This window comes from Streptomyces sp. NPDC048269 (assembly GCF_040652395.1).
Classification (GTDB): domain Bacteria; phylum Actinomycetota; class Actinomycetes; order Streptomycetales; family Streptomycetaceae; genus Streptomyces.
Map to the genome: position 1 here is coordinate 1 of NZ_JBEZLW010000038.1, position 55,643 is coordinate 55,643.

Sequence of the window (55,643 nt, forward strand, 5' to 3'; positions counted from 1 at the left end):
GGTTCCGCGCCCCCGGCCCCCGCCGGCGCGGCACCGCTTCGCGGCAGCCGCCTTGCCGCGGCTTTGCCGAGCAAGGCCGGCCTTCGGCCGGGGTCCTGCGCTTCGCTTCGGACTGCCCGGGTTCCGCTGCGCTCCACCCGGGCGGGGCCCGCTGCGCGGGCCCATGGGCTCCCGCGCGGAGTGCAGGAGGTGACCCCGTTTTACGGGGTCCAGGCCTTCGGCCTGTTGGGGCGTCCGTCCTCTCCTGAGCGCTGCGCGCTCAGGAGAGGAGCCGCCTCGCTGCGCTCGGCCGGAGGCTCCTTCGGAGCCTGGCTCCTCCGCTTCGCTCCGGAGCAGTGAAACGCCTCGCTTCGCTCGGCGGGGCTCGGCTTTGCCGAGCCAGAGCCAGGCCTTCGGCCCGAAGGGCCCCGGCTCTCCGCTTCGTTCCGAGCTACGGTCGGCCCTTCGGGCCGGAGTCCTGCGCTTCGCTCCGGACTGGCTCTGGTTCCGCTGCGCTCCACCAGAGCGGGCCTGCTGCGCAGGCCCCAGACCTCCCGCGCGGAGCGCGGGAGGTGACCCGTTTCACGGGGTCCGGGCCTCCGGCCCGTTGGGCGGGTCTGCTCCGTTCCCCCACTCAGGGGTCCTTCCGGCTCTGCCTCCAGGACCACGGCCCGCTCCCCGGACCAAGCTGGCAGCAGTAGGAAAGCTGGCTGTCGGGCCCTGCGTTCCTCTAGTCGAGGCGGCCAGCAAGTGGGTGTCCTTCGCTTCGCTACGGACCACTCGAACCGCCTCGCACTGACAGCCTCGGGGCTGCGGGTCGAGGAAGCAGGACAGCCCAGCTTCGCTGGGCTGTCCTGCTTCCAGCGAGAAGCCCTCCGCTTCGCTGCGGGTCCTGTAATGCTGCTCGCCGGGCCGACAAACCATCTTGCTCCACTCGACGCCCCGGCTTCCGCAGACCAGGGTCAAAACCTTCTAGCCGTAGTCTTCCGCCTCTCTACGGTCAGGCGGTTCCGCTTCGCTTCACCGGCCGTGCTGCTGCGGGTGAAGGGCAACGTTCTGAGTGGCCATGACGACTTCGGGGTTGAGCCTTGCACTGTAGTTGGCAGCCACATCACTTCACGTAGTGACTAGGACCTGAATGCCGACCCAGGACGTTCGGGTCCTGTTGCCCAGCGTCTGTCTTGGGTGGTGGTCTTTCGGGTCGACGGTGGGGACTCACTTGAGAGAGCTGGGGCTGACAGGGGCTGGTGGCTTTGAGAGGGCTGTTTGGAGGGAGAGGGGGGCTTGGGGGCTGGGGTTGTTAACGGCGTTAACGGCGTTAACGGCGTTAACGGCGTTAAGGGGTGGGGAGCGCTCGTGCTTCAAAGTGGGGTGTGGATAAGGATGGGAATCGGTCAGATTGCATGGGGTGTTGGGGGGTGGGTTGGGAGTGGGGTGGGTGCTTTTTGGGGTGATGGGGGGTCAGGGAGTGGGGCCGGGGGACGGGTTGGAGGCGGCGTTCAGTTCGCGCAGCGCGGCAGGAGACGGGCCTATATAAGGTACGGAGATGCGTTGCCGCAGGTCAGGGGGGGTTCGGGGGGAAAGTTATGTCCCTTCAGGAGGGACATAACTCGGGGGATGTGTCGCTGCTAGGGGGACAGAACGCGTGTAAAACGTCAGCGAGACTGACGGTATTTGGGCCAAAACGTCGGGGTGGCTGACGTTTTGCGGGGGATGTGTCGGCGAACTGCTGGAGGGCTGGGAGGGGTTGGGGGGAGGGTGGCGTGAAGCCGACGCGGAGGCGGTGGCCGAGATGTGTCCCTGCTGGGGGGACATAAGACACGCCGAACGTCAACGAGCGTGACACTTGTGTCACCCTTGTTGACATACTCTCCCTGCAGATCAACGAAGTGGAGAGCAGCCTCGTGTCATCAGAGCCACAGTGGCGTCGGCGGAGTCCGGCGGGTGCGCCGCGTCCTGATCTCCCCGTTGATGATGCGATCTCGGCGTGGAGTCAGCCGCTGGCTCCGGTCAAGGACCTGGACAGCCTGGCGAAGCGGTACCCGAGCCGGAAGCTGACGCTGGACGGCGAGCGCAAGCCGCTGGAGTTCTACGGGACGCAGAATCAGCCGAATGCGTTCTCGATGGACAGCCTCGAGTTCTTCCTGGTTATTGCCCAGTACTTCCGGGAAGCCTTGCCGCTGAGGCTGATCCTGCTGCTCATCGCATGCCAGCGAGCGGGGGGGCGGATTCCTCTTACGCAGGAGGAGATGGCTACCATCCTGGACGTCAGCCGGACAAAGACGTCGGAGGCACTGCACACCGTCATGTCTCATGGGATCGTCTTCAAGGTGCGGCGGGGTGTGTACCAGTTCAACCCGCCCTACAGTTACCGGGTGGCCGAGTTCATCCCGGGGACGGAGATGACGGGTGAGTTCGTGAAGGTGGAGCAGCACAGCACCATCTCGCAGATCCGCAGCGATACGAGCCTGCCCGACCTGGTGCGGTTCCCGTCGCTGGACCACATGCGGCAGGCCATCGAGGAACTGCGGGCCGAACGGGCCAAAGAGCGCGCTGCGCGTCGGCTGAGCCGGGCGAAGCGCACGGAAGAAGGGACAGCTCAGTGAGCACCTTGCGATTCGCTGCGGTCAACGCCGACGGGCTTCTCTCCGACCTTGACCTTCCGCCTGCGGCCTACCGTGTGCTGCTGAAGCTGCGTTCGCTGAGCGAGCCGGGCGGGCGGATCCTCATCGACCAGGCCACCGTGGGTGGGCTGCTGGAGCTGAGCCGGCCGAGTGTCAACGCCGCCCTGCGGAGTCTGGAGCTCGCGAAGCTGGTGCGGAAGGTCCGCAACGGGGTGTACCAGATCAACCCGATGCTGGCCGGGTACAACTCCTTCGAGGACGCTGTCGCCGCCGTGAACGACATGGCGGCGGAGGAGCGGCTCGACGCGCGGGGGTATGTCGCCAGCTACCACCAGGCGGTGGCGGCGTATCAGGACCAGCTGGCCGAGCAGCGGAAGAAGCGGGCCGCGCAGGCCGCGGCGAAGAAGGCCGCGGAGTCGAAGCGGCGGAGGACGTTGCACGCCGTGGGGTGAGGCGCCTCAGCCGGCTTGTGAGGGGTAATTGAGGGTCCCGGGGTGTCCCGGGACCCTTTTGGGGTTTGCGGGGCCTGGAGGGGCCGTTGAGGGGCTGGGGAGGGTCGTTGGCTGGTGTTTCCGCTGCGTCCTCTAGAAGGCGAAGTCCACGTAGTCGATGTCCGTGAACTCGACCAGGAGGCTCGTGGCACGGGCGCCGTTGTCTTTGAAGTAGATCTCTTGGAGGGCTTCGGCCGCGATCTGCCGGAGTCGGGACTCGGCGGCGCCGGCTTCCTGGGCGGCGAAGAGGCGGCCCGCGTACTCCGGGGGGAGGTGCTGGGTGATGCGGCGCATGCGGCCGTCGTCGGTCGTGCCGGGGGCCGCGGTGAAGCCGAAGCGGGCGCGGGTCTCGATGACCAGACCGGTGGTCCTGGCCGCCCTGTCGCGGGCGCGCTTGCGGACCAGGGGCTGCCAGCGGCGGCGCACCTCGGCCTCCAGGCGGGCGGCGAGTTCGGGCTTGGGCTGCTTGATCTGGTTCTTGACGTAGCGCTCGACGGTGCGTTGGGAGATGCCGAGCGTCGCCGCCACGGCTTTCGTCGACTTGAGCTGCTTGACGAGGAAGCGCATCTGGGCACCCGCCGACTTGGGGATCGGGCGGGTGAAGTGCTGTTCGTCGGCCTTGGTCAGGCTGTCGGAGATGTCGGACATGTGTTACTCGCCGTCTGCCGCTGCGTCGTGGCCCTTGATGTGGCGGGCGGGGTTGAGGCCCTCGTCGAGCATTCCGACGGCCCAGAGGAGGGGCTGGGTGCCCTCGTGCTTGACCATGCCCGGGCTGACGCCGAGGCGGAAGCCGCCGGGGAGGGGCTTTCCGTCGGGGGTGCGCGGGAGGAAGTCGAGGGGGCTGGGGCCGTCGGAGAGGTACACCGCGCAGTCGGAGAGGACCGCGATGGGGTGCAGATCCGCTGTGGTGGCGAGCTTGTTCATCTTGCGGTGCATGTTCACGCGGGCCGTGGAGATGACGGCGGCGCGGATGTCGGGGCGCCAGGTGGGGCGTTCGAGGGCGGGCCAGCGCTCGCCGGGGCGGTAGCCGGCGCCCTGGGGGCGTTCGCGGAGCTTGCCGATGCCGCCCTTGACGGTTGACTTGATCGCCGAGAGGACCGCTGTGGGGATGGGGGCGTCCTGTTTGTGTGTCGTCATCGCCTTGAGGAACTCGGGTTCGGGCATGGCCGAGGTGACGCCGAGGTCCGCCATCGTGGCCATGTAGGCGTCGCGGAGGCGGGTGTACCAGGCGTCGAGGTACGGGCCGCACTCGGGGCGGAGCCAGGCCTCGGTGGGGTGGACCTCGTGGCCGAGTTCCTGAGCGTAGGCGAGGGTCGGGGTGGCGTACCAGGCGGGTCCGGTCGGGGGCTTGCCGTGGGGGGTGAAGGGGCTGGGGAGGCGGGGATCGAGGGAGATCGCGGAGAGGTCCGCCAGCCAGCAGCCGGGGGTCGTCGGGTCGAAGCGGGGGCTTTTGGTGTGGGTGGCGGGGCCGAGGCCGACGGTGAGGCGGTTCGCGGCGGCGGCGAAGGCCATGTTGACGTCGATGCCGACGGCGTGGGTGCGGGTGCACTCGGCGTCGGTGAGGAGCTCCGGGTCGCGGATCCAGTCGTAGGCCTCTTCGTCGAGGACCTGGTCCGGGGTGCGCTGGTGGGAGCGGGGGTAGAGGGATGCGACCACGGGGTGCTCGTCGGGGGCCTCCGGGGGAGCCGGGTCGACGGGGCGGGTGAGGGAGCCGGGGACCGGGGCCGATTCCCAGGTGTTGGTCTCGGGGTTGCGGGCGGCACGGGTGGGGGGACGGAGGGCCGTCATGAGTTCGAGGCCGGTCACTGCCGTCGAGCCGCGGGGGGTGAGGACGCGGGTGGCGTAGGTGGTGAGCAGCTCGGCGAGTTCGGGGGCCGGGAGGTCGGGGGTGTCCTCGCCCCAGGCGCGCGGGTCGAGGGCGCCCCAGGGGAGGATCGCGAGCTGGACGCACTGGCGGCCGGTGGTGGGGGTGGCGGGCCGGTAGATGCGGGCCCAGGGGCCGAAGCCGCGGCGGGTGAGCTGCCACTTGCTCTTGGCGAGCTGCTTGAGGGCCGGGTGGTTGTCAGGGAGGCGGAGGGCGCGGCGGTCTTCGAGGGTGAGGGGCAGGCCGAAGGCCTCGGTGGCGGCAGCGGTGAGCACGAGGAGGGGGTCGCCGTCCTTGCCGTTGCGGTGGAGGCGGGGGGAGCGGAGGTCGGCGTCGGGGCCGAGGGCCCAGGTGACGAGGGCGGGGAGGCCGCCGGTGGTGGGGTGGTCGAGGATCTGGCCGCCGGCGGTGTGGGCGTGGCCGGTGCCGTCCAGGACGGTGAGGGGGCCGTTTCCTGCCGGGCGGGGGCTCGCTGTGGGGGGCTGGGGTGTTGCCCCAGGGCCCCGGCGGGGGGTGGGGGGTGTGGTGCGGGCGCGGGGTGCGGGGGTGCGGGTGGGGGCCTGCGGCGCTGATCCCCTACCCGCTCCTTCCCGAAACTGGGGCTCTGCCCCAGGCCCCGCGTGGGGGATGGGGGTGGGGGGCACGGGCTCGGTGTCGTTGGTGGGCGTTGCCGGGGGCGGCGTCGGGGATTGGGGCGTGCCGGAGGCGGGGGCCTGCGGGGTTGTTCCGCTGCCCGGTGCTTCCTGGACCTTGGGCTGTGTTGCGGGATCAGGGTGGGGGGTGGGGGTGGGGGACACGGGCTCGCGGGTGGGGCCTGCGCCTTCGGCGCGGGCCGTGGGGTCAGGCGTTGAGGCCTGGGACTGCGCCCCGGGGCTCGGTCGGGGGGTGAGTGCGGGGGTCTCAGGGGTGGGCTGCACTGCGCCTTCGGCGCGGGCTGCGGAGGTGGGGTGGGGCTGCGTCTCGGCTGCCGTGGGAGTTGGAGATGCGGGCGTGCCGCCGAGAGGCCCTGGGCCTTCGGCGGGGAGCGCGGCGTTAACGGCGTTAACGCCGTTAACGGGGTGGAGGGTGGAGAGGCCCTCCAGGAGGCGGGCGTAGGCCGCGCGTTTGGGGGGACGGGGGGAGGTCCGGCCGGTTTCCCAGGAGGTGACCGTTTCGCGGCGGACCGCCAGGGCCTTGGCGATCTGGTCCTGGCTCAAGCCGGCGGCCTCGCGCAGGCGCTTGCGCTCGTCCGGGTGGGGGAGCGGGTCCTGGGCGGCCTCTTCGAGCAGGGCGTCGACCGCTGCGAAGAGGCCCTCCTGCTCGTTGGTGTCGGGGCGGGTGTTTCGGTTGTTCGGCATCGGTACCTCCACCGGGAGCCTATGCGAATCGCACCGTTGAACGCACCTGAAACGCACGTGGGGGCGTTAACGGCGTTAATGCCGTCAGCGCCCCCGGCGTGGGTGGTGCCTCAGATGCCCAGCTCAGATGCGCAGCATGAGGAGTTCCGTGACGGCCTTGAGGTCGTCCGGGGTGAGGTGCGCGGTGAGGGCGTCCGCGATCGTTTCCGGGGAGATCGTGGAGATCGTGATCCGGGGGGAGGGGGAGGGGGAGGGAGTGGGGGAAGGAGTGGGGGAAGGAGTGGGGGAAGGAGTGGGGGAAGGAGTGGGGGAAGGAGTGGGGGAAGGAGTGGGGGAAGGAGTGGGGGAAGGGGAGGGCGGGGGGTTAACGGCGTTAACGGTGTTGGCCGGCGCAGTGCGTTGGCGGGGGGGATTAACGGCGTTAATGGTTTCGTCCGCCGCAGCCTGCTGGACCTCCTGGGGGAGGCGGCCGATGCGGCGGGCCGGTTCGACCTTGAGCTCGCCCGTCTCCACCTTTTCCTGAAGGGTGGGGGTGAGGTTCAGGAGGGTCAGGCGCTGGGAGACCCACGCCGCCGTCTTGCCGAGGCGCTTGGCGACCTGGGCCTGGGAGCCGTGGACGTCGACGAGTTCCTGGAGGGCGCGGGCCTGGTCCATGGGGGCCACGTCGACGCGGTGGACGTTGGCGATCAGGGCCGATTCGAGGATGTCCGCCGCGGAGGTGGAGAGGGAGTCGTTGACGTGGATCTGGATGGTTTTCAGGCCTGCCAGATGGGCTGCCGCCAGGCGGCGGTTTCCGTCGATCACGACATACGGGGCGCGGCCGAGGCCGTCGGTGGTGCCTGGGTGGGCCTCCATGAAGGCCATGCGGGTGGCGACCGCGAGGGGTTGGAGCTGGCCCCGGGCGGTGAGGGATGCCGCCAGTTCTTCGAGTTCTGTGAGGTCCTCGCGGAGGTTGAACGGGTTGTGGGCCAGGGCGTCGATGGGGACTTCGGAAGGGGGCACCACTCCGGAAGTGGGCGCGCCGGTGGCCTCCGCGATCGCCGCGCGGCGGGAGCTGACGCCCGCCGGCTGGGCCCGGGCGAAGGATGCCGAGACGCCGAGCTTGTCGGCCTTGCTGCTCATGAGATCTCCCGGGCGAGGGCGCGCAGGGCGACGGCTTGGTCGCCCTTGGGGGCGTAGACGAAGAGGGGTTGCTTCACGCGGACCGCTTCGCGCTGTTCCTTGAGGTCGGGGACGACGGCGACGACCCGGGGATCCTTTATGTCCATCCAGGCCTGGAGGGAGGAGGTCGCGATGTAGCCGCGGCGGCCGTCGTAGAGGTTGACGACGAGGCCGAGGTAGTCGATGTCGAGGCTGAGGTCGTCGCGCAGGTCGTTGATCTGGGAGGTGAGGAGGTCGTAGGCGTCCGCCGAGGAGTCCTCCGCCTGTACGACGATCAGCGCGCCGGAGGCGCCCGGCTGTTCGGTGTCGCGGCGGCGGCCGTAGTAGATGGCCGCGTCCATGCTCAGGCCGAGGCTCGGGGGGCAGTCGACGAGGATGACGTCGTAGTCGGACTCGATGGGGGCCAGGGCGCGTTCGAGCGCGGCCTCGCGGGCGCGGACGGTGGAGAGGCGGACGTCGAGGAGGAAGGCGTCCGTGCAGGCGGGCAGGATGTGCAGCCGGTCGCCGAAGCGCTCGTCCGTGATGGGGACGATCAGGTCGGAGAGCGGGCCCTTGGCCTCGCCGGCCATGTGGCAGGTGAGGCTGTCGCCGCCGATCGGGAGCGGCTGCTGGCCGAGCTGCTTGGTGAGATGGCCCTGGGGGTCGAAGTCGATCAGCAGGACGCGCATGCCCAGGCCCGGGAGGTCTTCCAGGTCCAGGGGGGTGGATGCCGGATCCGGCTGGGGGTCCTCGTCCGACGTGAGGCGGGCCAGTTGGCGGGCGACGCGGACGGGGTGGAGGGTCGAGGGGTCCTCGGCGAGGGCCTCGGCCGTGCCGGCGGTGATGGCGGTCTTGCCGACTCCGCCCTTCTGGTTGCACACGATGATGCGGCGTACGACGGAGGGCCGCTTGACGGTGGGGGCCGGGTTCATCTCCAGCCAGAGGCTGACGGCCTGGGCGAGTCCCTGGATGAGGGAGACGCCGCGGTCCTTGGAGTCGGTGCGGAAGGACTCCCACTGGCCGGCGGGCAGCCAGGTGGAGAACGATTCGGCGCCGGAGGTGTCGACGGGGGAGGGGGCGGAGGCGAGCGCGCTCCAGTGGGAGATCCCCTGGTGGACGGCGTCCTGGATGTCCACCCGCAGTTGGGCGGTGCGGATTTTCAACTCCTGGCGCAGCCACGGGGGGAGTTTGGAGACGACCTTCTCTCGGTCGCTCTGAGACGAGGGCGAAGTCATGAGAGGGACTTTACTAACGTTCTGGGGTGCGCGTGGGCGCCACGCTTGAGTTTTGCTAACGAAGTGGCGTGCTTCCGGTTCCGGGTACGCGACAGGGCGGCCTCGCACACGCCGTAGCGAGCACCCCCGTGGTTCGCCACGGCGTGTTCGAGGCCGCCCTGGATGCGCCGGTCAGGCGGGCAGAACGAGTTCGGCCCGGCACTCGGGCGAGCCCGCCGGGTCGAAGTGGGGGATCCGGTGTGCGGGCACGATCCCGGGGAGGAGGAGGTTCCAGAGGTCGATGACCCGGGTGTGGAGGTCGTCGCGGCCGGTGCGGACGTGCGAGGTGACCTGGATGCCGGTGAACGAGCCGACCAGGAAGGTGGAGAGGTCGTACACATCGAGCGACGGGAGTACGTCGCCGCGTTCCTGGGCCGGTGTCAGGCAGCCGTGGCAGGTGTCGATCCAGGTGTTGTACGGGGTCGGGTCGGGGTTCGTGAAGGAGCCGAACTCGATGACCAGGCGGATGCCGGCGCGGATGCGGACGTTGGTGCGCAGCCCGAACGCCATCTGGTGGGTGAGGTCGATGACCGTCTGGAGCCCCGGGTTCTCGATGGCGGGGACGCCCTCGGAGACCTGGAACTGCTCGTCCATCAGGGTGCGGGCGAGGGCTTCCTTGGACTGGAAGTGGAAGTACAGGGCGCCCTTGGTGACTCCGGCGTGCTTGACCACGTCGCTGAGGCTGGTGCCGCCGAAGCCGGCGTGGTCGAAGGCGATCGCCGCGCCGTCCAGGATGGCCTGCCGGGTGATCTCGGCCCGTTCCTGCCTGACCCTCGCCACGTGTGCGTCTCCTGGTCGGTCGGTGTGCGGGCTGGTCCCGCGGGGGGTCAATCTAGTGGGCGGGCGGCGAAGAAAACCAGTCGACCAGTACTTTTTTCTTGGGTCGGGTGGGTTGGTGGGTTGGGGGAGGGCGTGGGGCGTTAACGGCGTTAACGCCGTTAATGGTGGGGGGCCCTTAACGCCGTTAACGCCGTTAAGGGGCCCCTGGCGGGGCGGGCGTCGCCGGTCAGGCCCAGGGGTGCGCGCGTTCACTGTGATCTCCCTGGGTGGTGGTTCTGATGTGGGCCTCCGGTGGGGGGCTTCACTGCACTGACGGAGCAGCGGGCGGGAGTGTGACCGCTCTCGGGAAGATTCTTTTCAGCGAGTCGTTCGCATGGCTCCGGTGCTCTCGCGGGCGGTCGTGTAGGTGGGGAGGGAGAGCGTGGTGACGTCCGCTCCGGCCTTCAGCATCCAGTCGAGGACGCGGCGCCGGCTGAGCAAGCCGTTGCGCAGGCGCAGGCCGAGCTTCGATGACGGGGCGAGGAAGGGGCCCGTACGGTCGCCGCTCTTCTGGCAGCCCTGGGCGTAGGTGCGGAGCAGGGACTCGTAGCGGGTGAAGGCGGCCCGGTGGTCGTGGGGCGAGCGGGAGAGCTCGCCCGCCAGGACGTACGCGGCCACGATCCCGGTGCCGGTGCCCATGCCGCCGATGGTCGCGCCGCAGGCGGCGTCGCCGACGAGGGCGATCCGGCCGGTGGACCAGGTGGGGACGTCGGCACGGCTGATGGAGTCGAAGTAGAGGTCGTCGGCGTTGGTGAGGGAGGCGAGGAGGTGGTCGACCTTCCAGGGGAGGCCCGCGAAGGCCCGCTTGAGGATCGCCTTGTGGGCTTCGGGGTCGTGGCGGTCGTACGTGAGCTCGGGGGACGCGAAGACGAGGAAGGCTCCGGCCCGGGTGGGGTCGGTGCGGGAGGCGCCGACGCTGGCCAGGCGGCCGGGGGCGTTGTAGCCGATGGAACCGGTGCCGGGGCGGAGGTCCAGGTCGTTGGGGAGGGTCCAGGTGGCGGCGTAGTGGCCGAGGTGGGTGACGTGGTCGGACTCCGGGCCGAAGGCGAGGCGGCGGACGTGGGAGTGGAGGCCGTCGGCGCCGATGACGAGGTCGAAGGTGCGGGGCGGGGAGTCGAGGAAGGTGACGTCCACGCCGGTGGCGGTCTCGGTGAGGGAGCTCACCGAATCCCCGAAGACGTACTCGGTGAAGGGGAGCGAAGCCTCGTAGAGGACGCGGGAGAGGTCGCCGCGCAGGACTTCGACGTCGCCGCCGGCGAACTCGGCGGGGAGGTGGAGCAGCTGCTTGCCGTCGGCGTCGACGAAGGTCATGGGGGAGCCGCCGGTCTGGATGCGGCGGAGGTCTTCGAGGACGCCCATGCGTTGGAGTACGGAGAGGTGGGTTTCGCCGCGGAAGTCGACGGCCTGGCCGCCGGGTCGGAGGGCGGGGGAGAGTTCGACGACGGTGGGGCGGAAGCCGTGGCGGCCGAGCCAGTAGGCGAGGGCGGGGCCGGCGATGCTCGCGCCGGAGATGAGGACGGTGCGGGCGCTGGCCGCGGGCTGGTGGGACTGCTGGGGCTGGGACATGGGGCTCCTTCAAGTAACTGTGTCCGGCGGACACTGAAGCAATACCGTGTACGGTAGACGCAGTTTTGGCGCGAGCGCAAGGGGATTCCGATGACGAGTGAGCAGTGGGGCGCGGCCGTGCGGTTGTTGTGGGGGCCGCCGGCCGTTCCCGCGCGGGGGCCGAAGCGGGGACTCACGCTGGAGGGGATCGCTCTGGCGGGAATCGGGATCGCCGACGCGGAAGGGCTGGGCGCGGTGTCGATGCAGCGGGTGGCCGGGGAGTTGGCGGTCACGAAGATGGCTCTGTACCGGTACGTGCCGGGGAAGGCGGAGCTGGTCGCGTTGATGGTGGAGGGGGCGATGCCGTTGCCTGCGGTGTCTTTGCCTGTGGCGTCGGCGGTCGGTGCGGGGGCGGAGTCCGGTGGGGAGTGGCGGGAGCGGTTGGAGGCGTGGGCGCGGGAGTTGCTCGGGGGGTTCCGGCGGCATCCGTGGATGTTGGAGGCGACGGTCGGGGTACGGGTGATGGGGCCACGGGAGCTGGGCTGGATGGAGCGGGCGCTCGCGGCGCTGGAAGGGTGCGGGCTGAGCGGGGCGGAGGCGATGGACGCGGTCGTGCTGCTGGCCGGGCACGTACGGGGGATCGCGGAGCAGGAGCGGGCAGCGGGTGCCGGTGGCGGCGACGGGACCGGGGACGGGGTTGGTGAGGGGGCGGGGCCCGATGCGCAGCTCGCGGTGATGCTGGGTGAGGTGATGCGGATGCACGGGGCGGAGTACCCGGCGCTCGGGGCCGCGTTGGCCTCGGCGGCGGAGCACGGGGGGCGGGACCAGGCCCTGGAGTTCGGGCTGGAGCGGATCCTGGACGGGCTGGGGCTGCTGATCGCCCGGAGGGCGGGTGGGGAGTAGGGGCGTTAACGCCGTTAACGCCGTTAACGCCCTGGGCCTTACGGACGAGCGCGGGCGACAGCGTTAAAGGTGGCGTTAACCGCATTGACGGTCCCTGGTCTTCGGGGCCCAAGGGTGGGCGGTAGTCCTACCGGCGTTAGCGGTGGTGTGCAGGTGAGCATGGGGTCGGCCGGTTGGCGTTAACGGCGTTAACGGTCCCTGGTCCTTGGGGACCGGGGGGTGGGCGGCAGTGTTAACGGCGTTAACGGTCCCGGCTCCTTCGGGGCCCGAGGTGGGGCCGGCGGCAGGGCTAGTGGCGTTAACGGTGGAGCGTGGGGTGGGCGGGTTGGCGTTAACGCCGTTAACGCTCCCAGCTCCCTTCGGGGGAGGGCGGGGCGTGGGGCGGCAGGCTTAACGGCGTTAACGGTGCTTGGTCCGCCGGCGGAGGGCGGGGCCTGGGGGTGTTAACGGTGCCTGGTCCGGCGGGGGAGGGCGGGGCCTGGGCGGCAGGCTTAACGGCGTTAACGGCCGGGGTCCTTCGGGGCGGGGCGAGCGAAGCGTTAACGGCGTTAACGGTCCGGGTCCCTCGGGGGAGGGTTGGGGCGCAGGTGGCGGCGTCAAGGGTGGTTCGGGTGGAGTCGCGGTGGACGGGTCGGCGTTAACGCCGTTAACGCCGTTAACGGGTTCCGGTCTTCGAGGGCAGCCTCGGTGGTGTGGGCGGCAGCGTTAACGGCGTTAACGGTCGTCCGGTAGGGCTGGCGGGTGGGGTGGGGTGGGGTGGGCGTTAACGGCGTTAAGGGTCACGGCTCCTTCGGGAGAGGGCTGGTTCTCGGCGGCAGGGTCAACGGCGTTGACGAGTCCGTCGAGGGAGCGGGGGCCGGGCGGTGGCCGCGTTAACGGCGTCGGATGGTGGGGCGTTAACGGCGTTAACACCGTTAAGGGGCGGGCGGAGTGTCCGGTGGGTGGGGTGGCGTTAACGGCGTTAACGGTGTTGAGGGTCTGTGGGGTGGGCTTAACGGCGTTAACGGCGTTAAGGGGGCGGCTTAGCATGGCCGGTCTATGAGCGATCTTGGGGAAGGGCTGCGCGGGTTTCGGCTCGACGTGGCGCAGGCGGAGTTGGACGACCTCGACGAGCGGCTGGGGCGGGTGCGGTGGCCCGATGAGCTGCCCGGGGTGGGATGGGCGTACGGGATGCCGCTCGGGGAGGTGCGGGAGCTCGTACGGTATTGGCGCGAGCAGTACGACTGGCGTGCGGCCGAGGCGCGGCTGAACGAATGGCCGCAGTTCACCACCGTCATCGACGGGACCCGGGTGCACTTCGCGCATCTGCGGTCGCCCGAGCCGGACGCCACCCCGTTGCTGATGACCCACGGCTGGCCGGGATCCTTCGTGGAGTTCCAGCGGGTCGCGGGTCCGCTCACCGATCCGCGGGCGCACGGCGGTGATCCGGCCGATGCCTTCCACCTGGTGCTGCCGAGCATCCCCGGCTTCGGGCTGTCCGGGCCGACGACCGAGGCGGGCTGGGAGTTCAAGCGGGTCGCGCGGGCCTTCGGGGTGCTGATGGAACGGCTCGGGTACGAGGCGTACGGGGTCCAGGGCGGCGACTGGGGGGCCGCCGTCTCGAGGGAGCTGGGGCGGTTGCGGCCCGGCAACGTGGTCGGGGTGCATCTGAACCTGCTGCCGGGCGGCGGGGCCACGGCCGAGCCGGGTGCCGAGGAGCTGGCCGAGCTGAGTCCCGCCGAGCGGGAGCGGACGCTGGCCTCCTGGGAGCGGTACCGGGGGTGGGTGCGCGAGCGGCAGGGGTACGCCGACATCCAGGCGACCCGGCCGCAGACCCTCGCGTACGGGCTGAACGACTCGCCCGTCGGGTTGCTGGCATGGATCGGGGAGAAGTTCGCCGAGTGGAGCGATCCCGGGTGCCCGATCGACCGGGACCAGATGCTGACCAACGTGATGCTGTACTGGCTGACCGGGACGGCCGGTTCCGCCGCCCGGATCTACTACGAGCGGGCGCACGCCGACTACGCCGGGCAGCCGCCCGAGGTGTCGCGGACGCCGACCGCCATCGCCGACTTCCCGCGGGACAACTTCATCCCGCTGCGGCACGTGGCCGCGCGTACCGACCGGGTCGTGCGCTGGACCTCGTACGACCGGGGCGGGCACTTCCCCGCCATGGAGGTGCCGGAGCTGCTGGTGGGGGACGTACGGGAGTTCTTCCGGCAGCTCGGGTGAGTTCCGCGGGCCGGCGTCCGGCATGATCAGCCGATGATCGATGAACAGCGGACCCGGCCCGTACTGGTGGGCGACGAGCGTGCCACCTTGACCAGCATCCTGCAGTGGCAGCGCGACACCCTGATGATGAAGTGCGCGGGGCTGACCGCCGAGCAGCTGAGGCGGAAGGCAGTGGCGCCGTCCGGGTTGAGCCTGCTCGGGCTGGTGCGGCATCTGGCGGAGGTGGAACGCGGGTGGTTCCGCAACGTCCTGGGCGGCGAGGACGTGCCCGGCTACTTCCCGAAGAACGAGACCGGGGAGTGGACGGAGTTCCACGTCGACGACGCGGATCCGGCGGAGTCGTTCAGGATCTGGGAGGAGACCTGCGCGCGCTCGCGGACGATCGTCGAGGCCGCCGAGTCCCTGGACGTGACCGGGCACTTCGGCGACCAGCCGTACTCGCTGCACTACATCCTGGCCCACATGATCGAGGAGTACGCCCGGCACAACGGGCACGCGGACCTGTTGCGCGAGGCGATCGACGGGACGACGGGGGAGTAGGTCCCGCTCGCTAGGCCGAGGGCGTGCCCGCGCGGCTCACGGCGTCCAGGGCGAGCTGCCAGGGGAAGTGCGGCGACTCGTCCTGGCCGGCCGGGCCGGGGACGAAGCCGCCCTCGCCGTAGAGGACTTCGACTCCCGCGCCGCGCAGGACGGCGAGGGACTGCTCGAACTGGGGGTGCGCGGCCAGGGCAGCATTGGTGCAGGGCACGGCGACGAGTGGGATGCCCTTGCCGATCGCCTCGGCGGCGACGCCGACGGCGAACCGGTCGGTGAGGCCCAGGGCCCAGGCGTTCACCGAGTTGAAGGTGGCCGGGGCGAAGAGCAGGGCGTCGGCCGGCGGCCACACGTCGGGCTCGCCGGGCAGCTTGTACTGCCAGCGCACGGGATGGCCGGTCAGGGCGGCCAGGCCGTCGAGGCTCCCGGACAGCCAGTGCGCCGCGGTGGGGGTGAGCCCCAGGCACACGTCCCAGCCGCGGGCCTGGGCGTCCTCGATCGCGTGGGCCACGTCGAAGACGGGCGGGGCGGCGGAGCAGAGCAGGTAGAGAGTCCTCGTGGTCATGTCGCCATATGATCATATTGCTTGACCTCAACCATACTTGAGGCAGCACTCTCGGGCGCATGGACACCGAATTCACGGCGGAAGCCGCCGCAGCGGTCGAGGCGGTCGCGCAGGTCGTCGCCACCGTCGAGCGCACGCAGCAGACCAAGGACGCGGAGGGGTTCCTCGCCCTCTTCCACCCGGACGCCCTGTGGACCACCGCCCACGGGAAGGTCCTCATCGGCTTCGACGCGATCGCCGAGTTCACGCGGGCGGTGCTGCCGGCGGCGAGCTGGGACGGCGAGGTCACCTACGAGGTGCTGCACACCCAGTTCCTGCGGCCGGACGTGGCGGCGGTCAAGGTGCGCCAGCGCTACCACGGGGCGGACGGCGACCACGGTGAGGGCGCACCGCTGTACGTGATGACCCGGGAGCCGGACGGGCGCTGGCTGCTGACGGCATGCCAGAACACCCAGGTGGTGATGGACGCCGGTGAGGAGCATCCCATTTCTCCTCGCGGTGGGCGATGAGTTCGGGGCGGGGTCCGGGTCTACCCCTGTGACTGTGGGGAAGAGTTATGTGGACGCCGTCCACATTCTCGGTTAGGCTGCGGAACGTCCGATGTGGACGCCGTACACATACAAGGGGAATCGTCGTGCGCAAGGTCATCGCCTCCGTGTTCATCTCGCTCGACGGCGTCATCGAGGACCCGAGCTGGTCGATGCCGTTCTGGAACGGGGAAGCGGAGAAGTTCGCGGGTGAGCAGCTCGCCGCGAGCGACGCCCTGCTCCTGGGCAGGGTCACCTACGAAGGCATGGCGCCGGCCTGGACCGCCCGCGCCGAGGGAGCCGACGCCGGCACCGAGCGGATGAACGCGATGCCGAAGTACGTTGCCACCAGCACCCTCGACACCCCCGAGTGGAACGCCACGTTCCTGACGGGCGACCTCGCCCACGAGGTCACGGCCCTCAAGCGCCAGGACGGCGGCGACCTGCTGGTCTACGGCAGCGGACAGCTCGTCAACGCCCTCCTCGCCGATGACCTCATCGACGAACTGCGCCTGTGGACCCTTCCGGTGGTGGTGGGGAAGGGCAAGAAGCTCTTCGGGGAGGACTCTCCGGCCAAGACCTTCCGGCTGGTCGGGACCACCGACCTCGGCAGCGGTGCGCAGGTCCACGCGTACGCCCCGGCCACGCCTTCCGCCTGAGGCTGACCCAGAGCCTCACGCAGAGCCCAGTAACCAGTAACCAGCAAGCAGCAAGCAGCAAGCAGCAAGCAGCAAGCAGCGGGACGAGATCACGCGCAGAGACGGGACACGACGACATGACCGAGCCGGTGAAGGGCCCCGCCAGCTACTTCCCTTCGATCGAGAAGAAGTACGGCCGCCCGATCGCGGAGTGGAAGGACCTCATCCGGTCCTCCCCCCTGACCAAGCACATGGAGCTCGTCTCCTGGCTCAAGACCGAGCACGGCCTGGGGCACGGCCACGCCAACGCCCTCGTCGCGCACACCCTCGCCGAGGCCAGCGGCAAGTGAGCCGTCGTCGGGTCGCCCGGCAGCGGCGGGGGCGGGCTTGGGGGAGACGGTGCGAGTGCTGAGACGTGCGCGTATGTAAGTGAGCTTTTCGGCTATGTTCCGTCTCGTGCGGCGGAGCTTGACTGTGCCTATGACGCAGACGACGAAGAACCCCACGCACACGCAGACCACCCTCGTCATCGGGGGCACCGGCAAGACCGGCCGGCGCGTCGCCGAGAAGCTGAGCGCACAGGGCCGCCCGGTGCGGGTCGGATCCCGCAGCGGCGAGCCGCCCTTCGACTGGAACGAACCCGCCACCTGGCTCCCGGCACTGGAGGGAGTGGACCGGGTGTACGTCACCTACTACCCCGACCTCGCCTTCCCCGGAGCCGCCGAGCAGGTCGGCGCCTTCGCCCGGGTCGCCGTGGCGGCCGGAACGCGCCGCCTGGTGCTGTTGTCCGGACGCGGCGAGGAGGCGGCGCGGCGCAGCGAGGATGAGCTGAAGGCCTCCGGCGCCGACTGGTCCGTCGTCAGGTCCAGCTGGTTCAACCAGAACTTCGACGAGAGCTTCTTCCTGGAACCCGTACTGGCCGGCGAGATCGCCCTGCCCACGGCGGACGCCGTCGAGGCCTTCGTCGACACCGATGACGTCGCCGACGTGGTGGTCGCCGCCCTGACCGACGACCGGCACATCGGCAGGACCTACGAGGTGTCCGGACCGCGTCTGCTCAGCTTCTCCGAGGTCGCCGCCGAGCTGTCGAAGGTGACCGGGCGCGAGATCGCGTACGTCCCGGTCTCGGACGCGGAGTACCGCGCGGCGCTGCGCGAGAACGACCTGCCGGAGGACTTCGCCGAGCTGTTCACCCTGATCCTCGACGGGCGCAACTCGCACCTGGTGCACGGGGTCGAGGAGGTACTGGGCCGCCCGCCCCGGGACTTCGCCGACTTCGCCCGCGAGGCGGCGGCGACCGGCGTCTGGGACGTGCGGTCCTGACGCAGAAGGGGAAGGTACGGGGAGGATGGACGCATGGACACGCTGACCGGTCTCCTCGAAGGGCCAAAGGCCCGGAGCGCCTTCCTCCTCAAGTCCGTCCTCAACCCGCCGTGGGCCGTGCGCATCGAGGACCGTGCCCCGCTGTCGGTGGTGACGATGGTGCACGGCTCGGCATGGCTGCTGCCCGACGTGGGGGAGCAGGTGCGGATCAGGCCCGGGGACGTGGCCGTCATAAGGGGGCCCGAGCCGTACACGGTCGCCGACTCCACGGACACTCCGGTGCAGATCACGGTGGGGCCGGACCAGCGGTGCAGCACGGAGGGAGGCGTGGACGTCAGCGACTCCATGGCGCTGGGCGTCCGTACCTGGGGCGCGGCCTTCCAGGACGCCGGGTCCGCGGTGATGCTGAGCGGCACCTACCAGGCGCCGAGCGAGCTGGGCCGTCGGCTGCTGGGCGCGCTGCCCACGATCCTGGTCCGGCAGGCGGGGACCGCGGACACCACGCTCATCACCCTGCTCGCCTCGGAGATGTCCCGGGACGAGCCGGGCCAGGAGGTCGTCCTGGACCGGCTGTTGGACCTGCTGCTGATCGGCGTGCTGCGCACCTGGCTCGCGGCGCCGGGCTCGGGCGCCCCGGCCTGGCACCGGGCGCAGGGCGATCCCGTGGTCGGCCCGGCACTGCGGATGCTGCACGAGGACCCGTCGTACGGCTGGACGGTGGAGGAACTGGCCATGAGGGTCGGTGTCTCCCGGGCCTCGCTGGCCCGGCGCTTCACGGAGGTCGTCGGCGAGCCGCCGGTGGGCTATCTGACGGGCTGGCGGCTCGCCCTGGCCGCCGACCTGCTGCGCGAGCCGGACGCCACCGTCGAGACGGTGGCCCGGCGGGTCGGCTACAGCAGCGCCTTCGCCCTGTCGACGGCCTTCAAACGGGTACGGGGCGTCAGCCCCCGGCAGTTCCGCTCGGGGGAGGCCGCGCCGGCCGCGGCGATGCCCGCGGGACCGCCGCGCACGGTGGTGCTCACCTAGTACCCGTCCCGGCCGGCGCGTCCAGGGGCAGGACGCCGACCCGCTGGTCGCCGCTGAGTTCGCCGGTGGGGCGGAAGCCCATGCCCAGGTAGAAGGGCTCGGGGCTGCCCTCGCCGGTGTGCCAGCTGACGTACGCCGGGCCGAGGCCGCGGCGGCGGACCTCCGCGACGACCGCGTCGACCGCGAAGCGGCCGTAGCCCTTGCACTGCCGGCCGGCGGAGATGTTCAGGCGCCAGATGCCGGAGCGCCGGCCGGCCGGGTCCTTCGCCGGGTCCCAGACGATGTCGAGGAAGGCCATGACGAAACCGACGACCTCGTCACCGTCGACGACGGCCCGGGGCCAGGCGACTTCGCCGTGGACGTACGCCTCGGCCAGGGACTTCGTCACCGGGGAGACGAGGTGCCCCTGGTCGGGGCGGACCTGTACCGCACAGACCGCGTCGAAGTTTTCGGCGGTGACGGCTTCCAGGCGGAGAGATGGGCTGATCATGTGGTGAGCGTAGGTCCTGTCCGGAGCCCCGCGAAGACCGTCCGTACCGTCCCGTTTCCCGAACTCAGACAAGGACACGTCAGCATGAGCCCCAGTCCGACCGCCGGAAGCACCCGGCTCGCCACCACCCTGGTCCTCGTCGCGACGGTCCTCGTGGGCCTGATGGCCGGTCTGTTCCTCGCCTTCGACCTCTCGGTGATGCCGGGCCTGGCGGCCGGCGACGAGCGGACCTACGTCACCGCGATGCGGAACTTCAACGCCGCCATCGACGGGAACCCCCTCTTCGGCGCGGTCTTCGTGCTCGCCCTGGCGGCCGCCGTCGCGTCGGCGGTCGTCGCGTACCGGGCGGGACGGCGCGGGACCGCCCTGTGGGCGGCGGTGGCCGCCTCGGCGTACCTGGCCGCCCTCGTGATCACCTTCACCGTGAACATCCCGCTCAACAACGCACTCGCGGGTGCGGGGACGGTGGCGGACATGACGGACTTCTCGATCGTGGAGAAGTTCAAGACCACCTGGGTCACCACGAACATCCTCCGTACCGTGCTCTGCACGGCTGCCCTCGTCGCGCTCGTCGGCACCCTGGTCCGCTACGGGCGCGCTACCGCCGCTTCTTCCTACCGGCCCTGACCGTGCAGGACCAGCGCCCAGGCGAGCAGGCCGAACGCCACCGTGCACAGCACCGTCCGCCACACGTTGGCCCGCACCCAAGGCCGCTCGAAGGCAGTGCGGACGGCGGCCGGATCGGGGATCCGGTCGACCGGGCCGGCCTTCTCCAGGGCGTTGTTCAGCGGGATGTTCACCCGGGCGGTGACCGCCAGCGCGACTACGTAGCAGACGAACGCGCCGATCAGCTGGGGCAGTGCCCCGCGGCCGCCGGAGGGGACGGACAGCCCCAGGGCCAGCCCGGTGAAGACGAGGGCGCCGAGGTAGCCCAGCAGGAACCATCCGTTGAGGATGGCCACGTTGATGCGCTGCATCACCTCGATGACCGTGCGGTCGCCGGTGCGCCGCAGGCCCGGCATCACGGATACGGAGAACCCGTAGAAGAGGCCGCTGACCAGGCCCATGGTGATGGTCGCGGCGAGCAAGGACACGAACCGTGCCGTTTCCACGTCGGTCTCCCCCCGGAGTCGGCGAACCGTCAAGTCCCGCCGATCATAGGGGGAGAACGGTCGTAGGCTGGCCGAAGCGTGCAGGTCGTGTGGGCAGGTGTGGGCATGTGTGGGCACATACGGGCACGTACGGGGTGTACGGGCCACCCGGGCCGTCCGGGCCGCCCGGGCCCTCCGGGCCATCCGGGAAAAGGAGCTGGCGAACGATGCTGACCGCGCTCGACGGGGTGTACGGGGACCGGCCGGACGCCGTCACCGTCGCCGGCCGTTCCACTTCCTACGAGGGCCTGCTCGGCGCGGCCGGCGCGGTCGCGGCCGACGTCGCCGGGGCCCCCGCCTTCGCGGTGACCGCCACGGCCTCCCTGGAGACCGTGGCCGCCGTGGTCGGCGGGCTGCTGGCCGGGGTGCCCTGCGTACCGCTGCCGCCCGACGCGGGGCCCGCCGAGCGCGAGCACATCCTGCGGGACTCCGGGGCGGCCCCGCTCGAGGTGGACTTCGCCCGGCGCTCCTCCGCCTGGCCGGGGAAGGCCGCGGCGCCCGAGGAACCCGCGCTGATCCTCTACACGTCCGGGACCACGGGCGCTCCCAAGGGCGTGGTGCTCAGCGGCGCGGCGATCGCCGCGGACCTGGACGCGCTGGCCGAGGCCTGGCAGTGGAGCGCCGAGGACACCCTGGTGCACGGCCTGCCGCTGTTCCACGTGCACGGGCTCGTGCTCGGTGTGCTCGGCGCCCTGCGCACCGGCAGCCGCCTCGTGCACACCGGCCGGCCCACGCCCGGGGCCTACGCCGAGGCCGGCGGCAGCCTGTACTTCGGGGTGCCGACCGTGTGGTCCCGCATCGCCCGCGAGCCGGAGGCTGCCGCCGCGCTCTCCGGGGCCCGGCTGCTGGTGTCCGGGAGCGCCGCGCTGCCCGCCCCCGTCTTCCGGGACCTGGAACGGCTCACCGGGCACCGGCCCGTCGAGCGGTACGGGATGACCGAGACCCTGATCACGATCAGCGGCCGCGCGGGCGGCGAGGTCCGCCCCGGCACGGTCGGCACACCTCTGCCCGGCATCCGTACGCGCGTCGCCGCCGAGCCGGGCGCCGAGATCGGGGAACTCCAGCTCACCGGCCCCACGTTGTTCTCGGGGTACCTGGGCCGCCCGGAGGCCACCGCCGCCGCGTACACCGAGGACGGCTGGTTCCGTACGGGCGACATCGCGGCCGTCGACGAGGCGGACGGCGTGCACCGGATCGTCGGCCGTGCCTCCATCGACATGATCAAGTCGGGCGGCTACCGGATCGGCGCGGGCGAGATCGAGAACGCGCTGCTGGACCACCCCAAGGTGAGCGAGGCGGCGGTGGTCGGCGTCCCGGACGCAGACCTCGGCCAGCGGATCGTCGCATTCGTCGTCGCCGAGGGGGTCACCGGCGCCGAGCTCACCGACTTCGTCGCCGCGCACCTGTCGGTGCACAAGCGCCCGCGCGAGGTCCGCTTCGTCGCCGCCGTGCCGCGCAACGCCATGGGCAAGCCCCAGAAGAAGCTGCTGCTGGCGGACGAGCAGGGGGAGGAACGTTGACGCGGCGCGGCCCCGCCGCGGACGTCCGGCCCGACCCCTGGATACGGCGCTTCCACCCCGCACCGGAGGGGCACGCCCCGGTGCTGGTGCTGCTGCCGCATGCGGGTGGGAACGCCTCCTTCTACCTTCCGTACTCCCGGGCCCTCGCCGCGTACGCCGAGGTGCTGACCGTGCAGTACCCGGCCGTCAGGACCGGCTGGGGGAGCCCGCGGCGGACACTGTCGACGCGCTGGTCGAGGGCGTGTGGGGGGCGCTGCGGCCGTGGAGGGACCGGCCGTTGGTGCTCTTCGGGCACAGCATGGGGGCGGTGCTCGCCTTCGAGCTGGCGCGCCGGATGGAGGCGGACGGGGAACTGGGTGCGGGCTGGGTCGGGGACGGGCCGGTCGGGGACGGGCCGGTCGGGGGCGGGCTGGGTGGGCTGATCCTGTCCGGGCGGCGCTCCCCGCTGGTCCACCGCGAGGAGGACCGCCACCACGTGCGGGGCGACGAGGCGTTGCTCGCCCAGGTCGCCGCGCTGGCCGGCACCGACCCGCGGCTGCTCGCCGACGAGGGTTTCCGGGAACTGATCCTGCCGGCGCTGCGCGGGGACTACCGGGCCGTCGAGACCTACCGCTACGAGCCCGGGCCGGCGCTGCGCGTTCCGGTGAGCGTGCTGAGCGGCGAGTCGGACCCGCGGGTGAGCCCGTCCGAAGCCATGGCCTGGCGGGACCTGACCGAGGGGGCGTTCACCTTCCGTGGCTTTCCCGGCGGGCACTTCTACCTGACCGGCAGGCAGGAGGCCGTGGCCCGGGCCATCGCCGAGGATCTGGTGTCCTTCGGGGCCGTTTCCCCGACGGCCACCGTCAGCGGCGGCGGTCCCGTGGCCCCCGACAGTGGTCTGGTGGCCTCCGCCGGTGGTCTGGCCGCCGCCAGTGGCTCCGGTCCGGCGGCCGCTTTCATCGGCGGTGGTCCGACGGCCGCTGTGACCGGTGGCGGGCCGACGCCACTGTGACCGGTGGCGGGCCGATCTCCGACCTCCGCGGGCCGGTGGCCACCGTCAGCGGCCGTCGCGTACCAGGTGGCGGGCGAGTACCTCCAACGCCCCGGTGACCTCGGGCAGCCGCTCCGCCTCCGCCTCGCCGAGGACGCGTGTGAGGGCCTCCTCGACCTTGGAGGATCCGGCGGCCCGTACGGCGGCCACGCGCGCGGAGACCCCGGCGGCCTGGCGGACCAGCGTACGGCGGCGGTCGGCGGGGTCGGGCGCCGTCTCGACGGACCCGGCCTCGCGCAGGCGCGCGACGGCGCCCGAGACCTGACTTTGTGACAGGCCCGTGCGCTGGGCGGTCTCGCCCACGGTGGTGTCCGGGTGCGCGGCGATGTCCCCTGCCACGATCACCACGGCGCGGGTGCTGCCGGCGTACTGGCCGGAGCCGCCCGGGGGTTCGGGCAGGGCCTCTTCGCCGAGCTTCATCAGGGCCCGGCCGAGCAGGAACAGTTCGATGCCATCCACCCCGACAAGGTACATCAGCACAGATATATCGTCGGAGATACATCTCTCTTGATGTATCTGTTTCGATGGATTAGGCTGGTCGCAGAGCAGCGGACGAAGGGGCCGCGCCGACAGTACGAAGGAGTCGCCATGTCCGCCGCCGTCATCACCACTGCCGCCCTCCCGGTTCCCGGGGCGACGCTGCACTACCGACTCCAGGGATCCGGCCCGCTGTTGCTCATCTCGCAGAGCGGCGAGGGTGATGCGGACCGCACCGTGGACCTGGTCCCGCACCTCACCGACGCGTACACCGTCCTGACCTACGACCGGCGCGGCCTCTCGCGGAGCCGGGCGGACGATCCCGGGCGGACCACGACACTCGCCGAGCACGCCGAGGACGTGCACCACCTGCTGGCCGCCGTCACGGACGAGCCCGTCTTGACGCTCGGCTGCAGCCTGGGCGCTGTCATAGGCCTCCACCTGGCGGCCCGGCACCCGGAGCAGGTCCGCACCCTGGTCGCCCACGAGCCGGTCGCCCCGAGGCTGCTGCCCGAGGCCGCCCGCGGCCGCCACGAGGCGGAACTCGCCGCCCTCCAGGACACCTACCGGAGGGGCGGACTCGACGCGGCCTTTCCGGAGATGGCCCGGGTGCTCGGCATAGACCTCTCCCGGCGGGACGCGGAGCCCGGCCTCACCCCCCAGCCCCTGGACGACCGGCGGCGCGCCAACTTCGACTACTTCGTCGAGCACGACTTCTCGGCGGTGATCGACGACACTCTCGACCCGGCCGAGCTCACCCGCACCACGACCCGGATCCTGCCGGCGCTGGGCGCGACCACTGCTCCGACCGTCTTCGACCACCAGTGCGCCACCGCTCTGGCGGACCTGCTGGACACCGCGATACGTACGTTCCCGGGCGGGCACAACGGCAACTCCACCCACCCGAGGGCATACGCAGCCACCCTGCGGGCGGTGCTCGCTGCGGCTTGAAGGCGGGTGTCCAGCCCGCGGGTCCGGTGCCGGCCCGAGGGAGCTTCGTCGAGTCGCGTCGCCGATGCACTTCGATGGACGGCGACGCGGGCCGGCCGCCTGGTCAGCTGGGCGACCCCGAGGATGCGCCCTGCGCGGCCCCTGCTTGAGCGGTGAGGGAGCCGGTCACGGCGTTGGCCATGGCCGATGCCATGCGCTGGTGGAAGCGCCACAGGAAGGGGTCACGGGGGCTGGGTGCGCCGAAGTAGCCCTGCGGCGTCACCCTGCGGGCGTGTTCGCCGCCCTTTCGCCATTCAGCCAGGTCCGCCGGCCCGAGGCCCGTCGGCCGAAGTCGGGTCATGGCGTCGTAGTCGACGAGCTCAGGGAACCAGCGCATCATCAGCGCGCTCTCGATCTCTTCGGCATGGACACCGAGTTCGCCCGTCAGTTCCAGGCCCTCGAACAGCGGTTGCATGGCGAACGTGGCCAGAGCGGGTGTCTTCGCCGCCTCGCCCAGGCGGTCGGCGATGAAGTCGGGCTCGATGAGGACGACCCCCGTGCTGCCTTCCTCGTGTCGGCGCGTCACGACGTCGAGGAGCATCCGATTGTGAGCGATGTCGCCCTGATGGTTGATCACGAAGATGTGCCGGAACCCGTCGGTGGCGAGGGATTCCATGATGTCGAAATGCAGCGCGGCCGCGGTCTCGGGACGGGTGCGGAACGTCCCGGCGAAGGCACCGGAAACCTGATTGATGCCCCAGAACACAGGTGGGGCGATCAGCGCCGGTACCTGGTGCCGGTCGAGTTCGTCCTTCACCATCCGGCACAGCTGGTAGGCACCGTAGGCGTCGGTGCCCAGCGGAAGATGAGGGCCGTGCTGCTCGATGACACCTGTGGGCAACAAGACGCATGCGCCGGCGGCTGCCGCGGCCTCCACCTGCGGGTAGGTGAGGTCGGCCATCGTCCCTGCGAAGACCGAGTATCCACTGTGCATGTGCTTCCCCTGTACGTGATGTCCTGACCGGCCTGGCCACCGATCGTGATCATCTTCGCCAGGGCAGACAGCCGCTCACGAGCGGTACCTACGCCGCAAATCACGCCTGCGCTTTGTAGGGAGATCACAAATGGACAGCCCTTAGCGGGTGGTCCAGCCGCCGTCGACCGTCAGGGTGGCGCCGACGACGAACGAGGCGCGGTCGCTGCACAGCCAGGCGGCGGCCTCCGCGATCTCGTGGGGGTCGGCGATCCGGGGGAGGAGCGCCGAGTCGAGGAGCACCTTTTCCATCGCGGGCTGTTGGCCGAGCCATTCGTCGACCATTTCGCTGCGGGTCGAGCCGGGTGCGATGGCGTTGACGCGGATGCCGTGGGTGGCGTACTCGGCCGCGGCGGCCTTGGTCAGGCCGATCACCGCGTGCTTCGAGGCGATGTAGACCGAGGACACGGGGGTGGCGACGAGCCCGCCGGTGCTGCTGTTGTTGACGATGGCGCCCCCGCGGCCGAGCATCGCCTTCACCTGGGCGCGCATGCAGTTCCACACGCCGCGCACGTTGGTGTCCATGACGGAGTCGTAGACGTCCTCGTCCAGCAGGTGCATGGGCTCGGGATGCGCGCCGACGCCCGCGTTGTTGAAGGCGGCGTCGAGGGCTCCGTACGTCTCGACGGCGGCGGAGACGGCGCGGGCCATGCCCGCGGGGTCCGTCACGTCGGCGACGACGTACTGGGCCCGGTGTCCCGCGGCCACGAGTTCCGCAGCGAGCTCGGCCAACTGAGGTTCCCGGCGGGCGACCAGCGTGACGGCGGCCCCCTCACGGCAGAAGACGCGGGCGGCGGCAGAGCCGATACCCGCGCTGGCGCCCGTGATCAGAGTCGACTTTCCCTCAAGGAGGCCTCTACCAGCAGTCATGGTGTACGACAGTAGCAGCAGAGGCATTACATGATCATCATTGGTAAGGGTCGGATGAGAGGGGGTAGTTGACCATCGAACGGATACTCGTGACCGGAGCCACCGGCTTCGTCGGCTCCCACGTCGTGAAGCGGCTGCTGGCGTCGGCTCCGTCCCCCGCGTCGCTGCGGCTGCTGACCCACCGGACGGTGGCGCCCGCCGAGTGGGCCGGCGCGGAGGTCGCCGCGGGCACCCTCACCGACCCCGCGTCCCTGCGCGGGATCTGCGACGGCGTCACGACCGTGATGCACCTGGCGGCGCGGATCGGTGGCACCGAGGAGGAGTGCCGTGAGGTCAACGCCGAGGGAACCCGGGCGCTGCTGGCCGAGGCCCGGCGGGCAGGGGTGGGGCGCGTCGTGCAGCTCGGCACCGCCGCCGTCTACAAGGACGTCGCCCACCGGGGCGAGGCCGAGGGCGTGCTCACGGAGGCACCCACGTCACCGACCAGCGTCACCCGGCTGGAGGGGGAGCGGCTCGTGCTCGCCGCGGGCGGGACCGTGCTGCGTCCGCACCTGATCTACGGCGACGGCGACACGTGGATGATCCCGGCCCTGGTCCAGCTGCTGGAGAAGCTGCCGTACTGGCTGGACGGCGGTCGTGCGCGGATCTCCCTGGTGTCCGTGGACGCCCTCGCGGGGGCGCTGGTGGAGCTCGTCCGGCTCCCCGCCGGACCCGTCGGAGGGCAGGTGCTGCACGCGAGTCATCCGGAACCGGTGTCCACACGCGAGCTGGTCACGACCGTGACCAGGGAGCTGGGGCTGGAGGCACCGCGCGGCGATCTCACCGTCACTCAGGCGCTGAACCTGCTCGGCGCGGCCGACGACCCGGTAACCCGCCGCCGCATCTCGCTGCTGGCCGTGGACCACTGGTACGACAGCACGCGCCTGTGGTCCCTCGTCCGGGGCGGGGCGGGGCCGGTCTTCGCCGACGCGTTCGCGCGCCACGCGCCCTGGTACCGGGCGCTGCTGAGCCGCTGATCCCCTCGCAGCGGTTCAGCAGCGCCCGACGGCAGGGTCTGCTGCCGGTGTCACGCCCGGCGCCGGCCGCCGTGCTCCGCACCGACGGTACCCGTGACGGTCGCCTCGAATATCCTGCGGCCGTCCTGATGGCCGGTCACCTCCACCATGCGGAGCCCCGAGCCTTCGGCGGCGGGGATCTCCCGGGCCTCGATCCAGCAGGGGGCGTCGAGCTCGGCGTAGCTGTGGAACGCGGTCTCGATGCCCGACGGGGTGAAGGCGTCGTCGGGCAGCAGGCTGTAGGCGGCCTGGCGGGCGGCCTCGACCAGGACCATGCCCGGGTGGTGGTCGTTGGCGTGCTCGAAGAGGATCGGGTGGCCCAGGTCGGGGCTCAGCAGCCAGCGGTCCGGCCGGTCCGACGGGGCGAGCACGACGTCGAACGGCAGCAGGCGTCCCGCGGTCGCCGCGGGGACCGGGATCTCGCGGGCCAGCGGTTCGAGTAAGGCGCCGGTACCGCGCTCACCGCGGACCCGGCGGTACACCGCCGGGGGGACACAGGTGAAGAGCGCCGTACCCGAGGCCGCGACCACGCCGTTGCGGTGGATGGTCACGCGAAGGAAGCCGGAGAACCGGTTGCCCTTCCAGGCGAAGTCCGTGCAGGTCGCGATGAGTTCGAGTTCGGTGGGGCTGGAGCCGATGCGCAGCTGGGAGAGGTCGGACTCGAAGCCGAGGGTCCACAGCAGCACGTTGTGCCCCAGCGGGACCCCGTACTCCGAGTGGCAGAGGAAGAGGCCGACCTGACGGATCGTTTCCCCGGCCTGGACCGGGTCGTGGCTGGTGCCGTCGGCGCTGGTGAAGAACGTGTGGGCCCGGGGCCACTGGCCGGTCAGGGAGAAGACGTTCTCGCCGGTCTTCGTGCAGCCGGTCAGGAAGACCTCCGCGAGTGAGCTGCGGTGGACGTACTCCCTCGGCACGGTGGTGGTCAGCCGGGGAAGTTCGTTGCAGCGCATCCATGGTGCTCCGGCCGCCTGGTCGGCCGGCGCGGGGGCGTTCTTCTGGAACGTCAGCAGGGTCATGGACCTCTCCACAGAGCCGGGGTGACGGATGGGATGAGCACTCCCAACCGGCAAGATACGTACTCTCCGGTTTTGTTTGCAAGGTGATCCTGAGGTTCGTTTGCCGCACGCGCCCCTCTGGATAGGGGTGGATCAGGGGTGTGCCAATCGCCCGTATCCAGCCCCACCAGGGAAGTCACGGTCGGATCACGACGCGTCGGGATCCCTCGCTCCATCCCAAGTGGGAGTTGGCAATTCCGGTCGAAGGGCCGGTGTGCCGCAAGGGAGGGATCCCGCCGTCGGCCGTCTGCGGCGCGCCTCCCCGCGGGGCTCGCGGCCTGCGGACGGGCTGCTTGGCGGTGCGGACGCGGAGGTGTCAGACTTGGGCCCGCCACTGGGTGTATACGAACCGGACGGGCGGTTTTGAAAAACGCGGAGCCGAGGCCACTCGGCTCCCGGACAGCCGACCCCAGGAGGCACCGCAATGCTTCGTCAATGCCCCATCGCCATCGACCCCTCAGGCCACGACGTCCATGGCGAAGCCGCACGGCTGCGGGAGTTGGGGCCGGCCGTCAGGGTGACCCTTCCGGGCGGGGTGCAGGGGTGGGCCGTGGCCGGCCACCACGCGCTCAGGAAACTGCTCGCCGATCCGCGCGTCTCGAAGGACGCCTACCGGCACTGGCCCGCCTGGATCAGCGGCGAGGTCGGCCCCGAATGGCCGCTGGCGATCTGGGTGTCGGTGCAGAACATGATCACCGCGCACGGCCCCGAGCACACCCGCCTGCGCCGGCTGGTGCTGAAGGCGTTCACCTTGCGCCGGGTCGCCGCGATGCGCCCGCGGATCGACGAGGTCGTCGCCGAGGTCCTGGACGAACTCGCCCGGCGGCCCGGGAACGAGCCGGTCGACCTGCGGGCACACTTCGCGCACGAGATTCCCACGCGCATCATGTTCGAGCTCTTCGGCATCCCCGAGTGGGCCCGGGACAGGCTGTACAAGATCATCAATGGCTTCTTCGACACCGCGATATCGGCCGAGGACGCGCACCGCAACGGGGTCGACCTCTACGAGACCATGGGCGATCTGGTCTCCCACAAGCGTGCCCATCCCGCGGAGGACCTGACCAGCGGCCTGATCGCCGCCCGGGACGACGAGGGCGGCGCCCAGCTGACGGAGAAGGAGCTCGTCGACAACCTGATCCTGCTCTTCACCGCCGGCTACGAGACCTCGGTCAACCTGATCTCCAGCGCGGTGCACGAACTGCTGGCGCACCCGTCCCAACGGGAGCTGATCCGGTCGGGACTGGCCTCGTGGGAGGACGCCGTCGAGGAGACGCTGCGCAGGCAGCCGCCCGCCGCCAACGCGATCCTGCGGTACGCCGTCGAGGACATCGACGTCGAGGGAACGGTGATCCCCAAGGGCGACCCGATCATCGTCTCCCTGGCCTCGGCCGGGCGGGACCCCGAGGTCCACGGTGCCGACGCGGACGCGTTCGACATCACCCGGGCCACCCGGAGCGACCACATGGCGTTCGGCTTCGGGCCCCACTACTGCATGGGCGCGACGCTGTCCCGGGTGGAGGCCGCGGTGGCCGTGGCCGGGCTCTTCGGACGCTTCCCCGAGATGTCCCTCGCCGCCCCGCCGGAAGGCCTGGGGCGCGTGGAGTCGTTCATCTCGAACGGCTTTCGAGAGCTGCCCGTACGGCTGGGGCCGGACACCATACAGGAAGACGGAGTCCCGCACTCGTGACTTTGTGCTTGATAAAGTAAGGACCTTCTGGTTGGTTTTTATAGGAGGGGGCAGATCCTGTAAGCACCATCCGTAAGGACGCTCGGACATTCGGAGGCACTTGTGGCACGGCAGGAGCGTGCGGTACGTACGCGTCGCGCGATCTTGGAAGCGGCCGCGGCGGTCTTCGACGAGCGTGGATACGAGGCCGCGACGATCGCGGACATCCTCTCCAGGGCGGGCGTCACCAAGGGCGCGCTGTACTTCCACTTCGCGTCGAAGCAGGAGCTGGCCCAGGGCGTACTGGACGAACAGTTCGCCGAGGGCGGTGTGCCGCCCCGGGAGAGCAAGCTGCAGGAACTGGTCGACGTCGCCCTGGTCCTCGCGCACCGGATGAAGTTCCAGCCCATGCTCAGCGCCGGTGCGCGGCTCTCGCTGGGGCCGGACATGCGCGAGATCTTCGGCGGCGGATCGGTGCCCGGATGGATCCAGTTCACCGAGGAACGGCTGGCCCAGGCCAAGGCGCAGGGCGAACTGCTGCCGCACGTGGACCCCGCCGAGACGGCCTGGATCATCTCGGCCTGCTGGACGGGGGCCCAGGTCTACTCGCAGACCCTCACCGACCGGGAGGACATCGAGTACCGGATCTCGGGCGTCTACCAGCACCTCTACCCCAGCATCGCGACGCCCGCCGTGCTGGCCCGCCTCGACATGGGCGCGGACCGCGGCGCCCGGGTCGTCGCGGAGATCGAGGCGCTGGAGTCCGTGGAGCCGCGGGAGCCGGCCCTGCCCTGACGCGGTTCGCGTGAGTGGTCCTCGAGTGATCCTTCAGCGCTCTCGCCGATCATGACTGCGAACGGTGTCATCCCCTGGGCAAACCGCGTCAGCGGTTTGTGGAGAACTCATGGTCAAGCAGGAACGTGCCGCCCGCACGCGTGAAGCCCTGATCCGCGCCGCCGCCGAAATCTTCGCGGAGGAGGGCTTCGTCACCGCTTCCATCGCGACCATCAGCAGGAAGGCGGGGGTCAGCGCGGGAGGGCTGCACTTCCACTTCGGCAGCAAGACGGAGCTGGCCGAGGCCGTTCAGGGCCGCGCGGTGGAAGCCGTACGGCGCATCACCGCGGCCGCGCCGGGCCGTTCGGGCGGCGCCCTGCAGCTGCTCATCGACGGGGTGCACGGACTGGCGGCGCTGCTGGCGCACGACGTCGTCGTGCGCGCCGGGTTCGGTCTGTGCGCGGACTGGCGCCGCGACACCGGCTGCGATCTGCGGCGGATCTGGCAGGGGTGGGTGCAGGACGTGTTCCGCGCCGCGGAACGGGACGAGCAGCTGGCCGACGGGGTGTCGGCCGAGGACGCGGCGCTGGCCGTCGTGGCGGCGACCGTGGGTTTCGAGGTGCTCGGCGCCGGCGAGCCCGACTGGGTGTCGCACAGGTCGCTCACCCGTTTCTGGGCGCTGCTGCTGCCGCGGCTCGCCGCGCAGCACGTGCTCGGAGGGCTCGTGGCCGCGGGCTCGGGCAGGGAAGAAGTGCCCGGGCCGCAGGCGGCCGACCGGCCGGTTCAGCGACTCACCGACTGACCCAGCAAGCGGACCGGTCGGTCTCTTTTCTGGCGAGTCCGCGCTCCCTTGAGGTCGGTGCGAGGGCGTGCCGACACCCTGGGAGCTGCTCGCGGAGCACCCGGATTGCCGATGAAACTGCAGGTCAAGACCGATCGGCGCGGTGGATTACCGGTCGCCCGAACTCCAAAACAGCACGACCGGTTTGATATTGACAAACCGCCGGTCCTGTTTTTTACTGACTGCGGCGAGAGTCGATCCCTTCAACCCACCGACCAGGCAGGGGAGTACGGCGTGGACATCGATGTACTGGGCGCACTGGCGGTGCGTGAGAACGGAATATCCATCACACCCACCGCTCCCAAGCCACGTCAGGTACTGGCGCTGCTCGCCCTTCACGCGGACCAGGTGGTCCCCGTATCAGCCCTGATCGAGGAGCTGTGGGCCGGGGCGCCGCCGCGCAGCGCGCGCACCACGCTCCAGACCTACGTGCTGCAACTGCGCGCCCTGATCGCGAACGCCCTGGAGCAGGGCGCCCGCCGCGACACCGGATCCGAGGACGGGGCCCCTCACGGCACCGGACGCGGCCGGCGCACCGCCAAGGACGTGCTGGTCACGCTGCCCGGCGGCTACCTGCTCGACAGCGGCGGCGGCGTCAGCGACGTCCGCGAGTTCGAGCGGCTGTCCGGCATGGGCTACCGGGCGATGGACGCGGGCGACTTCCCGGGCGCGGCCCGCCAGCTGCGCGACGCCCTGTCGCTGTGGTCCGGCCCCGCCTTCGCCGACGTGCACGGCGGCATCCAGCTGGACATGGAGACCAGGCGGCTGGAGGAGACCCGGCTGTGCGCGCTCGACCAGCGCATCGAGGCCGACCTGCGGCTCGGCCGGCACCGTGAGCTGCTCGCCGAACTGACCGTGCTCGCCAGCCGGTACCGCACGCACGAGAACCTGCACGGCCAGTTCATGCTCGCGCTGCACCGCTCCGGCCGCCGCAGCGAGGCCCTCGACGTCTACCAGCGGCTGCGCGGGACGCTCGTACGGGAACTGGGCCTGGAGCCGTCGGCCGCCCTGCGCCGGCTCCAGCGCTCCATCCTGATGGCAGGCCCCGAGAGCCCGTTGGAGGCGCCGGAGGCCAACGGCGAGCGTCTCGTGCGCGTGGGCTGACATGGGCGCTCTCACGACGACCCAGACCACGCGCCGGCCGCGGGGCCGGGCAACGGGCCGAGGAGGCATGGCGGTGCAGGAGAGGTCGGAGCGGACCCGCCGCAAGCTCGTCCACGCCGGAGCCGACTTGTTCAACCGCAACGGCTACGCGAACGCGACGCTCAGCGGGATCGCCGCGTCGGCCGGGGTGACCAAGGGGGCGCTGTACTTCCACTTCGCCTCCAAGGACGAACTCGCCGACGCCGTCCAGCAATGCGGCTGCGCCCTGCTCCACGCGCACGTGCGCGCGCTGCGCGAATCCGGGCTCTCCCCCCTGCAGGCGCTGGTCGACACGACGCACTGGCTGGCGCGCGCCCTCCACGAGGAGCCGGCGGTCCCCGCCAGCTTCCGCATCACCAAGGAGTGCAGGGGCACGCAGCCGCCCGTCACCGATTTCCACCGCGTCTGGGTCGCGGCGGTCTGCGGGCTGCTGCGCCAGGCCCGGGACGCGGGCGAACTGCGCGACGGGTGTTCCTGGGAGAGCGTCGAGTCGCTCGTCGCCGCGGCCGCGTGCGGGATCGAGGTCATGGCGGGCACCGGGATGCCCTCCGCGGAACTCCGGCGCAGGGTGGCCGCGCTGTGGTCGATGCTGCTGCCGGCGCTCGTCCCCGAGGGCCGGGCGAAGGAGTTCCGTACGGCGGCGCCCGACACCGCGTACCCGCGCGAGTTCTCGGCCAGCGCCGTCTGACCCAGCCCCCGGCTTGGAGGAGCCACCGATGACGAACGATCGCGCCGACGTGTTGTCCGACCTCCTCGGGGTGCTCGGCGACGTGCTGCGGGTCGACCCGGAGCGGATCGACCCCGAGCAGACGTTCCAGTTCCTCGGGCTCGACTCGCTGCTGACCACGGAGTTCGTGGCCGTGATCAGCGCCCGGTACGGGATCAGGGTGCCCGCCACCGACCTCTACGACCACCCCACCCCGGCGGCCTTCGCCCGGGAGGTCGCACGGGCGGCCGCGGCGGCCGGGACCGCGGGGAACGCCGGGATCGCCGGGATCGCCGGGACCTCGGGGACATCGGGCACGGGGCCGGCGCGTGACGCGGCCGCTCCCACCCCCACCGCCGCCCCGGCCGCGGAGATCGTCGAGGTGCTGCGCGAACAGCTCACCGCGATCCTGTGCTGCGACGGCTGGGGCCTCGACACGGCCGCTCCCTTCGCCACGCTCGGCGTGGATTCGCTCCTCGGGGCGGAGTTCGTCGCCGTCGTCAACCGCATCTTCGGCCTCGACGAACGGGCCGTCGTACTGCACGAGTACCCGAGCCTGGACGCGCTCGCGGCCTACGTCGCCCAGCGCAGCGGGGCACGGGCCACGCCCCCGGCCGTACGGGAACTCGAACTGCTGCTGGACGCCCTGCGCGACGGGCGGCTCAGCGTGGCCGAAGCGCTCGTGCTGCTGCCGCGCCGAGCGCGGGTCTGACGGGGGACGAGCCGGGATGGACGAGCGGGAGATCCTGACCCGTTTCAAGGACGGGACCCTGGACCGCAGACAGGCGGTGGCGCTGCTCACGCCCGGCGTGTCCGCCGGGCCCGTGGCCGCGCCCGCGGGCGGCGTGCTGGACGGGCCCGACGTGCCGGCCGCACCGGTCGTCCAAGACGTGCCCGCACTGCCCTCGGCGCCGTCCGTACCGGCCGCGCGGGAGCCGGCCGCGGCGCAGGCCCCGGTGGCCGTCGTCGGGATGGCCGGCCGCTTTCCGCAGGCCCCGGATCTCGCGGCGTACTGGCGGCTGCTGTGCACCGGTCGCGGCGCGGCCGCCGCGCCGCCGCCCGGCCGGCCCGGTACCGAGCCCGGCCACTACCTGGAGCGGGTCGCGGACTTCGACGCCGAGTTCTTCGGGCTCGACCCGGGGGAGGCCGCGCTGACCGACCCGCGCGCCCGCCTGCTGCTGGAGACGGCCTGGGAGGCGTTCGAGGACGCCGGATGCACCGGCGCCCGGCTCGACGCGCTGCGGGCTCCCGACGGCACCCCGCGCGGTGTGGGGGTGTTCGTCGGCGCGGGAGCGGGCGACTGGCCGTTGCTCGCCGCCGAGGCGGGCGTGGAACCGGGCGGCGGGCACTGGGACATGGCCAACAGCGTGTCCCGGGTGCTCGGCCTGACCGGCCCCAGCCAGTGCGTGGACACCGCCGAGGCCTCCGTACCGACGGCGCTGCACCTCGCGCTCGCGGCCCTGGAACGCGGCGAGTGCGCGGCCGCCCTGGTCGGCGGCGTCCACCTGCTGCTGCACCGGTGGAGCCTGCGTCCAGGGGCGGGCGAAGCGGTGGGGGCTCTGCTGCTGAAGCCGCTGGAGCGGGCCCTCGCGGACGGCGACACCGTCCACGCCGTCGTGCGCGGCAGCGTGGCCGCGCACGCGGAGTCCGGGGTGCTCGGTGCGGCCCTGGAGCGGGCCGCGGTCGCCGAGGAGGACCTCGGCCTGCGCGAGACGGCGGCCTGCGCGCAGCCGTCGGTGGGCAGCGGCGGACCGGCCACCGGACTGGCGCTGCTCCTGCGCGCCGTCCTCCAGCTCCGCCACGGCGTCCTGGTCCCCGCCCCGGGCCGCGCCGTCGCCGGGCCCTGGACGCACCCCGCGCCGTCGGAGCCCCGCCGCGCGGTCGCGGGCCTGCGCGGTGCGGGAGGGGTCGACGCCCAGGTGGTCCTGGAGGAGTACCCGCCGACGGCGCCGCGGCACGACGGCGCCGTGCGCGCGGCCGGACGCGCGGAGCTGGTGGTGCTGTCGGGTCCGACACCACGCCATGTGACGGCCACCGCACAGCGGTTGGCGCAGTGGCTGCGGGCCGGGTGCGAGGTGCCGGGCCTGGGGGCCGTGGCACGCGGTCTGCGGACCGGGCGCGCGGCCATGGACTGCCGGTTCGCCGTCGTCGTGCACGGCGTGGAGGAACTGGTGCGGGTGCTGGAGGACCCGTCGTGCGCGGACCTGCGCGGCGGCCAACGCGATCCGATGTGCCTCGGCGAGGCCGCCGAGACCGCCGCCTACCTCACCGCCCTGTGGCACGGCGGCAGGCTGGGGCAGGTGCGCGACCTGTGGCTGTCCGGGGTGGACGTGGACTGGGCAGCGCTGGAGGCCGCACCCGGCGCGGGGGCCGTCTCGGTCCCCGTCCCGCCGTCCGCGCTGCTGCCCACCGCCCTGTGGCTGCCGGCGCGGTGAGCGTCAGCCTCTGGGTCTGCCCCGAGGCGGACCTCGCCCCGGGACTCGCCGCCACCCTCGCCGGGCACTGGCTCGACGTCCACGAGCAGGAGACCGCCACCCGCTTCCTCTTCGAACGGGACCGGCGCCGGTACCTCGTGGCGCACACGCTCCTGCGCCGGGTACTGGCCCTGGAGACCGGAATCCCCGAGGCCGAGGCCGACCTGCGGCGCACCGCCCACGGCCGGCCGTTCCTGCGGCCCCCGGCGGAGGGACTGCCGCGCGGCGGCGGCGCGCTGGACTTCAGCCTGTCCCGCACCCACACCCACGCCCTCGTCGGCGTGGCCCGCGGTCACCGCATCGGCGTGGACGTCGAGCACACGGGCCGCGGCGCGGCGGCCCTGGAGAGCATCGTCGAGGGGTTCGCGCCGACGGAGCGGGACTGGATCGCCCGGGTGCCCGCCGGGCGTTCGCGCACCCGCCGCGCGCTGCGGCTGTGGACGCTCAAGCAGGCGTACGCGAAAGCGCGCGGCCTCGGCCCGGGGCCGGCCCAGGAGGCCTACACCTTCACGCGGGCGGACGAATGCGGCCCGCCGTCCCTCACCGTGGCCGGGGACGGCCGGCCGGACCGCTGGCGCTTCCTGGAGTTCGAGCCGGCGGCGGAGACGGTCGCCGCGGTCGCGGTCGAGACCGGCACGCCGCCGGGCGCGGCGGGGCCGCCCGCAGCGCACCTGCGCAGCGGGTTCCCCTGGGGGCGCTCCACGCCCCGCGTGCTCGCCCTGACCTGAAACACCCCCTGCTTCTCAGCCGGTCCTCGACTTCCCCTGAAAATTCGAGGAGATATCAAGTGCCGGTCGAATCACAGGTGATAACCGGAAATGCGGGGCAACCCTTCTGAATTAGGGATTCCGCCAGGGCGGACCTGGCCCGGAATCAAATGAGTTGGAAGGCCGCTCGACGGCCGCTCAAGGTTTTGGCGGCTATTCCCTGGGCCCCGCTACCGTGCACGAGTCGAAGGCTGGAAATCGATGGGAACTCGACGTTAGTGACGGAGGAGACCATGAAGATTCAGGTTCTGGGTCCGTTGAGTGCCGAGGTCAACGGGGGCTCGATTGTTCCGACCGCCAGGAAGCCGCGCCAGATCCTGGCGCTGCTCGCGCTCTACCCTGGCCGGGTCATGCCCGTACCGACGCTTATGGAAGAAATATGGGGGACGCAGCTTCCGCACAGCGCGCTGACCACCCTCCAGACGTACATACTGCAACTTCGCCGGCGGCTCGGCACGGCCATGGGACCGGGGGCCCCGGGAAATGCCAAAGAACTGCTGGCCACCCGGCACGGGGGCTACCTTCTGCAAATGCCGCCGGAGTCCGTCGACGTCCACGAATACGAGCAGCTGGTCGCGAGCGGCCAGAGCGCCTTCGACAAGGGGGACGACGAGACCGCGGCCGTGCTGCTGCGCAGGGCCCTCGGCCTGTGGCAGGGGCACGCGCTGGTCGACGTACGGGTGGGGCCGATCCTGGAGATCGAGGTCATGCGTCTGGAAGAGAGCCGGCTCGTGACCACCGAGCGGCGCATCGACGTGGACCTGCGGCTGGGCCGGCACACCGAACTCCTGGCCGAACTGAAGGAGATGATCGCCCGCCACCCGCAGCACGAGGGACTGCACTCGCAGGCGATGGTGGCGTTCTACCGCTCGGGCCGCCAGGCCACCGCCCTCGACATCTACCGCAGGCTCCGGGCCCGGCTCATCGAGGAGCTCGGGGTCGAGCCCTCGCCGCAGCTGCAGCGGCTGCACCATGCGATGCTCGCCGTCGACCCGGCTCTGGACGTGGCCGCCGGACCGCGCCGCGGCTCGACCTTCAACCTGTACGCGGCGTAAGTCCCGACAGGCGGACGACGGACCGGATTTCGACTCAGAGGGGCATGGGGATGGGCGTACGGGTGCTGTGCTTCGCGCACGCGGGGGCCGGGGTCTCGGCCTTCCACCGCTGGCCGCGGCTGGTCGGGCCGGGGGTGGAGACGAAGGCGTGGCTGCTGCCCGGGCGGGACGGGCGGCGCGCCGAGGCACGGGTGACCGACCGGGACGCCCTCCTGGCGGACCTGGCCCCGCTGGTGGAGTCGGCCGTACGGGCGGGGGAGCCGTACGTGCTGTACGGGCACAGCCTCGGCGGCATGGTCGCCTACACCCTCGCCCGGCACCTGCACGCGCGCGGGCTGCCGCTGCCCGCCCTGCTGGCCATCGGGGCCCTGCCCCCGCCCGACGCGCCCGCCGCGCTCGCGACCTGTGCGGACCTGCCCGACGCCGAACTGCTCCAGGTCCTGGACACGCTCGACGCGGTGCCGGCCGGAACCGCCCCCGGCGACCTGTGGCACCGCTCCGTCTTCCCCGTCCTGCGCGATGACCTCAGGCTCGCCGGAGCGCTGCGCGCAGCCGCCCGGGAACCCGCGGCCGAGGGCCCGCTCCCGGTTCCGGTGCTGGCCGTCGCGGGACGCGAGGACACGCTGGGCACGCCGCAGGCGCTGGCGGGGTGGGCGCGCTGGACCACGGGCCCGTTCGTCCACCGCACCGTCCCGGGCGGGCACTTCTTCGTACGCGACAAGGCCCTGCCCCGGCTGATCGGGCGGGCCGCGCGTGTCGTGGAGCGGGCGACGGCGCCCGCGCCGGCCGTGGCGCCGGGCCGGTGAGGCGGGCCGTCGTCACCGGCCTGGGCGTGGTCGCGCCGGGCGGGGTCGGTGTGCGGGGCTACTGGGACATGCTCACCTCCGGGCGGACCGCCACCCGCGCCCTGACCCGCTTCGACGCCTCCGGGTTCCGCTCCCGGGTCGCCGCCGAGGCCGAGTTCGACGAGCTGGCCTGCGGGCTCAGCCTGGCCGAGGCCCTGCGGCTCGACCGCGGCGCCCAGTTCGCGGTGGCCGGGGCCCGGGAGGCACTGGCGGACAGCGGGCTGGCCGGTGTCCTCGACCCGCTGCGCTGCGGGGTCACCCTGGGCAGCGCGCTCGGCTGCGCGAGCTCCCTCGACCGCGAGTTCGCGGCCGCCGCGAGCCGCGGCGGCACCTGCGCGGCGCAGCCCGTACGGGTCGCGGAGCGGCTGTACGACTACTTCGTGCCCTCGTCCATGGCCGCCGAGGTGGCCCGTACCGTCGGCGCCCAGGGCCCGGTGTCCCTGTTGTCCAGCGGCTGCACCTCCGGGCTGGACGCGATCGGGCACGCGGTCGACCTGATCCGCGAGGGCAGCGCCGACGTGATGGTCACCGGGGCGAGCGAGGCTCCGCTCTCGCCGATGACGCTGGCCTCCTTCGACGCCGTCCGCATCGCCTCGCACCAGCGCAACGAGGATCCGGCGGGCGCCGCGCGGCCCTTCGACCGCACGCGTGACGGGTTCGTCCTGGGCGAGGGCGCGGCCGTCCTCGTGGTGGAGGAGCTCGCACACGCGCGGCGCCGCGGAGCCCACGTGTACGCGGAGATCGCCGGGTTCGGCTCGCGCAGCAGCGCCTACCACATGACCGGGCTGCGCGCCGACGGAGCCGATCTCGCCGAGGCCGTCCGCGCCGCGCTGGACGAGGCGCGCCTGGACCCCGGGGCGGTCGGCCATGTGGCCGCGCACGGTTCGGGCACCCGCAGCGGCGACGTCCACGAGACGGTGGCACTCAAGCGGGCCCTGGGCGCGCACGCGCACCACGTGCCGGTCAGCGCCGTCGCCTCCATGATCGGCTACTCGCTGGGGGCGCTCGGAGCCCTCGCCGTGGCCGCCTGCCTGCTGGCCGTCGAGCACGGCGTGGTCCCGCCCACCGCGAACCTGCACGAGCCCGACCCGGCCTGCGACCTCGACTACACGCCGCTCACCGCGCGCGAGCAGCGCGTCCGGACCGCCCTCACCGTGGGCAGCGGATTCGGCGGCACGCACAGCGCGCTGGTGGTGACCCGCGTCTGACGGCGCGGCGGGGCCTCGCCGGTCTCCCTGCCGACCCTCTCAGTCGGCCGGCCCCGCCTGCCCGCCGCCGAACACCGTCGTGATGAGCTTGTTCAACGCCCTGGGGAACTCCTGGGCCGGGTCGATCGCGGCGTCCCCCGTGGTCAGCCCGGCGGTCAGGGTCTTACTGCCGTCGGGCGTGCTGATCATCAGCGCCCCGTAGCCTCCGGGGGCGCCGCCGTTGTGGTGGAGGACGGCGGCGCCGTCCGGGCCCGCGTCCTGTACCCACAGCCCCAGGCCGAGGCCGAACTTCCCGTGCGGCCTGCGCATCTCGGCCAGCAGCGGGGCCGGCAGGAGCTCGCCGCCCAGCAGCGAGGAGATGAACGTGTGGAGATCCCGGGTGGACGAGATCATGTCACCGGCGCCGGTCAGCAGGGAGAGGTTCTGGCGGGTGACGTCGGCGACCTTCCATTCGCCGGCGTCCTGGTAGCGGTAGTACCCGTGGGCGTGCGGCCCGGGGATCTCCGGCGAGGTGCCCGGCACCACGGTGTCCCGCAGCCCCAGCGGCCCCAGGATCCGCCGCTGCATCTCCTCGGCGTACGAGCGGCCGGTGACCTTCTCGATCAGCAGTGCGGCCAGCGTGAAGTTGGTGTTGGAGTAGCTCTGGTCCGTTCCCGGCTCGAACCGCGCCGGCCTGGACAGCGCCAGCCGTACCAGCTCCTCGGGCCGATAGCTGCGGAACCGGTTGTCCACCCACTCCTTGCCCGTGGCGCAGATCCCCGGCACGACCGTCCCGTCGTCGTAGTGCTCGCCGGTGTAGTTGAACAATCCGCTGGTGTGCTGCAGCAGCATCCGCACGGTGATCCGCCGGTCCAGTCCGAGCTCGGGCAGGGAGCCGGCCACCGGGTCGTCCAGCCCGATCGCGTCGTCGGCCACCAGGTGCAACACCAGGGCCGCGGTGAAGGTCTTGGTCGTGCTGCCCACCCAGAACCGCCCGTCCGTCGGCGGCTTCGCGGCCTCGCCCAGCTTGCGCACCCCGGCGCTGCCGGCCCACTCGCCCCGCTCGTCGTGCACGCGCATCTGCATCCCGGCGAAACCGGAATCGACGAACTCCTGGACGGCCTCCTGCAGTTCCGGGCGATCCTGCCCGATGGTGTTCTCGACGGTGTGGAGGGATTCGTTCATGTTCATTCCTCAGAGGCTGCGGGCGGCGATGTTGCCGTAGGCGGTGGTCGCGTGGATGTTCAGGCCGGCGGTGCCTCCGGTGTTCTGGAGCGTGTTGTGGATCCGGCCGTAGTCGGTGCCCGCGTCCAGGGAGGCGGAGACTCCGTGGGCGGCGCCGACCGACACGTCGCCGGCCTGGGTGCGCAGCGTGAGCGTGCCGCGCACGGCCTCGGCGATCCGGATGTCGCCCTTGTGGGTGCTGATCTCCGCGGGGCCGCCCAGGCGGCCGACCGAGACGTCACCGGCGAGGAGGGTGAGGCGGGCACTGGCGGCCTCGTCGACCTTGACCGCGCCCTGCGCGCCCTCGAAGGCGATGTCGCCGAGCCGTCCGACGCCCCGGAACTCGGCGCTGGCGGCCTTCGCCTCGATGCGGGAACCGGCGGGCAGCCGGACCGTGACCTCGATGGCCCCCGAGTTGCCGAGGAGGCGGTTCTTCGCCGCGGGGGCCTCGATCCGCAGGACGCCGTCGCGGTATGCGACCTCGATCTGCTCCGCCGCCTTCACGTCGCGGCTCTTGGAGGCGTCGGCGGGCCGGACATCGACCGTGGTGTCGGCCCGGTCGGCGGCGATGAGCTGGATGCGTCCCGCCGGGATGTCGAGGACGGCGGAGATCGGGGCGGCGGTGTCGAACTTCTGCATGGTGCTTTCCTTCGGCTCGTTGTTTCCGATGACGGAAAAGCTACGTTGCATTCGAAGGTCCGGCAACAAGCGCGTTGCGCGAAATCGGCATTAATGCAGGTCAAGTCCTGAAAATCGTTGCAATGGTTTGGGATTTAATGCAACAAAGGCCTCTTGTTCGTTGCAATGAACTGTGAGTGAACGCTAGATGTGGAGCTGCCGCGCCCCGAGGTGCCCAGGCGCCCGGGAAGGGGGGCCCTGGGCCTCTTACGGCAGATCGTCGCGGGAGACCACGCGGTGGGCGGTGCGCCAGTGGCCGCGGCAGCGCACCAGCGTGTCCTCCATGACGCACACCCGGTGCACCGTGGGCTCCCCCTCGGGCGGGGTCAGGTAGACCAGCGCGTAGGCGCGGGTGTGCACCGTGCCGTCGGGCTCCGGCCGTACGTCGAGCATGCCCAGCCAGTGCCGCAGCCGCTCACCGGTCCGCCGCGCCGCCTCCTCGTTGTGCCGCACGCACGCGGCCAGCCCGGCCCGCCCGCGCACCGGGCGGGGCAGCGTGGGCACGTCGAAGACGGCCTCCTCGGTGAACGTGCCGGCCCACGGCTCGGCCAGGAACGAGTCGAAGAGCTGCATCTGGTGCGCGTAGAACTGCTGGACCTCGGCGTACAGCACACCGAACTCGGGTTGTTCGCGGGTGGACCGGTCCGTCGCTCCGGTGGATGGGGTCATGGTGTACAGCCTCTGCACGGCACATCGAGCTCTCTTCGAACCCTCCTCAAGCGCCCGGACGGACAGTGGGGACACGTCCGGTCAGTCCGATCAGGAGGAGCGTGCCGTGCCGGGATTCACGTACCCTCAGCTTCCGCTGGACGGCCTGCTGCGCCGCGCCGCCGAGCGCGACCCGGACGGCTGCGCCGTGCGCACCGCCGCCGGTGCGGCCACCTTCGCGGAACTCGACGCCCTCACCGACCGGTTCGCCGCGTGCGTCGCGCACCTCGCCGACGGCCCCGGAGCCCGGATCGGCGTGGCCAACGTCCTCGGCCTGGAGTTCCCCGCCGCGTACTACGGAGCCGTCCGCGGCGGCGGCACGGCCGTGCTGGTCAACCCGCTGATCAGGGAGGCGGGGCTGGTCCACGTCTTCACGGCCGCCGCGGTCGAGATCGCCTTCGTGCCGTCGGCGACCGCCGAAGTCCTCGCGAAGCTGCGCGACCGGCTGCCGGCGCTGCGCGTGGTCGTGGTGACCGACGCGGACGACGGCGTGGTGCCCGGGGACTGCGTCCCGCTCGCGGTGGCCCTCGCCGTCCCGCCGGGTGCGGCTCCCGCCGGGCCCGCCGGGCGCCACGACCTCGACGCCGACGCCTGCGTGCAGTTCACGACCGGCACCACCGGGCGGCCCCGCGGGGTCCGGCTCACCCACCGCAACCTGGTCGCCAACGCCGCGCAGACGGCCGCCGCCCACCACCTGGACAGCCGCTCCGTCACCCTCAACCACCTGCCGCTCTACCACACCATGCACCTGAACTCGGCCGTGTTCGCGGGCGCCTGCCAGGTCCTGTGCGCCGACCCGGACCCGCTGGCCCCGCTCGCCCTGGCCGCCCGCAGCGGCGCCACGCACTACTACGGGCTGCCCGCCCGGCTGCAGCGGCTGGCCGGGATGCTCGCGGGCCCCGGCCCGCTCCCCGAGGGCGTCCCCGCCGGGCCCGCGCTGACGGCGGTCCTCTCCGGCGGCACCGCCCTCGCCCCCGCCACGGCCCACGCGCTCTCCTCCCGGCTCGGCGTGCCCGTCGTCCAGGGCTACGGCATGGCCGAACTCTCGCCGCTCTCGCACTGCCAGAGCCCCGGCGGCGGCGGGCACCGCGGCTCGGTCGGCCGGACCGTGCCCGGGACCGAATGCCGCGTCGTGCATCTGGAAACCCGCCGCCCGCTGGACGTGTACGCCACCGGCGAGGTCCAGGTACGCGGGCCCCAGCTGATGGCCGGCTACCTGGACGGACCGGGAGGGCCCGGGACCGGCACCGAAGGCTGGTTCTCCACCGGTGACGTCGGCTACCTCAACGAGGACGGCGAGCTGTACCTGGTGGACCGGCTCGGTGACGTCTTCAAGTACGACAACGAACTCGTCTCGCCCACCACCGTCGAGAGCGTGCTCGCCGAGGACCCGCGGGTGGCCGACTGCGTGGTCGTCGGCTGGCCCGACCCCGTACACGGGGCAGTCACCTGGGCCGGGATCGTCCTGCGCGACCCCACCGCGCCCGGCCTGCTCGACACCCTCGACTCGATCGTGGACGGAGCCAACCGGCGCCTGGCCCGCTTCGAGCGGATCCGCCGCGTCGAGGTCGTCGACGCCGTGCCCCGCACTCCCGTGGGCAAGCCCGAACGGCGTGCGCTGCGCCAGGCCCTGCGAAGCCGCGCGGCCGCCGAAGCCGCCGCCTGACCCGTGCACGCGACCGCGTGCACGCGCCCCCCTGCACGCGACCGCCTGTATCCGACGTCCTGCATCCGACCCCCTGCACCCGACCCCCGGAAGAGAGCGACCACCATGGTGACCTTCGTCGGACGGCCGACGGTGCCCGACCCGGCAACGGTGCTCGTCGTGGGGGCGGGCCCCGTCGGGCTGACCGCAGCCCACGAACTGGCCCGCCGCGGAGTGCGCGTACGCCTCGTCGACGCGGCGCCCGGACCCGCCCGCACCAGCCGCGCGGTCGCGGTCCACCCGCGCACCCTGGAGACCTTCGACCAGATGGGCGTGGCCGGACCGGTCCTCGCGAGCGGGCGGCACAACAAGGCGTTCACGATGTACGCCGGCGGACGGCGCCTGGTGCGGCTGGAGGCCGACTACTCCACGATGCCCACCCGCTTCCCCTTCACCGTCGTCATCGAGCAGACACGCACCGAGGAACTGCTGCGCGAGGCCTGCGGCCGGCTCGGCGTCACGGTCGAATGGGACGTGCGGCTGACCGGCTTCAGCCAGGACGCGGACGGCGTACGGGCCCGCCTGGAGCACGGCGACGGCCACGCGGAGGAGTACCGAGCGGCCTGGCTGGCCGGCTGCGACGGCGGCCACAGCACCGTGCGCAAAGAGCTCGGGCTGCCACTGATCGGAGAGTCCAGCGAGACGTGGGAGCTGGCGGACGCGCAGGTGTCCATGGACCTGCCGCCCGACACCATCTACTGGGTGCACACGGGCGGTCAGGCCCTGATGATGGTGCCCTACCAGCGCGAGGGCCACTGGCGGCTGCTCGACACCGCCCCCGTCGCCCGCCCCGGCACCGCCGGCCCCGCCCAGGCCCGCGAGAGCGCCGCCCGCTTCGCGGAGCGGCTCAGCGCGGGACTGGGCCGCGAGGTGCGGGTCGGTGAACCGGAGTGGAGTTCCGTCTTCACCTTCCAGCAGCGCATGGTGCCCGCCATGCACGAGGGCCGGGTCTTCGTGGCGGGCGACGCGGCGCACGTGCACAGCCCCGCCTCCGGCCAGGGAATGAACACCGGCATCCAGGAGGCGTACAACCTCGCCTGGAAGCTCGCCATGGTCGCGCGCGGCCAGGCGGGGCGGCCGCTGCTCGCCACGTACGGACAGGAGCGGGTGCCCGTCGGCCGCAGGCTGCTCGGCTCCACCCGGCAGGCCACCTTCCTGGTGCAGCTCAAGAACGCGCTGGCCGGGGTGATGCTGCCGGCCGTCTTCTCCGTCGTACGGGGCGCCCCGCCGCTGCGCCGCGCCCTCCAGCGCAAGGTGCTCGGCGGCATGTCCGGCCTCCTGCTGGACTACCCGGACTCCCCGCTGACCACCACGGACGGCGGGCTGCGGGCGCCGGCCGGTTCCCGCGCAGCCGCGGTCGCGGCCGCCCTGCCCGCAGGCCCTGCCGCGACCGCGCTGCACGCCGAACTCCGCGACCCCCGCTGGACGCTGCTGTACGCGCCCGACGGCGACGGGGCGAGCCTGACCGCCGAGGGCGCCGCCGCCGCGGCCGGGGACTGGCTCTCGGTCCGGGCCGTCGGCGCCCGCCGGGGGGCCGCGCCGGCGCCGCTGCCCGATCCGGGCGGACTGCTCCGCGACGCGCTGGGCCTCGCCTCCGGCGGCTGGGTACTCATCCGCCCCGACGGCTATCTGGCGGCGAGCGGCTCCGAGCTGACCCGGCAGCGCCTGACGCGGGCCCTGGACGTGCTCGGGCCGGTGCTTCTCCAGCGCTCCTCCGTCGGCTCCCCAGCGCCTGCCGACACGGTCGAGGCAACCACCCGAGTCCTGGAGGGACGACGATGACGGCGACGACTGAACAGACGGTGCCCGCCACTTCCGTGGCACTGGTCACGGGCGCGACCAGCGGGATCGGCCTGGCCGTGGCCCGGGACCTGGGCAGGCGCGGCCACAAGGTGTTCATCTGCGCCCGCACCGAAACGGCCGTCAAGCAGGCCGTCGAGGACCTGCGCGAGGAGGGCCTGGAGGTCGAGGGCAAGGCCGCCGACGTCCGCAACAAGGAGGACGTCGTCGCCCTGGTCGCGGCGGCCGTCGAGACCTTCGGCCCCCTCGGCATCCTGGTCAACAACGCCGGGCGCAGCGGCGGCGGCCGGACCGCCGAACTCTCCGACGAGCTGTGGCACGAGGTCATCGACACCAACCTCAACAGCGTGTTCCTGGTGACCCGCGAGGTGCTGCGCAACGGCGGGATCGGCAAGGGCCCGTACGGCCGCATCATCAACATCGCCTCCACCGCGGGGAAGCAGGGCGTGGTGCTCGCCGCGCCCTACACGGCCTCCAAGCACGCCGTCGTCGGCTTCACCAAGTCGCTCGGCAAGGAGCTGGCGACGACCGGGACCACCGTCAACGCGGTCTGCCCGGGGTACGTCGAGACGCCGATGGCCGCCCGGGTGCGCGCCGCCTACGCCAACGTGTGGGACAAGTCCGAGGACGAGGTACTGGAGGAGTTCGAGGCGAAGATCCCGCTGGGCCGCTACTCGACCCCGGAGGAGGTCGCCGGTCTCGTCGGCTACCTGACCACGCCGTTCGCGGCCTCGATCACGGCCCAGGCGCTGAACGTCTGCGGCGGTCTGGGGAACTTCTGATGACGTCCCCGGCCCCGGAGACCGGGCGCATCCACCGCACCGTCCACACGACCGAGGTCGCCGCCCCCGCGGGCGTCGTCTACGGGCTGATCGCGGACGCGGCCAAGTGGCCGCTGTACTTCCCGCCCAACGTCCACGTGGAGCGGCTTGCCTTCGACGGCGTCCACGAGCACCTGGCGGTGTGGGCCACGGCCAACGGCGAGGCGAGGTCGTGGACCTCGCGCCGCCGCCTCGACGCGGCCGCCCGGCGGATCGAGTTCCGCCAGGAGGTCCCCGCGGCCCCGCTGTCGGCGATGACCGGCACGTGGATCGTGGAGCCGCTGGGCGCCGCGCGCTCGGAGCTGACCCTGCTGCACGAGTTCTCGGTGGCCGGAGACCGGGCCGAGGACGTGGCCTGGGTGAACCGGGCCACCGACACCAACAGCCGGGCCGAGCTGGGCAACCTCGCCCGCCTCGGGGAGCGCTGGGGGCAGCTGGACGCCCTGGTGATGTCCTTCGAGGACACCGTGCGCATCGCCGCGCCTCCGCAGGCGGTCTACGCCTTCCTGGAGCGCGTCGGCGACTGGCCGCGGCTGCTGCCGCACGTCTCGCGGCTCGAGGTGACCGAGCGGGGGCCGGTGCAGGTGATGTCGATGGACACCCTGACCGCGGACGGGTCCGCGCACACCACCGAATCGGTACGGGTCTGCTTCCCCGACAGCGGCCGCATCGTCTACAAGCAGACGCGCACCCCGGCCCTGATGGAGGCCCACACCGGCTCGTGGACGGTGACGGGGGACGAGCACGGGACCACCGCCACCTCGCAGCACCGGGTGGTCGTGCGCGAGGAGGCCATCGCCCGCGTGCTGGGGGAGGGCGCCGACCTGCGCTCGGCCCGCGACTACATCCGTACGGCGCTGGGGCGCAACAGCACCGCCACGCTCACCTACGCCAAGCGGCACGCGGAGAGCCTCGCGGCCCCGCCGCGCTGACGGCCCGCCGACGGGGCGCCGGGTGTCCGGCCGACGGGTCCGATCGACTGGTCCGATCGAGGGTCCGATCGAGGGTCCGATCGACGGGTCCGGCCGGAGGCCGGTGCGGAGGCCCGTGCGGAGGCCGGTCGCTCCAGTCGTCCTCCAGCGCGGTCGTCGAGGCTCGGGGGGAGCGTCAGCGGAAACTATTCGTGGGGGCAGGGCGATGAGACGTGTGGTCATCACCGGCATCGGGGTCGTCGCGCCCGGGAAGCCCGGTACCAAGGAGTTCTGGTCCCTGCTGACCTCCGGACGCACAGCCACCCGCGCCATCACGCTCCTCGATCCCGCGCCGTACCGTTCCCGGGTCGCCGCCGAGGCGGACTTCGACCCGCTGGAGCAGGGGCTCGGCCCCCAGGAGGCCGAACGCCTGGACCGCGCCGCGCAGTTCGCCGTCGTCAGCGCCCGCGAGGCGCTGGCCGACAGCGGGCTGGCGGGATCCTTCGACCCCACCCGGTGCGGGGTCACCCTGGGCAGCGCGCTCGGCTGCACCACCGCCCTGGAACGCGAGTACGCCGTCATCAGCGACCGGGGCGGACGCTGGCTGGTGGATCACGGCCGGGCCGCCCGGCACCTCTACGACTACTTCGTGCCGTCCTCGATGGCGGCCGAGGTCGCCCGCACGGCCGGGGCCCAGGGGCCGGTCTCCCTGGTGTCCACCGGCTGCACCTCCGGCCTGGACGCGATCGGGCACGCCGTCGACCTGGTCCGCGAGGGCAGCGCCGACGTGATGGTCACGGGCGCCGGCGAGGCGCCGATCTCGCCCATCAGCCTGGCTTGCTTCGACGCGATCAAGGCGACCACCCCGCGCAACGACGACCCGGCCGGTGCCTCGCGACCCTTCGACCGCACCCGCAACGGATTCGTGCTCGGCGAGGGCGCGGCCGTCCTGGTCATCGAGGAGTTCGAATACGCCCGGCGGCGCGGCGCGCACGTCTACGCCGAGATCGCGGGCTTCGCCTCGCGCAGCAACGCCTACCACATGACCGGCCTGCGGGCCGACGGAGCGGAGATGGCCGAGGCCATCCGCGCCGCACTCGACGAGGCGCGCCTGGACCCCGGCGCGGTCGACTACGTCAACGCGCACGGTTCGGGTACCAAGCAGAACGACCGGCACGAGACCGAGGCGTTCAAGCGGAGCCTGGGTGCCCGCGCCCACGAGGTGCCCGTCAGCTCGATCAAGTCGATGATCGGCCACTCCCTCGGCGCCGTCGGCGCCCTGGAGGTGGCGGCCTGCGCGCTCACCATCGAACACGGCGTGGTGCCGCCGACCGCCAACCTGCGCGAGCCCGACCCCGCCTGCGACCTCGACTACACCCCGCTCACGGCCCGCGAACAGCGCACGGACACCGCCCTGACGGTCGGCAGCGGTTTCGGCGGCTTCCAGAGCGCCATGGTCCTCACCCGTCCGAGCCTGAAGGCAGCCGCCGCATGAACGCCGTCGCAGACACCACAGACACCACAGACACCGCAGCCTCGGCGGACGGCACGACCACAGCCGTCTTCACCGGGATCGGGGTGGCGGCCCCGGGAGGACTCGGCACCGAGACCTGGTGGGCCGCCGTGCTCCGCGGTGAGAGCGGCATCGGGCCCGTCACCCGCTTCGACGCGTCCCCCTACCCGGCCCGGCTGGCCGGGGAGGTGCCCGGCTTCGTCGACGAGGACCACGTCTCCAGCCGCCTGCTGCCGCAGACCGACCGGGTGACGCGGCTGTCGCTGGCCGCCGCCCAGGAGGCCCTGGACGACGCGGGCGCCGACGTCAACGAACTGCCCGCGTACGGGGCGGGCGTGGTCACCGCGAACTCCTCCGGCGGATTCGAATTCGGCCACCGCGAACTGCAGGCCCTGTGGAGCCAGGGCCCGCAGCACGTCAGCGCGTACCAGTCCTTCGCCTGGTTCTACGCCGTCAACAGCGGCCAGATATCCATCAAGCACGGGCTGCGCGGCGCCTCGGGCGTCGTCGTCTCCGAACAGGCCGGCGGTCTCGACGCGGTGGCCCACGCCCGGCGCCAGCTCCGCAAGGGCGCCCGGCTCGTGGTGACCGGCGGCCTGGACTCGGCCCTCTGCCCCTGGGGCTGGGCCGCGCACCTCGCCGGCGGCTCCATGACCACCGTCGAGGACCCGGCCAGGGCCTACCTGCCGTTCGCCGAGGACGCCTCGGGCCATGTGGTCGGGGAGGGCGGAGCCCTGCTCGTCCTGGAGGACGCGCGGAGCGCGGAGCGCCGCGGGGCCCGCGTGTACGGGAGCCTGGCCGGGCACGCGGCCACCTTCGACGCCTCGCCACAGCGGCCGCGGCTGGCCGACGCCGCGCGCCTGGCGCTCGCCGACGCCGGACTGGAACCGGCCGACGTCGACCTCGTGTTCGCGGACGCCGCCGGGGAGCGGGCCGCCGACCGGGCCGAGGCCGCGGCCATCGCCGCCGTGTTCGGACCGTACGGGGTGCCGGTCACCGCGCCCAAGAGCATGGCCGGGCGGCTGTCCGCGGGCGGCGCCGCACTCGACCTGGCGGCTGCCCTGCTCGCCCTGCGCGACCAGGTGATCCCGCCGACCACCGGCACCGTGCGGCCCGCCGCCGACTGCCCCCTTGACCTGGTGACCGGCACGCCGCGCACGGGCGTGGCGCTGCGCACCGTGCTGGTGCTGGCGCGGGGCCGGGGCGGCTTCAACGCGGGGGCCGTCGTCCGGGCCGCCTGACACCACCACCGACACAGAGGGAGACACGTCCATGGGACAGGAGCAGATCGAACTGGCGGACCTGGTCAGGCTGGTGCGCGAGTGCGCGGGCCAGGCCGAGGGGACCGACCTCGACGGCGACATCCTGGACTGCGATTTCGGGGACCTCGGCTACGATTCGCTGGCCCTGCTGGAGATCACCGGCCGGGTCGAGCGCGACTACGCCGTCATGCTCGACGAGGAGGAGCTCGACGAGGCCTACACCCCGCGCCGCTACCTCGACATGGTCAACCGGGCGCTGTCCGCCTCCCGGGCCGCGGTCTGACGTGGACGCGCGGGCCGTGCAGGACACGGACGTACGAGCCGTGCGGGGCACGGCCGTACGCGAGACCGACGTGTGCGTGGTCGGCGCGGGCCCCGCGGGCCTCGCCCTGACCCTGATGCTGCTGCGTTCGGGCGTGCGCACCACGCTGGTCGAACGGGCCACCTCCTTCCGCCGTGGCTTCCACGGCGAGATCCTGCAGCCCGGAGGGCAGCGCGTCCTCGACGACCTCGGGGTGCTGGCACCGGCCCGGCGCCGCGGCTCGCGCGTCCTGGACGGGTTCCAGGTCGTGCAGGGCGAGCGGCTGCTGCTCGACATCGACTACCGGCGCCTGGCCGCCCCGTACGACCACCTGCTGGCCCTGCCGCAGCCCTTCCTGCTCGGCGAACTCCTCGACGCCTGCCGCCCGCTGCCCGGGTTCACCTACCTGGAAGGCCACCGACTCGCGTCCCTCGCCGAGAAGCGCCCCGGCGCCCCGGTCACCGGGGTGGTCACGCGCGGACCCGACCACGCCGCGACCGAGGTCCGCGCCCGCGTGGTCGTCGGCGCCGACGGGCGGTACTCCAAGACCCGCGCGCTCGCCGGCATCGCCTCCGGGCGTTCGGAGGCCTTCGCCCAGGACGCGGTGTGGTTCTCGCTGCACGCGCCCGGGCGGCAGACGGGCAGGGTCAGGGTGCACCGGGCCGGCGGCAGCCTCGTGCTCGTCCACGAGTCCCACCCCGACCGGCTGCGGGTGGGCTGGACCCTCCCGCACGGCGGCTGGCGGGACGTCGTATCGGGGGGCATGACCGACGTACGCCGGGAACTCACCCGGGCGCTGCCGCAGTTCGCCGACCTGGTGCACGAACAATTGTCCTCGCCGGCGCAGCTGACCCTGCTCGACGTCTTCGCCTCGCACGCCGAGGACTGGGTCCGCGACGGTCTGGTCCTGCTCGGGGACGCCGCGCACACGCACGGGCCCATCGGCGGGCAGGGCGTCAACCTGGCGCTGCAGGACGCCGCCGCCCTGCACCCCGTCCTCGTCGACGCGCTGGACGCCGGCCAGGTCACCCGGGAGCGGCTCGCCCCCTACCAGCGGCGGCGCTCGCCCGTCGCGCAGGCGGTGCACCGGATGCAGCGGGTCCAGGCCCGCGCGATGTTCGGCCGGGGCGACGGCCCGCTCGCGGACTTCGCGCGCACCCGCGCGGCCGCCGCGGTCAGCCGTACCCCGGTCGGTGCCCGGATCGCCCGCAGGGTCGCCCACGGCACCGATCCGCTCGGGGTCCGGACCGACCTGTTCACCGCCCGCGCGGCAGCCGCGATCGTCTGAGGCCTGTCCCGTAATCCCCGGCGGGCGCACCACGCCGGCTACAACACCTCGCCGCGTTGTCGGAACGCCCGAATACGCCCATGACGCCGTGCGCTGACCCGCCGGGGATTACGGGGACAGCCCTTGGGCCGGCGCTTGCGGCCCGGCGAGATCCGAAGGGACGGCCCGGCCCCGCGGTCCCTGACCCGTCCTCAAGCGGACTTCCAGCCCGCTTCCGGCGGCCTCGGGCACATTCGTGAGTCCAGGGCGAGAGAGGCGGGCCGATGTCAGGTGAGCGAGTGCACCACAAGACGTACACGGTGGACGTGGCCGCACCCGCGGGCGTGGTGTACGGGCTGATCGCCGACACCACCCAGTGGCCGCTGATCGTGCCGCCCAGCGTGCACGTGGAGCGGCTCGACTTCGACGGGACCGAGGACCGGTTCCAGATGTGGGTCACCGCCAACGGCCAGGTGAAGTCCTGGTTCTCGCGCCGTGCCATGGACCCGGTGGGTCGGCGCGTCGACTTCCGGCAGGAGACCCCGGCGGCCCCGGCGCTCGCCATGGGCGGGCGCTGGAGCGTGGACGAGCTCGGCGCCACGTGGTGCCGGCTCACCCTCGACCACGACTTCACGGTGGCCGGGGACCGGCCCGACGACGCGGCCTGGGTGGCGCGCGCCACCGACACCAACAGCAGGGCCGAACTCGACCGGATCAAGGCGACCGCCGAGAACTGGGCGTGCCTGGACGACCTCCTCCTCACCTTCGAGGACCGGATCAAGGTCAAGGCGCCGCCGGAGCTCGTCTACGCCTTCCTCTACGCGGTTGACGACTGGCCGGCCCTCCTCCCGCACGTCAGCCGGGTCGACCTGACCGAGGACGTGCCCGGCATCCAGCTGCTGAGCATGGACACCCTCACGGGCGACGGCTCGCGGCACACCACGGAGTCCGTCCGGATCTGCTTCCCGCACGCCTACCGGATCGTCTACAAGCAGACCGCCACCCCGCGCCTGCTCGCCGCGCACACCGGGGAGTGGTCGCTGTTCCCCGACGAGACCGGTGTCACCGCCGTCTCCCGGCACAGCGTCCTGCTGTGCGAGGAGGCGATCGCCGAGGTGCTCGGCCCGGACGCCGACGTCGCCCAGGCCCGCACCCACGTACGCGAGGCGCTCGGCCGCAACAGCACCGCCACCCTCGGCCGCGCCGCCCACCACGCGGAATCCGCTGTCCGTACCCTCTGAGACGGGGAGTTGAGCACCACGATGACGATCTCCCTGGAACCACGCCTTCCCACGGCCGTCCCGGACGCGCCCCACATGCCCGACGCGGTGGATGCCGCCGCTCGCGCCGCGCGCCTGGAAAGCCTCCTCGGGGACCCGCACGATCCCGCCAATCCGCACGGCATAGCCGCCCTCGCCGCCGCCGACGCCCGGCGGGAGCCGCCCGCCGCCACCGAGGAACTCCTCGCCGCGGCCGGGCTCGGTGCCGAGTTCGTGCCCGCCGGCTCGGGCGGCCGGCTGACCCGCGCCGACCTGCTCGCGCAGGTGCTGCGCCCCGTCTTCCGCCGCGACGTCGCCCTCGGCTACGGCTACGGCATCACCTCGCTGTTCGCCACGGCCGCCGTATGGGCGGCGGGCACCCCCGGGCAGCGGGCCGTGGCCGCCGCGCCGCTGCTGGCCGGCGGCCGGGCCTCGATCGTCCACCACGAGATCGCCCACGCCAACGGCATCCTGCGCGACGAGTTCACCGCCGGGCCGGAGCCTCAGGACGGGCCGGGAGCCGCGGCCGGACGGCCCGGCGGCGACTACCGGCTCAGCGGCCGCAAGGACGTCATCATGAACGCCGCCCGGTCCGGCGCGTACGTGGTCTACGCCCGGACCGCGCCCGCCCGCGGCCCGCGCAGCCACTCGGTCTTCCTGCTCGACGCCGACGTACTCGCGGCCGCGCGCGCCTCCGGACAGCTCGCCCACCTGCCCCGCGTGCCCACGCCCGGCATGCGCGGCGGCCTCTTCTCCGGCCTGGAATTCCGCGAGTGCCTGCTGCCCCGCCACACCCTGGTCGGACGCGAGGGCGAGGGCGTGGCGCTGGCCCTGCGCACCTTCCAGGTCAACCGGTGCCTGATCCCGGCCGTCGCCGTCGCCGCGGCGGACACCGTCCTGCACTCCGCCGTGCGGGCCGTCACCGCGGGCCGCACCGCCCCGGTCGCGCGCCGCTGGCACAAGCCGCTCGCCGGGGTCTTCGCCGACCTACTGGCCGCCGACAGCATGGCGACCGTGTCGTTGCGCGCCCTGAGCCTGCTGCCGGAACACGTCAACGTGCTGGCAGCGGCGGTCAAGTACGTCGTTCCGGACATGCTCCGCGAGAACCTGGAGGAACTCGCCGGAGTGCTCGGCGGCCACGGCTACGCGCACGGCGACGCGCAGTACGGCGCCCTCGACAAACTGGTCCGCGACCTCCCGGTGGCCGGCCTCGGGCACGCCGGTACGGCGGCCTGCCAGGCCGTGATCGTCCCGCAGCTGCGTTCCCTGGCCGCCCGTTCCTGGTTCAGCCTGCCCGAACCGCCGTCCGGCCTGTTCCGCGGCGGACCGCACCTGCCCGACCTGGACTACCGGCTGCTCGGCATCGCCGGGGGCGACGACTACCTCACCGCCTCCCTGGTCGGCGCGGCCGACCGGCTCTCCGCGACCCGCCGGGTCGGCGGGCAGATGGCCGCGCTCAGCGACCTCGCCGACGGGTTCGTCAACGAACTGCGCGGGCTGCGCGCGGACTGCGTGGCGCTGCCCGCCGAACGGGCCGCGCTGGCCGGCCCCGGGGTGGCCGTGCTCACCGACCGCTACGCGCTGATCCTGGCGGCCGCCTCGGTCCTCGGCGTCTGGGAGGCGCAGGACGGCACGGACGCCTTCCTCGCCGACCCCGCCTGGGCCGTGCTCGCACTGACGCGGATCGGCAGCCGCCTCGGCATCGCCGTACCCGACCTGCCCGAGGGCTGCCTCGCGCAGGTGCTCGACGAGCTGATCCGCCGGCACCGCACCGGTCGCAGCTGCGACCTCCAGGGCACGGAGCTCACCCGATGAACCCCGCGGACGCGCCGCCCCTCCACGTCACCGGCCCCGACGGGCCCTGGGAAGCGGTCTCCGCGGGACTGGAACGGCGCGGCAGCGTCGTGGTGTACGCGACGTGGGGGGAGTGGCTGACCGCGGCACTCGCCGACACCTCGCTGCGCCCGCTGCTGGGCCGCGACTGGCAGCGCTACCGGCGTACCCCGGACGCGGCGGTCCGCTACCGCTTCGTCACCTCGCGCATGGTCGTCAAGTACACGGCGGCGGCCGCTCTGCGGACCGATCCGGCCGCGCTGGACCTGTCGTACCGGATCGGCGGACGCCCGTACATCCGCGGCATGAGCCAGATCGACGTCAGCCTCAGCCACACCGAGGACCTCATCGCCGTCGGTATCAGCCGGACCGGACGGATCGGCGTGGACGTGGAACCGGCCGGCCGGCGGATGTCCTTCGAGCTGCTGCGGGACCGCGTGTGCATCCCCGCCGAGGCCGCCGAGCTCGACCGGATGCCCCCGGAGCGGCAGG

General features: G+C 72.4%; 53 protein-coding genes (1 of these 53 running past the window's edge). 37 read left to right on the top strand and 16 right to left on the bottom strand.

The annotated features are described in order from the left end of the window. Positions 1-1,868: 1,868 nt before the first annotated feature. Entirely contained in the window at positions 1,869-2,585 is a 717-nt protein-coding gene (locus AB0D48_RS29085) for a hypothetical protein (RefSeq protein ID WP_362403304.1), read from the top strand. Beyond that, the gene (locus tag AB0D48_RS29090; RefSeq protein ID WP_362403307.1) at positions 2,582-3,055 is read left to right on the top strand and encodes a MarR family transcriptional regulator; all 474 of its coding nucleotides are present in this window, start codon (positions 2,582-2,584) and stop codon (positions 3,053-3,055) included. Before AB0D48_RS29085 ends, AB0D48_RS29090 begins: the two co-directional genes overlap by 4 nt. A gap of 132 nt (positions 3,056-3,187) precedes the next feature. Here the strand turns inward: AB0D48_RS29090 and AB0D48_RS29095 are convergent, their stop codons facing one another. From AB0D48_RS29095 to AB0D48_RS29120, 6 genes are all read right to left on the bottom strand, one after another. Then, positions 3,188-3,742, bottom strand: a complete 555-nt coding sequence (locus tag AB0D48_RS29095) for an XRE family transcriptional regulator (RefSeq protein WP_362403310.1) — start codon at positions 3,740-3,742, stop codon at positions 3,188-3,190. 3 nt (positions 3,743-3,745) lie between these two features. After that, on the bottom strand, positions 3,746-6,295 hold the full coding sequence (locus AB0D48_RS29100) for a helix-turn-helix domain-containing protein (RefSeq protein WP_362403313.1): 2,550 nt from the start codon (positions 6,293-6,295) through the stop codon (positions 3,746-3,748). Positions 6,296-6,418: 123 nt separating this feature from the next. Continuing rightward, positions 6,419-7,417, bottom strand: coding sequence for a ParB/RepB/Spo0J family partition protein (locus tag AB0D48_RS29105; protein ID WP_362403316.1), 999 nt, complete (start codon positions 7,415-7,417; stop codon positions 6,419-6,421). Next, positions 7,414-8,670, bottom strand: coding sequence for a ParA family protein (locus tag AB0D48_RS29110; protein WP_362403320.1), 1,257 nt, complete (start codon positions 8,668-8,670; stop codon positions 7,414-7,416). Before AB0D48_RS29110 ends, AB0D48_RS29105 begins: the two co-directional genes overlap by 4 nt. Before the next feature lie 171 nt (positions 8,671-8,841). Then, positions 8,842-9,489: a ScbR family autoregulator-binding transcription factor gene (locus AB0D48_RS29115; protein ID WP_362403323.1), complete on the bottom strand. Its 648-nt coding sequence runs from the start codon at positions 9,487-9,489 to the stop codon at positions 8,842-8,844. A 357-nt stretch (positions 9,490-9,846) separates the two neighbouring features. Continuing rightward, positions 9,847-11,094: an FAD-dependent monooxygenase gene (locus AB0D48_RS29120; RefSeq protein WP_362403326.1), complete on the bottom strand. Its 1,248-nt coding sequence runs from the start codon at positions 11,092-11,094 to the stop codon at positions 9,847-9,849. Positions 11,095-11,184: 90 nt separating this feature from the next. Here AB0D48_RS29120 and AB0D48_RS29125 point away from each other — a divergent pair, with 90 nt between their 5' ends. From AB0D48_RS29125 to AB0D48_RS29135, 3 genes are all read left to right on the top strand, one after another. Continuing rightward, entirely contained in the window at positions 11,185-11,976 is a 792-nt protein-coding gene (locus AB0D48_RS29125) for a TetR/AcrR family transcriptional regulator C-terminal domain-containing protein (protein ID WP_362403329.1), read from the top strand. Positions 11,977-13,014: 1,038 nt separating this feature from the next. After that, positions 13,015-14,187: an epoxide hydrolase family protein gene (locus tag AB0D48_RS29130; protein WP_362403332.1), complete on the top strand. Its 1,173-nt coding sequence runs from the start codon at positions 13,015-13,017 to the stop codon at positions 14,185-14,187. Positions 14,188-14,220: 33 nt separating this feature from the next. Next, positions 14,221-14,727, top strand: coding sequence for a DinB family protein (locus tag AB0D48_RS29135; RefSeq protein WP_362403335.1), 507 nt, complete (start codon positions 14,221-14,223; stop codon positions 14,725-14,727). A gap of 10 nt (positions 14,728-14,737) precedes the next feature. On the opposite strand, the gene AB0D48_RS29140 is transcribed toward AB0D48_RS29135, so the two are convergent. Further along, a complete protein-coding gene (locus tag AB0D48_RS29140; protein WP_362403338.1) occupies positions 14,738-15,286 on the bottom strand; it encodes a flavoprotein in 549 nt (182 codons plus the stop codon). A gap of 59 nt (positions 15,287-15,345) precedes the next feature. Between AB0D48_RS29140 and AB0D48_RS29145 the strand changes: the two genes are divergently transcribed. The 5 genes from AB0D48_RS29145 to AB0D48_RS29165 all read left to right on the top strand — a co-directional run bounded on the left by AB0D48_RS29145 (position 15,346) and on the right by AB0D48_RS29165 (position 18,800). Then, on the top strand, positions 15,346-15,795 hold the full coding sequence (locus AB0D48_RS29145; protein WP_362403341.1) for an SgcJ/EcaC family oxidoreductase: 450 nt from the start codon (positions 15,346-15,348) through the stop codon (positions 15,793-15,795). Between the two features lie 125 nt (positions 15,796-15,920). After that, entirely contained in the window at positions 15,921-16,472 is a 552-nt protein-coding gene (locus tag AB0D48_RS29150; RefSeq protein WP_362403344.1) for a dihydrofolate reductase family protein, read from the top strand. Between the two features lie 116 nt (positions 16,473-16,588). Then, complete coding sequence (locus AB0D48_RS29155; RefSeq protein ID WP_362403347.1) at positions 16,589-16,801, top strand: DUF4287 domain-containing protein; 213 nt, start codon at positions 16,589-16,591, stop codon at positions 16,799-16,801. 130 nt (positions 16,802-16,931) lie between these two features. Then, a complete protein-coding gene (locus AB0D48_RS29160; protein ID WP_362403350.1) occupies positions 16,932-17,774 on the top strand; it encodes an NAD(P)H-binding protein in 843 nt (280 codons plus the stop codon). 33 nt (positions 17,775-17,807) lie between these two features. After that, a complete protein-coding gene (locus AB0D48_RS29165) occupies positions 17,808-18,800 on the top strand; it encodes an AraC family transcriptional regulator (RefSeq protein ID WP_362403353.1) in 993 nt (330 codons plus the stop codon). On the opposite strand, the gene AB0D48_RS29170 is transcribed toward AB0D48_RS29165, so the two are convergent. Continuing rightward, positions 18,793-19,290, bottom strand: a complete 498-nt coding sequence (locus AB0D48_RS29170; RefSeq protein ID WP_362403356.1) for a GNAT family N-acetyltransferase — start codon at positions 19,288-19,290, stop codon at positions 18,793-18,795. The two genes, AB0D48_RS29165 and AB0D48_RS29170, sit on opposite strands and share 8 nt — an antisense overlap. Positions 19,291-19,374: 84 nt before the next feature. On the opposite strand from AB0D48_RS29170, the gene AB0D48_RS29175 reads away from it, so the two are divergent. After that, entirely contained in the window at positions 19,375-19,917 is a 543-nt protein-coding gene (locus tag AB0D48_RS29175) for an anthrone oxygenase family protein (RefSeq protein ID WP_362403359.1), read from the top strand. Here AB0D48_RS29175 and AB0D48_RS29180 read toward each other — a convergent pair. Next, positions 19,905-20,402 carry an anthrone oxygenase family protein gene (locus AB0D48_RS29180; protein ID WP_362403362.1) on the bottom strand — a complete coding sequence of 166 codons (498 nt, stop codon included), beginning with the start codon at positions 20,400-20,402 and terminating at the stop codon, positions 19,905-19,907. The genes AB0D48_RS29175 and AB0D48_RS29180 overlap by 13 nt on opposite strands. A gap of 206 nt (positions 20,403-20,608) precedes the next feature. Here AB0D48_RS29180 and AB0D48_RS29185 point away from each other — a divergent pair, with 206 nt between their 5' ends. Both AB0D48_RS29185 and AB0D48_RS29190 read left to right on the top strand, forming a co-directional pair. Further along, positions 20,609-21,961 (top strand): AMP-binding protein, encoded by a 1,353-nt coding sequence (locus tag AB0D48_RS29185; protein ID WP_362403365.1) that lies wholly within the window; start codon positions 20,609-20,611, stop codon positions 21,959-21,961. A 229-nt stretch (positions 21,962-22,190) separates the two neighbouring features. Next, a complete protein-coding gene (locus AB0D48_RS29190) occupies positions 22,191-22,952 on the top strand; it encodes an alpha/beta fold hydrolase (protein ID WP_362403460.1) in 762 nt (253 codons plus the stop codon). Between the two features lie 45 nt (positions 22,953-22,997). On the opposite strand, the gene AB0D48_RS29195 is transcribed toward AB0D48_RS29190, so the two are convergent. Further along, a complete protein-coding gene (locus AB0D48_RS29195; protein WP_362403462.1) occupies positions 22,998-23,411 on the bottom strand; it encodes a helix-turn-helix domain-containing protein in 414 nt (137 codons plus the stop codon). A 168-nt stretch (positions 23,412-23,579) separates the two neighbouring features. On the opposite strand from AB0D48_RS29195, the gene AB0D48_RS29200 reads away from it, so the two are divergent. Beyond that, a complete protein-coding gene (locus AB0D48_RS29200; RefSeq protein WP_362403368.1) occupies positions 23,580-24,419 on the top strand; it encodes an alpha/beta hydrolase in 840 nt (279 codons plus the stop codon). Positions 24,420-24,522: 103 nt separating this feature from the next. Here AB0D48_RS29200 and AB0D48_RS29205 read toward each other — a convergent pair whose 3' ends face one another. Both AB0D48_RS29205 and AB0D48_RS29210 read right to left on the bottom strand, forming a co-directional pair. Next, positions 24,523-25,359, bottom strand: coding sequence for a creatininase family protein (locus AB0D48_RS29205; RefSeq protein WP_362403371.1), 837 nt, complete (start codon positions 25,357-25,359; stop codon positions 24,523-24,525). Between the two features lie 174 nt (positions 25,360-25,533). Then, on the bottom strand, positions 25,534-26,301 hold the full coding sequence (locus AB0D48_RS29210; protein ID WP_362403374.1) for a glucose 1-dehydrogenase: 768 nt from the start codon (positions 26,299-26,301) through the stop codon (positions 25,534-25,536). 68 nt (positions 26,302-26,369) lie between these two features. Here AB0D48_RS29210 and AB0D48_RS29215 point away from each other — a divergent pair, with 68 nt between their 5' ends. Further along, the gene (locus AB0D48_RS29215) at positions 26,370-27,317 is read left to right on the top strand and encodes an NAD-dependent epimerase/dehydratase family protein (protein ID WP_362403377.1); all 948 of its coding nucleotides are present in this window, start codon (positions 26,370-26,372) and stop codon (positions 27,315-27,317) included. Between the two features lie 50 nt (positions 27,318-27,367). On the opposite strand, the gene AB0D48_RS29220 is transcribed toward AB0D48_RS29215, so the two are convergent. Next, positions 27,368-28,372: a ScbA/BarX family gamma-butyrolactone biosynthesis protein gene (locus AB0D48_RS29220; protein ID WP_362403380.1), complete on the bottom strand. Its 1,005-nt coding sequence runs from the start codon at positions 28,370-28,372 to the stop codon at positions 27,368-27,370. 463 nt (positions 28,373-28,835) lie between these two features. Here AB0D48_RS29220 and AB0D48_RS29225 point away from each other — a divergent pair, with 463 nt between their 5' ends. From AB0D48_RS29225 to AB0D48_RS29275, 11 genes are all read left to right on the top strand, one after another. Then, complete coding sequence (locus AB0D48_RS29225) at positions 28,836-30,098, top strand: cytochrome P450 (RefSeq protein ID WP_362403382.1); 1,263 nt, start codon at positions 28,836-28,838, stop codon at positions 30,096-30,098. Between the two features lie 102 nt (positions 30,099-30,200). Further along, positions 30,201-30,872, top strand: a complete 672-nt coding sequence (locus tag AB0D48_RS29230; protein ID WP_362403385.1) for a ScbR family autoregulator-binding transcription factor — start codon at positions 30,201-30,203, stop codon at positions 30,870-30,872. Positions 30,873-30,981: 109 nt separating this feature from the next. Continuing rightward, entirely contained in the window at positions 30,982-31,653 is a 672-nt protein-coding gene (locus AB0D48_RS29235; RefSeq protein WP_362403388.1) for a ScbR family autoregulator-binding transcription factor, read from the top strand. Positions 31,654-31,926: 273 nt separating this feature from the next. Further along, positions 31,927-32,796: an AfsR/SARP family transcriptional regulator gene (locus AB0D48_RS29240; protein ID WP_362403391.1), complete on the top strand. Its 870-nt coding sequence runs from the start codon at positions 31,927-31,929 to the stop codon at positions 32,794-32,796. A 73-nt stretch (positions 32,797-32,869) separates the two neighbouring features. Continuing rightward, positions 32,870-33,523: a ScbR family autoregulator-binding transcription factor gene (locus AB0D48_RS29245; RefSeq protein ID WP_362403394.1), complete on the top strand. Its 654-nt coding sequence runs from the start codon at positions 32,870-32,872 to the stop codon at positions 33,521-33,523. Between the two features lie 28 nt (positions 33,524-33,551). Further along, the gene (locus tag AB0D48_RS29250) at positions 33,552-34,253 is read left to right on the top strand and encodes a phosphopantetheine-binding protein (protein ID WP_362403397.1); all 702 of its coding nucleotides are present in this window, start codon (positions 33,552-33,554) and stop codon (positions 34,251-34,253) included. Between the two features lie 16 nt (positions 34,254-34,269). Then, positions 34,270-35,976, top strand: coding sequence for a polyketide synthase (locus tag AB0D48_RS29255; protein ID WP_362403400.1), 1,707 nt, complete (start codon positions 34,270-34,272; stop codon positions 35,974-35,976). Beyond that, entirely contained in the window at positions 35,973-36,743 is a 771-nt protein-coding gene (locus AB0D48_RS29260) for a 4'-phosphopantetheinyl transferase superfamily protein (RefSeq protein WP_362403403.1), read from the top strand. The genes AB0D48_RS29255 and AB0D48_RS29260 overlap by 4 nt, the downstream gene beginning before the upstream one ends. A gap of 272 nt (positions 36,744-37,015) precedes the next feature. Beyond that, positions 37,016-37,837, top strand: coding sequence for an AfsR/SARP family transcriptional regulator (locus AB0D48_RS29265; protein ID WP_362403406.1), 822 nt, complete (start codon positions 37,016-37,018; stop codon positions 37,835-37,837). 44 nt (positions 37,838-37,881) lie between these two features. After that, positions 37,882-38,643: an alpha/beta fold hydrolase gene (locus AB0D48_RS29270; RefSeq protein ID WP_362403409.1), complete on the top strand. Its 762-nt coding sequence runs from the start codon at positions 37,882-37,884 to the stop codon at positions 38,641-38,643. Then, on the top strand, positions 38,640-39,890 hold the full coding sequence (locus AB0D48_RS29275; RefSeq protein WP_362403411.1) for a beta-ketoacyl-[acyl-carrier-protein] synthase family protein: 1,251 nt from the start codon (positions 38,640-38,642) through the stop codon (positions 39,888-39,890). The genes AB0D48_RS29270 and AB0D48_RS29275 overlap by 4 nt, the downstream gene beginning before the upstream one ends. Before the next feature lie 39 nt (positions 39,891-39,929). On the opposite strand, the gene AB0D48_RS29280 is transcribed toward AB0D48_RS29275, so the two are convergent. The 3 genes from AB0D48_RS29280 to AB0D48_RS29290 form a co-directional block, all read right to left on the bottom strand. Next, positions 39,930-41,054 (bottom strand): serine hydrolase domain-containing protein, encoded by a 1,125-nt coding sequence (locus AB0D48_RS29280; RefSeq protein ID WP_362403414.1) that lies wholly within the window; start codon positions 41,052-41,054, stop codon positions 39,930-39,932. Positions 41,055-41,063: 9 nt separating this feature from the next. After that, the gene (locus AB0D48_RS29285) at positions 41,064-41,732 is read right to left on the bottom strand and encodes a DUF4097 family beta strand repeat-containing protein (protein ID WP_362403417.1); all 669 of its coding nucleotides are present in this window, start codon (positions 41,730-41,732) and stop codon (positions 41,064-41,066) included. Between the two features lie 246 nt (positions 41,733-41,978). Then, positions 41,979-42,440, bottom strand: a complete 462-nt coding sequence (locus tag AB0D48_RS29290; RefSeq protein WP_362403420.1) for a nuclear transport factor 2 family protein — start codon at positions 42,438-42,440, stop codon at positions 41,979-41,981. A 106-nt stretch (positions 42,441-42,546) separates the two neighbouring features. Here AB0D48_RS29290 and AB0D48_RS29295 point away from each other — a divergent pair, with 106 nt between their 5' ends. The 11 genes from AB0D48_RS29295 to AB0D48_RS29345 all read left to right on the top strand — a co-directional run. After that, positions 42,547-44,145 carry a class I adenylate-forming enzyme family protein gene (locus AB0D48_RS29295; protein ID WP_362403423.1) on the top strand — a complete coding sequence of 533 codons (1,599 nt, stop codon included), beginning with the start codon at positions 42,547-42,549 and terminating at the stop codon, positions 44,143-44,145. Between the two features lie 105 nt (positions 44,146-44,250). Continuing rightward, positions 44,251-45,966 (top strand): FAD-dependent oxidoreductase, encoded by a 1,716-nt coding sequence (locus AB0D48_RS29300; RefSeq protein WP_362403427.1) that lies wholly within the window; start codon positions 44,251-44,253, stop codon positions 45,964-45,966. Continuing rightward, on the top strand, positions 45,963-46,766 hold the full coding sequence (locus AB0D48_RS29305) for an SDR family NAD(P)-dependent oxidoreductase (RefSeq protein WP_362403430.1): 804 nt from the start codon (positions 45,963-45,965) through the stop codon (positions 46,764-46,766). Before AB0D48_RS29300 ends, AB0D48_RS29305 begins: the two co-directional genes overlap by 4 nt. Continuing rightward, positions 46,766-47,737 (top strand): aromatase/cyclase, encoded by a 972-nt coding sequence (locus AB0D48_RS29310; protein WP_362403433.1) that lies wholly within the window; start codon positions 46,766-46,768, stop codon positions 47,735-47,737. Before AB0D48_RS29305 ends, AB0D48_RS29310 begins: the two co-directional genes overlap by 1 nt. A 205-nt stretch (positions 47,738-47,942) precedes the next feature. Then, positions 47,943-49,211, top strand: coding sequence for a beta-ketoacyl-[acyl-carrier-protein] synthase family protein (locus AB0D48_RS29315; protein WP_362403436.1), 1,269 nt, complete (start codon positions 47,943-47,945; stop codon positions 49,209-49,211). Continuing rightward, positions 49,208-50,470, top strand: coding sequence for a ketosynthase chain-length factor (locus AB0D48_RS29320; RefSeq protein ID WP_362403439.1), 1,263 nt, complete (start codon positions 49,208-49,210; stop codon positions 50,468-50,470). The genes AB0D48_RS29315 and AB0D48_RS29320 overlap by 4 nt, the downstream gene beginning before the upstream one ends. 31 nt (positions 50,471-50,501) lie before the next feature. After that, positions 50,502-50,774, top strand: coding sequence for an acyl carrier protein (locus AB0D48_RS29325; protein ID WP_328930729.1), 273 nt, complete (start codon positions 50,502-50,504; stop codon positions 50,772-50,774). 16 nt (positions 50,775-50,790) lie between these two features. Continuing rightward, a complete protein-coding gene (locus tag AB0D48_RS29330) occupies positions 50,791-52,080 on the top strand; it encodes an FAD-dependent monooxygenase (RefSeq protein ID WP_362403442.1) in 1,290 nt (429 codons plus the stop codon). A gap of 263 nt (positions 52,081-52,343) precedes the next feature. Next, the gene (locus tag AB0D48_RS29335) at positions 52,344-53,300 is read left to right on the top strand and encodes an aromatase/cyclase (RefSeq protein WP_362403445.1); all 957 of its coding nucleotides are present in this window, start codon (positions 52,344-52,346) and stop codon (positions 53,298-53,300) included. A gap of 9 nt (positions 53,301-53,309) precedes the next feature. Then, positions 53,310-55,133 (top strand): acyl-CoA dehydrogenase, encoded by a 1,824-nt coding sequence (locus AB0D48_RS29340; RefSeq protein WP_362403448.1) that lies wholly within the window; start codon positions 53,310-53,312, stop codon positions 55,131-55,133. After that, on the top strand, positions 55,130-55,643 hold the 5' portion of the coding sequence (locus AB0D48_RS29345) for a 4'-phosphopantetheinyl transferase superfamily protein (protein ID WP_362403451.1). It continues 302 nt past the right edge of the window; 514 of the gene's 816 nt are visible here — the first part of the coding sequence; it begins with the start codon at positions 55,130-55,132; its stop codon lies beyond the right edge, outside the window. Before AB0D48_RS29340 ends, AB0D48_RS29345 begins: the two co-directional genes overlap by 4 nt.

What these genes read in the sequence shown, in the direction of transcription:
- AB0D48_RS29095 (WP_362403310.1), bottom strand. Translation starts at nt 3,742, where the DNA reads ATGTCCGACATCTCCGACAGCCTGACCAAGGCCGACGAACAGCACTTC.
- AB0D48_RS29100 (WP_362403313.1), bottom strand. Translation starts at nt 6,295, where the DNA reads ATGCCGAACAACCGAAACACCCGCCCCGACACCAACGAGCAGGAGGGC.
- AB0D48_RS29105 (WP_362403316.1), bottom strand. Translation starts at nt 7,417, where the DNA reads ATGAGCAGCAAGGCCGACAAGCTCGGCGTCTCGGCATCCTTCGCCCGG.
- AB0D48_RS29110 (WP_362403320.1), bottom strand. Translation starts at nt 8,670, where the DNA reads ATGACTTCGCCCTCGTCTCAGAGCGACCGAGAGAAGGTCGTCTCCAAA.
- AB0D48_RS29120 (WP_362403326.1), bottom strand. Translation starts at nt 11,094, where the DNA reads ATGTCCCAGCCCCAGCAGTCCCACCAGCCCGCGGCCAGCGCCCGCACC.
- AB0D48_RS29125 (WP_362403329.1), top strand. Translation starts at nt 11,185, where the DNA reads ATGACGAGTGAGCAGTGGGGCGCGGCCGTGCGGTTGTTGTGGGGGCCG.
- AB0D48_RS29130 (WP_362403332.1), top strand. Translation starts at nt 13,015, where the DNA reads ATGAGCGATCTTGGGGAAGGGCTGCGCGGGTTTCGGCTCGACGTGGCG.
- AB0D48_RS29135 (WP_362403335.1), top strand. Translation starts at nt 14,221, where the DNA reads ATGATCGATGAACAGCGGACCCGGCCCGTACTGGTGGGCGACGAGCGT.
- AB0D48_RS29140 (WP_362403338.1), bottom strand. Translation starts at nt 15,286, where the DNA reads ATGACCACGAGGACTCTCTACCTGCTCTGCTCCGCCGCCCCGCCCGTC.
- AB0D48_RS29145 (WP_362403341.1), top strand. Translation starts at nt 15,346, where the DNA reads ATGGACACCGAATTCACGGCGGAAGCCGCCGCAGCGGTCGAGGCGGTC.
- AB0D48_RS29155 (WP_362403347.1), top strand. Translation starts at nt 16,589, where the DNA reads ATGACCGAGCCGGTGAAGGGCCCCGCCAGCTACTTCCCTTCGATCGAG.
- AB0D48_RS29160 (WP_362403350.1), top strand. Translation starts at nt 16,932, where the DNA reads ATGACGCAGACGACGAAGAACCCCACGCACACGCAGACCACCCTCGTC.
- AB0D48_RS29165 (WP_362403353.1), top strand. Translation starts at nt 17,808, where the DNA reads ATGGACACGCTGACCGGTCTCCTCGAAGGGCCAAAGGCCCGGAGCGCC.
- AB0D48_RS29170 (WP_362403356.1), bottom strand. Translation starts at nt 19,290, where the DNA reads ATGATCAGCCCATCTCTCCGCCTGGAAGCCGTCACCGCCGAAAACTTC.
- AB0D48_RS29175 (WP_362403359.1), top strand. Translation starts at nt 19,375, where the DNA reads ATGAGCCCCAGTCCGACCGCCGGAAGCACCCGGCTCGCCACCACCCTG.
- AB0D48_RS29185 (WP_362403365.1), top strand. Translation starts at nt 20,609, where the DNA reads ATGCTGACCGCGCTCGACGGGGTGTACGGGGACCGGCCGGACGCCGTC.
- AB0D48_RS29195 (WP_362403462.1), bottom strand. Translation starts at nt 23,411, where the DNA reads ATGAAGCTCGGCGAAGAGGCCCTGCCCGAACCCCCGGGCGGCTCCGGC.
- AB0D48_RS29200 (WP_362403368.1), top strand. Translation starts at nt 23,580, where the DNA reads ATGTCCGCCGCCGTCATCACCACTGCCGCCCTCCCGGTTCCCGGGGCG.
- AB0D48_RS29205 (WP_362403371.1), bottom strand. Translation starts at nt 25,359, where the DNA reads ATGGCCGACCTCACCTACCCGCAGGTGGAGGCCGCGGCAGCCGCCGGC.
- AB0D48_RS29210 (WP_362403374.1), bottom strand. Translation starts at nt 26,301, where the DNA reads ATGACTGCTGGTAGAGGCCTCCTTGAGGGAAAGTCGACTCTGATCACG.
- AB0D48_RS29220 (WP_362403380.1), bottom strand. Translation starts at nt 28,372, where the DNA reads ATGACCCTGCTGACGTTCCAGAAGAACGCCCCCGCGCCGGCCGACCAG.
- AB0D48_RS29225 (WP_362403382.1), top strand. Translation starts at nt 28,836, where the DNA reads ATGCTTCGTCAATGCCCCATCGCCATCGACCCCTCAGGCCACGACGTC.
- AB0D48_RS29235 (WP_362403388.1), top strand. Translation starts at nt 30,982, where the DNA reads ATGGTCAAGCAGGAACGTGCCGCCCGCACGCGTGAAGCCCTGATCCGC.
- AB0D48_RS29250 (WP_362403397.1), top strand. Translation starts at nt 33,552, where the DNA reads ATGACGAACGATCGCGCCGACGTGTTGTCCGACCTCCTCGGGGTGCTC.
- AB0D48_RS29255 (WP_362403400.1), top strand. Translation starts at nt 34,270, where the DNA reads ATGGACGAGCGGGAGATCCTGACCCGTTTCAAGGACGGGACCCTGGAC.
- AB0D48_RS29265 (WP_362403406.1), top strand. Translation starts at nt 37,016, where the DNA reads ATGAAGATTCAGGTTCTGGGTCCGTTGAGTGCCGAGGTCAACGGGGGC.
- AB0D48_RS29270 (WP_362403409.1), top strand. Translation starts at nt 37,882, where the DNA reads ATGGGGATGGGCGTACGGGTGCTGTGCTTCGCGCACGCGGGGGCCGGG.
- AB0D48_RS29280 (WP_362403414.1), bottom strand. Translation starts at nt 41,054, where the DNA reads ATGAACGAATCCCTCCACACCGTCGAGAACACCATCGGGCAGGATCGC.
- AB0D48_RS29285 (WP_362403417.1), bottom strand. Translation starts at nt 41,732, where the DNA reads ATGCAGAAGTTCGACACCGCCGCCCCGATCTCCGCCGTCCTCGACATC.
- AB0D48_RS29290 (WP_362403420.1), bottom strand. Translation starts at nt 42,440, where the DNA reads ATGACCCCATCCACCGGAGCGACGGACCGGTCCACCCGCGAACAACCC.
- AB0D48_RS29300 (WP_362403427.1), top strand. Translation starts at nt 44,251, where the DNA reads ATGGTGACCTTCGTCGGACGGCCGACGGTGCCCGACCCGGCAACGGTG.
- AB0D48_RS29305 (WP_362403430.1), top strand. Translation starts at nt 45,963, where the DNA reads ATGACGGCGACGACTGAACAGACGGTGCCCGCCACTTCCGTGGCACTG.
- AB0D48_RS29310 (WP_362403433.1), top strand. Translation starts at nt 46,766, where the DNA reads ATGACGTCCCCGGCCCCGGAGACCGGGCGCATCCACCGCACCGTCCAC.
- AB0D48_RS29315 (WP_362403436.1), top strand. Translation starts at nt 47,943, where the DNA reads ATGAGACGTGTGGTCATCACCGGCATCGGGGTCGTCGCGCCCGGGAAG.
- AB0D48_RS29320 (WP_362403439.1), top strand. Translation starts at nt 49,208, where the DNA reads ATGAACGCCGTCGCAGACACCACAGACACCACAGACACCGCAGCCTCG.
- AB0D48_RS29325 (WP_328930729.1), top strand. Translation starts at nt 50,502, where the DNA reads ATGGGACAGGAGCAGATCGAACTGGCGGACCTGGTCAGGCTGGTGCGC.
- AB0D48_RS29335 (WP_362403445.1), top strand. Translation starts at nt 52,344, where the DNA reads ATGTCAGGTGAGCGAGTGCACCACAAGACGTACACGGTGGACGTGGCC.